General features: G+C 73.5%; 48 protein-coding genes (1 of these 48 running past the window's edge). 12 read left to right on the top strand and 36 right to left on the bottom strand.

All coding sequences use genetic code 11. From position 1 onward, the window contains the following. Positions 1–7: 7 nt before the first annotated feature. The 8 genes from gatB to ACFYSC_RS10950 all read right to left on the bottom strand — a co-directional run bounded on the left by gatB (position 8) and on the right by ACFYSC_RS10950 (position 11,063). Entirely contained in the window at positions 8–1,495 is a 1,488-nt protein-coding gene (gene gatB / locus ACFYSC_RS10985) for an Asp-tRNA(Asn)/Glu-tRNA(Gln) amidotransferase subunit GatB (protein WP_389960311.1), read from the bottom strand. 65 nt (positions 1,496–1,560) lie between these two features. Continuing rightward, on the bottom strand, positions 1,561–2,142 hold the full coding sequence (locus ACFYSC_RS10980; RefSeq protein ID WP_389959746.1) for a hypothetical protein: 582 nt from the start codon (positions 2,140–2,142) through the stop codon (positions 1,561–1,563). Beyond that, positions 2,139–3,227, bottom strand: coding sequence for an AAA family ATPase (locus ACFYSC_RS10975; protein WP_389959743.1), 1,089 nt, complete (start codon positions 3,225–3,227; stop codon positions 2,139–2,141). Before ACFYSC_RS10975 ends, ACFYSC_RS10980 begins: the two co-directional genes overlap by 4 nt. Positions 3,228–3,276: 49 nt before the next feature. Beyond that, positions 3,277–4,767, bottom strand: a complete 1,491-nt coding sequence (gene gatA / locus ACFYSC_RS10970; protein ID WP_362939135.1) for an Asp-tRNA(Asn)/Glu-tRNA(Gln) amidotransferase subunit GatA — start codon at positions 4,765–4,767, stop codon at positions 3,277–3,279. Then, positions 4,764–5,063 (bottom strand): Asp-tRNA(Asn)/Glu-tRNA(Gln) amidotransferase subunit GatC, encoded by a 300-nt coding sequence (gene gatC / locus ACFYSC_RS10965; protein WP_179824916.1) that lies wholly within the window; start codon positions 5,061–5,063, stop codon positions 4,764–4,766. Before gatC ends, gatA begins: the two co-directional genes overlap by 4 nt. A gap of 110 nt (positions 5,064–5,173) precedes the next feature. Then, complete coding sequence (locus ACFYSC_RS10960; RefSeq protein ID WP_389959739.1) at positions 5,174–7,255, bottom strand: putative bifunctional diguanylate cyclase/phosphodiesterase; 2,082 nt, start codon at positions 7,253–7,255, stop codon at positions 5,174–5,176. Positions 7,256–7,708: 453 nt separating this feature from the next. After that, positions 7,709–9,907, bottom strand: a complete 2,199-nt coding sequence (ligA, locus tag ACFYSC_RS10955; protein ID WP_389959736.1) for an NAD-dependent DNA ligase LigA — start codon at positions 9,905–9,907, stop codon at positions 7,709–7,711. 151 nt (positions 9,908–10,058) lie between these two features. Beyond that, on the bottom strand, positions 10,059–11,063 hold the full coding sequence (locus ACFYSC_RS10950; RefSeq protein WP_389959734.1) for a methionine synthase: 1,005 nt from the start codon (positions 11,061–11,063) through the stop codon (positions 10,059–10,061). A 326-nt stretch (positions 11,064–11,389) separates the two neighbouring features. Between ACFYSC_RS10950 and mycP the strand changes: the two genes are divergently transcribed. Continuing rightward, positions 11,390–12,553 (top strand): type VII secretion-associated serine protease mycosin, encoded by a 1,164-nt coding sequence (gene mycP / locus ACFYSC_RS10945; RefSeq protein WP_389959733.1) that lies wholly within the window; start codon positions 11,390–11,392, stop codon positions 12,551–12,553. Positions 12,554–12,654: 101 nt separating this feature from the next. Next, the gene (locus tag ACFYSC_RS10940; RefSeq protein WP_389959730.1) at positions 12,655–14,955 is read left to right on the top strand and encodes a serine/threonine protein kinase; all 2,301 of its coding nucleotides are present in this window, start codon (positions 12,655–12,657) and stop codon (positions 14,953–14,955) included. 251 nt (positions 14,956–15,206) lie between these two features. Here ACFYSC_RS10940 and ACFYSC_RS10935 read toward each other — a convergent pair whose 3' ends face one another. The 3 genes from ACFYSC_RS10935 to ACFYSC_RS10925 form a co-directional block, all read right to left on the bottom strand. Further along, a complete protein-coding gene (locus ACFYSC_RS10935) occupies positions 15,207–15,629 on the bottom strand; it encodes a YbaB/EbfC family nucleoid-associated protein (protein ID WP_362939116.1) in 423 nt (140 codons plus the stop codon). After that, entirely contained in the window at positions 15,626–16,480 is an 855-nt protein-coding gene (locus tag ACFYSC_RS10930; protein WP_389959727.1) for a hypothetical protein, read from the bottom strand. Before ACFYSC_RS10930 ends, ACFYSC_RS10935 begins: the two co-directional genes overlap by 4 nt. A gap of 277 nt (positions 16,481–16,757) precedes the next feature. Then, complete coding sequence (locus ACFYSC_RS10925; protein ID WP_389959725.1) at positions 16,758–17,084, bottom strand: hypothetical protein; 327 nt, start codon at positions 17,082–17,084, stop codon at positions 16,758–16,760. Between the two features lie 206 nt (positions 17,085–17,290). Here ACFYSC_RS10925 and eccB point away from each other — a divergent pair, with 206 nt between their 5' ends. Continuing rightward, on the top strand, positions 17,291–18,739 hold the full coding sequence (gene eccB / locus ACFYSC_RS10920) for a type VII secretion protein EccB (protein WP_389959722.1): 1,449 nt from the start codon (positions 17,291–17,293) through the stop codon (positions 18,737–18,739). 102 nt (positions 18,740–18,841) lie between these two features. Here eccB and ACFYSC_RS10915 read toward each other — a convergent pair whose 3' ends face one another. The 6 genes from ACFYSC_RS10915 to ACFYSC_RS10890 all read right to left on the bottom strand — a co-directional run bounded on the left by ACFYSC_RS10915 (position 18,842) and on the right by ACFYSC_RS10890 (position 23,808). Next, positions 18,842–19,609 (bottom strand): hypothetical protein, encoded by a 768-nt coding sequence (locus ACFYSC_RS10915; RefSeq protein ID WP_389959720.1) that lies wholly within the window; start codon positions 19,607–19,609, stop codon positions 18,842–18,844. A 36-nt stretch (positions 19,610–19,645) separates the two neighbouring features. After that, positions 19,646–20,830, bottom strand: coding sequence for a hypothetical protein (locus ACFYSC_RS10910; protein WP_389959718.1), 1,185 nt, complete (start codon positions 20,828–20,830; stop codon positions 19,646–19,648). 200 nt (positions 20,831–21,030) lie between these two features. Continuing rightward, positions 21,031–22,566, bottom strand: a complete 1,536-nt coding sequence (locus ACFYSC_RS10905; RefSeq protein WP_389959715.1) for a WXG100 family type VII secretion target — start codon at positions 22,564–22,566, stop codon at positions 21,031–21,033. 38 nt (positions 22,567–22,604) lie between these two features. Then, a complete protein-coding gene (locus ACFYSC_RS10900; RefSeq protein ID WP_389959712.1) occupies positions 22,605–23,021 on the bottom strand; it encodes a hypothetical protein in 417 nt (138 codons plus the stop codon). A gap of 112 nt (positions 23,022–23,133) precedes the next feature. Continuing rightward, positions 23,134–23,448: a WXG100 family type VII secretion target gene (locus ACFYSC_RS10895; protein ID WP_362939092.1), complete on the bottom strand. Its 315-nt coding sequence runs from the start codon at positions 23,446–23,448 to the stop codon at positions 23,134–23,136. A gap of 36 nt (positions 23,449–23,484) precedes the next feature. Beyond that, positions 23,485–23,808 (bottom strand): WXG100 family type VII secretion target, encoded by a 324-nt coding sequence (locus ACFYSC_RS10890; protein ID WP_362939089.1) that lies wholly within the window; start codon positions 23,806–23,808, stop codon positions 23,485–23,487. Between the two features lie 355 nt (positions 23,809–24,163). On the opposite strand from ACFYSC_RS10890, the gene ACFYSC_RS10885 reads away from it, so the two are divergent. Beyond that, on the top strand, positions 24,164–25,813 hold the full coding sequence (locus tag ACFYSC_RS10885) for a hypothetical protein (RefSeq protein ID WP_389959708.1): 1,650 nt from the start codon (positions 24,164–24,166) through the stop codon (positions 25,811–25,813). A gap of 6 nt (positions 25,814–25,819) precedes the next feature. Further along, positions 25,820–26,602 carry a hypothetical protein gene (locus ACFYSC_RS10880; protein ID WP_389959706.1) on the top strand — a complete coding sequence of 261 codons (783 nt, stop codon included), beginning with the start codon at positions 25,820–25,822 and terminating at the stop codon, positions 26,600–26,602. Between the two features lie 35 nt (positions 26,603–26,637). On the opposite strand, the gene ACFYSC_RS10875 is transcribed toward ACFYSC_RS10880, so the two are convergent. Together ACFYSC_RS10875 and eccD are read right to left on the bottom strand one after the other, a co-directional pair. Continuing rightward, positions 26,638–27,006: a YbaB/EbfC family nucleoid-associated protein gene (locus ACFYSC_RS10875; protein ID WP_389959703.1), complete on the bottom strand. Its 369-nt coding sequence runs from the start codon at positions 27,004–27,006 to the stop codon at positions 26,638–26,640. 275 nt (positions 27,007–27,281) lie between these two features. Beyond that, positions 27,282–28,727, bottom strand: a complete 1,446-nt coding sequence (gene eccD, locus ACFYSC_RS10870) for a type VII secretion integral membrane protein EccD (RefSeq protein WP_389959700.1) — start codon at positions 28,725–28,727, stop codon at positions 27,282–27,284. 155 nt (positions 28,728–28,882) lie between these two features. On the opposite strand from eccD, the gene eccCa reads away from it, so the two are divergent. After that, positions 28,883–32,887 (top strand): type VII secretion protein EccCa, encoded by a 4,005-nt coding sequence (gene eccCa / locus ACFYSC_RS10865; protein WP_389959697.1) that lies wholly within the window; start codon positions 28,883–28,885, stop codon positions 32,885–32,887. A gap of 83 nt (positions 32,888–32,970) precedes the next feature. Here eccCa and ACFYSC_RS10860 read toward each other — a convergent pair whose 3' ends face one another. From ACFYSC_RS10860 to ACFYSC_RS10845, 4 genes are all read right to left on the bottom strand, one after another. Beyond that, positions 32,971–33,132: a hypothetical protein gene (locus ACFYSC_RS10860; RefSeq protein WP_389959695.1), complete on the bottom strand. Its 162-nt coding sequence runs from the start codon at positions 33,130–33,132 to the stop codon at positions 32,971–32,973. 64 nt (positions 33,133–33,196) lie between these two features. Beyond that, on the bottom strand, positions 33,197–33,520 hold the full coding sequence (locus ACFYSC_RS10855) for a hypothetical protein (protein ID WP_389959691.1): 324 nt from the start codon (positions 33,518–33,520) through the stop codon (positions 33,197–33,199). Continuing rightward, on the bottom strand, positions 33,517–33,921 hold the full coding sequence (locus ACFYSC_RS10850; protein WP_362939059.1) for a YbaB/EbfC family nucleoid-associated protein: 405 nt from the start codon (positions 33,919–33,921) through the stop codon (positions 33,517–33,519). The genes ACFYSC_RS10855 and ACFYSC_RS10850 overlap by 4 nt, the downstream gene beginning before the upstream one ends. Before the next feature lie 168 nt (positions 33,922–34,089). Beyond that, entirely contained in the window at positions 34,090–34,236 is a 147-nt protein-coding gene (locus ACFYSC_RS10845) for a hypothetical protein (RefSeq protein WP_389959688.1), read from the bottom strand. A gap of 177 nt (positions 34,237–34,413) precedes the next feature. Between ACFYSC_RS10845 and ACFYSC_RS10840 the strand changes: the two genes are divergently transcribed. From ACFYSC_RS10840 to ACFYSC_RS10830, 3 genes are all read left to right on the top strand, one after another. Next, complete coding sequence (locus tag ACFYSC_RS10840) at positions 34,414–34,707, top strand: hypothetical protein (RefSeq protein WP_389959685.1); 294 nt, start codon at positions 34,414–34,416, stop codon at positions 34,705–34,707. Next, a complete protein-coding gene (locus tag ACFYSC_RS10835; RefSeq protein WP_389959683.1) occupies positions 34,707–35,819 on the top strand; it encodes a transglycosylase SLT domain-containing protein in 1,113 nt (370 codons plus the stop codon). Before ACFYSC_RS10840 ends, ACFYSC_RS10835 begins: the two co-directional genes overlap by 1 nt. Before the next feature lie 136 nt (positions 35,820–35,955). Then, a complete protein-coding gene (locus ACFYSC_RS10830) occupies positions 35,956–36,597 on the top strand; it encodes an MBL fold metallo-hydrolase (protein WP_389959680.1) in 642 nt (213 codons plus the stop codon). 170 nt (positions 36,598–36,767) lie between these two features. On the opposite strand, the gene mnmA is transcribed toward ACFYSC_RS10830, so the two are convergent. Next, on the bottom strand, positions 36,768–37,838 hold the full coding sequence (gene mnmA / locus ACFYSC_RS10825) for a tRNA 2-thiouridine(34) synthase MnmA (RefSeq protein ID WP_389959678.1): 1,071 nt from the start codon (positions 37,836–37,838) through the stop codon (positions 36,768–36,770). Positions 37,839–37,996: 158 nt separating this feature from the next. After that, complete coding sequence (locus ACFYSC_RS10820) at positions 37,997–39,160, bottom strand: cysteine desulfurase family protein (protein ID WP_389959676.1); 1,164 nt, start codon at positions 39,158–39,160, stop codon at positions 37,997–37,999. 174 nt (positions 39,161–39,334) lie between these two features. Between ACFYSC_RS10820 and ACFYSC_RS10815 the strand changes: the two genes are divergently transcribed. The 3 genes from ACFYSC_RS10815 to ACFYSC_RS10805 all read left to right on the top strand — a co-directional run bounded on the left by ACFYSC_RS10815 (position 39,335) and on the right by ACFYSC_RS10805 (position 42,108). Next, a complete protein-coding gene (locus ACFYSC_RS10815; RefSeq protein WP_362939037.1) occupies positions 39,335–39,841 on the top strand; it encodes a TetR/AcrR family transcriptional regulator in 507 nt (168 codons plus the stop codon). A 142-nt stretch (positions 39,842–39,983) separates the two neighbouring features. Continuing rightward, a complete protein-coding gene (locus ACFYSC_RS10810; protein WP_389959673.1) occupies positions 39,984–41,180 on the top strand; it encodes an MFS transporter in 1,197 nt (398 codons plus the stop codon). Positions 41,181–41,319: 139 nt separating this feature from the next. Continuing rightward, entirely contained in the window at positions 41,320–42,108 is a 789-nt protein-coding gene (locus tag ACFYSC_RS10805) for a rhomboid family intramembrane serine protease (protein ID WP_389959670.1), read from the top strand. A 184-nt stretch (positions 42,109–42,292) separates the two neighbouring features. Here the strand turns inward: ACFYSC_RS10805 and ACFYSC_RS10800 are convergent, their stop codons facing one another. The 11 genes from ACFYSC_RS10800 to ACFYSC_RS10750 form a co-directional block, all read right to left on the bottom strand. Beyond that, entirely contained in the window at positions 42,293–43,246 is a 954-nt protein-coding gene (locus ACFYSC_RS10800) for an electron transfer flavoprotein subunit alpha/FixB family protein (RefSeq protein WP_389959667.1), read from the bottom strand. Positions 43,247–43,265: 19 nt separating this feature from the next. Further along, a complete protein-coding gene (locus ACFYSC_RS10795) occupies positions 43,266–44,045 on the bottom strand; it encodes an electron transfer flavoprotein subunit beta/FixA family protein (RefSeq protein ID WP_362939025.1) in 780 nt (259 codons plus the stop codon). Positions 44,046–44,493: 448 nt separating this feature from the next. Then, positions 44,494–45,951, bottom strand: coding sequence for a serine/threonine-protein kinase (locus ACFYSC_RS10790; protein WP_389959664.1), 1,458 nt, complete (start codon positions 45,949–45,951; stop codon positions 44,494–44,496). A 50-nt stretch (positions 45,952–46,001) separates the two neighbouring features. After that, entirely contained in the window at positions 46,002–47,966 is a 1,965-nt protein-coding gene (locus ACFYSC_RS10785; RefSeq protein WP_389959662.1) for a serine/threonine-protein kinase, read from the bottom strand. Further along, positions 47,963–50,620 (bottom strand): protein kinase, encoded by a 2,658-nt coding sequence (locus ACFYSC_RS10780; protein WP_389959659.1) that lies wholly within the window; start codon positions 50,618–50,620, stop codon positions 47,963–47,965. The genes ACFYSC_RS10785 and ACFYSC_RS10780 overlap by 4 nt, the downstream gene beginning before the upstream one ends. A 415-nt stretch (positions 50,621–51,035) precedes the next feature. Next, positions 51,036–51,557: a YbaK/EbsC family protein gene (locus ACFYSC_RS10775; RefSeq protein WP_389959657.1), complete on the bottom strand. Its 522-nt coding sequence runs from the start codon at positions 51,555–51,557 to the stop codon at positions 51,036–51,038. A 215-nt stretch (positions 51,558–51,772) separates the two neighbouring features. Then, complete coding sequence (locus ACFYSC_RS10770) at positions 51,773–53,317, bottom strand: flavin monoamine oxidase family protein (protein ID WP_389959654.1); 1,545 nt, start codon at positions 53,315–53,317, stop codon at positions 51,773–51,775. Positions 53,318–53,397: 80 nt separating this feature from the next. Continuing rightward, the gene (locus tag ACFYSC_RS10765) at positions 53,398–54,240 is read right to left on the bottom strand and encodes a M55 family metallopeptidase (protein ID WP_362939007.1); all 843 of its coding nucleotides are present in this window, start codon (positions 54,238–54,240) and stop codon (positions 53,398–53,400) included. Continuing rightward, complete coding sequence (locus tag ACFYSC_RS10760; protein ID WP_389959651.1) at positions 54,237–55,508, bottom strand: DUF6395 domain-containing protein; 1,272 nt, start codon at positions 55,506–55,508, stop codon at positions 54,237–54,239. Before ACFYSC_RS10760 ends, ACFYSC_RS10765 begins: the two co-directional genes overlap by 4 nt. Beyond that, positions 55,505–56,011 (bottom strand): hypothetical protein, encoded by a 507-nt coding sequence (locus ACFYSC_RS10755; RefSeq protein ID WP_389959648.1) that lies wholly within the window; start codon positions 56,009–56,011, stop codon positions 55,505–55,507. Before ACFYSC_RS10755 ends, ACFYSC_RS10760 begins: the two co-directional genes overlap by 4 nt. A 180-nt stretch (positions 56,012–56,191) precedes the next feature. After that, positions 56,192–56,698: the 3' portion of a TetR/AcrR family transcriptional regulator gene (locus ACFYSC_RS10750; RefSeq protein WP_389959646.1), read on the bottom strand. It continues 72 nt past the right edge of the window; only the last 507 of its 579 coding nucleotides appear in the window; the start codon falls outside the window, past its right edge; it ends in the stop codon at positions 56,192–56,194.

The following is a 56,698-nucleotide window of genomic DNA, read 5'->3' as shown; positions in this document are numbered from 1 at the left end:
AGGGGCACTACTCGGAGACGCCGAGCTTCTCCAGGATGAGCTCGCGGGCTCGGCCCGCGTCGGCCTTGCCGCGGCTGGCCTTCATGACACCACCGACCAGCGCGCCGACCGCGGCGATCTTGCCGCCCCGGACCTTGTCGGCCGCGTCGGCGTTGCCCGCCAGCACCTGATCGATGATCGCCGACAGCTCGCCCTCGTCGTTGACGATCTGCAGGCCGCGCGCGGCCACCACCTCGTCGGGGGTGCCCTCGCCGTTCAGCACGCCCTCCAGCACCTGGCGAGCCAGCTTGTCGTTCAGCGCGCCGCCGGCGACCATCGCGCACACCCGGGCGATCTCGTCGGGGGTGATGCGCAGCTCCCGCAGCGGCGTCCCGGCCTCGTTGGCGCGACGGGCCAGCTCGCCCATCCACCACTTGCGGGCGTCCGCCGGCGGGGCGCCGGCCGCGACCGTCGCCTCGACCAGGTCGATGGCGTCGGCGTTGTGCATGGACTGCATGTCGAGGTCGGAGACGCCCCATTCCTGCTGCAGCCGCTTGCGCCGCGCGCCGGGCAGCTCGGGCAGCGTGGCCTTGAGCTCGGCGACCCAGGCGGGGTCGGGGGCGATCGGCACGAGGTCGGGCTCGGGGAAGTAGCGGTAGTCCTGCGCCTCCTCCTTGGACCGTCCGGACGTGGTGGAGCCGGTGTCCTCGTGGAAGTGGCGGGTCTCCTGGACGATCCGGCCGCCGCCGGCCAGGACGGCCGCCTGGCGCTCGATCTCGCCTCGGACGGCGCGCTCGACGCTGCGCAGCGAGTTGACGTTCTTGGTCTCGGTACGGGTGCCCCACTCCGAGGATCCGCGCGGCATGAGGGAGACGTTCACATCGAACCGCATGGAGCCCTCCTCCATGCGCACGTCCGAGACGCCGAGGCCGCGGACGAGCTCGCGCAGCTCGGTGCCGTAGGCGCGGGCGACCTCGGGGGCGAGCCGGTCGGTGCCGGGGATCGGCTTGGTGACGATCTCCACCAGCGGGATGCCGGCCCGGTTGTAGTCGACGATCGAGTAGTCGGCGCCGTGGATGCGGCCGGTCGCGCCGCCCACGTGGGTGGATTTGCCGGTGTCCTCTTCCAGGTGGACCCGCTCGATCTCGACCCGTACGACCTCGCCGTTCACCTCGACGTCAAGGTAGCCGTCGAAGCAGAGCGGCTCGTCGTACTGGCTGATCTGGTAGTTCTTCGGCATGTCCGGATAGAAGTAGTTCTTCCGGGCGAAGCGGCACCACTCGGCGATCGAGCAGTTGAGGGCCAGGCCGATGCGGATCGTCGCCTCGATGGCCGCGGCGTTGGCCGTCGGCAGCGCGCCGGGCAGGGCCAGGCAGACCGGGCACACGTGCGTGTTCGGCGGGGCGCCGAACGTGGTCGGGCAACCGCAGAACATCTTCGACGCCGTGCCGAGCTCGACGTGCGTCTCCAGGCCGAGCACCGGCTCGAAGCGCTCCAGCGCCTCGTCGTACGGCATCAGCGTTTCCGTGCTCACTGGTCGTTCACCATTTCTTCCTTAGTCGCTGAGGGCGGCCGTGCCGCTCACAGGTACCCGAGTCCTTTCAATGCGTTCCGCGTCTCGGCCACCCAGTCCGCGTAGGCGGGCACCTGGGCCAGCACGCCGAGATCGATGTTGCGTCCGATGTACTGGAAGTAGTCGCGCAGGGGCTTGCCCCGCCGGGGGACGGTCGCGGCCAGGACCTCGCCGGGGTCGGTGATCCTGGCGACGTCGCGCGGCCGGGTGGGCAGCCGGCTGAGGTCGCTCCCCTCCAGTCTCGCCCACACTCCGGGGTCGGCGAGCAGCCACGCCTCGGTGTCACCCAGGCTGACCACCGGAACCAGGTAGTGGGAGTGGTATCGGACGCCGTCGGCCCGTCCGCCGATCTTGCCGCGCTCCCACTCGACGTTGTGGGTGAACAGCAGGTGGCAGTCGGCCGCGAGCTCCTGCATCGCGGCCACCACGCGGTCACGGCCGCAGTTCACGACCTCCGTGGCCTCGACGTCGACCACGTGGGGCGACATCCAGGTCAGCTCCCGGAGCTGCCGGGAGATCACGATGCCGAGGAAGCTCTCGGCGGCCTCCCCCTCCGCGATCAGACCGGGGACCAGCGAGCGGGGCGTCATGCCGCCGCGCCGAGGTACTCGCGGACCTGCCGGGGCGAGACGAACGTGCCCGGCTCGCCGTACGGCTGGACCGACTTCGCCACGGTCACCCGCGACACCCGGTCGTTGTCGGGGTCGACGCGGACGGCGGTGTCGAGGAAGGTCAGCGCGTCCGGATCGGTGCGGTAGGTCTCGGCCACCACCGCCGGGGAGTGGCTGGTGACGATCACCTGCCGGAACGGCTCCGCGCCTCCGGGCATGGCGACCCGCTGCCGGACGCGCCGGAGCAGCTCGCCGACGCGGGCGGGGTGCACGCCGTTCTCGATCTCCTCCACCAGGAGGGTGCAGGGGTGGCCGGGGTCGTGCAGGGCCGCCAGCAGGGCGAGGACCCGCAGGGTGCCGTCCGACAGCAGCGCGGCCGGCACCGGCCCCTGGCCGTCGAGGACCAGGTCGAAGGAGCACTCTCCCCGCTCGACGCGGGACACCAGGTCGGCCACGCCGGGCAGGATCCCGGCGAGGTCGGCCATCAGGTCGGCCAGCGCCGCCGTCCCGGCCATCCGGGCGAGCACCGCGGCGAGGTTGGCGCCGTCGCCGGTGAGCGGCCCGGTGTCGGCCGGGACGCTCCTGCGACGCATGGTCCGCGGCGAGGGCGCGTGCCTGCGCCAGGCCCGCACCGTACGGCGGGGCGTGTTCTCCGGCTCCGGGTCCTCCACCACCAGCTCCAGCAGCTCCTCCGGGATCTGGCGGACCGCGTGGCTGACGACCGGGCCGCTGGCCCGGGGGATCCGCAGCACCATCTCCGCGCCCGCGTCGATCCGGATCGGCAGCAGCGCGCCGGGTTCCGGGGCGACCAGGGCCTCCACCGAGACGACGAAGCCCGGCACCGGGGTGCCGCGCGCCACCCGGTGGAACTGCTCGGCGGGCAGCCCGCGGGTCGCGCCCATCAGCCCGCCGGCCCCGGTGACCTCGTCGGCGACGAACCCCAGGGCGTCGAGCAGGTTCGACTTGCCGCTGGCGTTGGGACCGACCAGCACCAGGAAGGGCGGCACGTCGAGGTCGAAGTTCAAGAATGACTTGAACCCGTCGATCTCGATCCGAGTGATCATGCCGCCGCTCCCCCCTGTCGCGTCCGTCGCCGTGTCTGCCCGGGTGCCCTTACAGCGCCGGGGCCTTGGACAGCAGGGTCCCGCCCCAGCGGGACTCCAGGGCGTTCTCCACCGCGGCGGCGACCCGGTAGCAGCGGTCGTCGCCGAGCACCGGGGCCATGATCTGCAGGCCGACCGGCAGGCCGTCCTCGTCGGCCAGGCCGCACGGCACCGAGATCGCCGCGTTGCCGGCCATGTTGGCCGGGATGGTGCACAGGTCGGCGAGGTACATCGCCATCGGGTCGTCGGCGCGCTCGCCGATCGGGAACGCCGTGGTCGGCGTGGTGGGCGAGATGAGCACGTCCACCTGGCCGAAGGCGGCCTCGAAGTCGCGGGCGATCAGCGTGCGGACCTTCTGCGCCTGGCCGTAGTAGGCGTCGTAGTAGCCGCTGGACAGCGCGTAGGTGCCGAGGATGATGCGCCGCTTGACCTCGGGGCCGAAGCCGGCGGCCCGGGTCAGCGCCATGACCTCCTCGGCGCTGCGCGTGCCGTCGTCACCGACGCGCAGGCCGTACCGCATGGCGTCGAAGCGGGCGAGGTTGGACGAGCACTCCGACGGCGCGATGAGGTAGTACGCCGGCAGGGCGACGGTGAACGACGGGCAGGAGACCTCGACGACCTTGGCGCCGAGCGACTCCAGCAGCTCCACCGTCTCGCGGAAGCGGGCGAGCACGCCCGGCTGGTAGCCGTCGCCGCCGAACTCCTTGACCACGCCGATGCGCAGCCCCGCCACGTCGCCCTGGCGGGCGGCCTCGACGACGCTCGGCACCGGGGCGTCGATGGACGTCGAGTCGAGCGGGTCGTGGCCGGAGAACGCCTCCTGCAGCAGCGCGGCGTCCATGACGTTGCGTGCGAACGGGCCCGGGGTGTCCAGGGAGCTCGCGAAGGCGATCAGGCCGTAGCGGGAGGAACCGCCGTAGGTCGGCTTCATACCGACGATGCCGGTGACCGCGGCGGGCTGGCGGATCGAGCCGCCGGTGTCGGTGCCGGTGGACAGCGGGGCCTCGTAGGCGGCGACCGCGGCCGAGGAGCCGCCGGAGGAGCCGCCCGGGATCCGCGTCAGGTCCCACGGGTTGTGCGTGGGGCCGTAGGCGGAGTTCTCGGTGGAGGAGCCCATCGCGAACTCGTCGAGGTTGGTCTTGCCGAGGATCACCAGACCGGCTTCGCGCAGCCGCCGCGTCACCGTCGCGTCGTACGGCGGGCGCCAGCCTTCGAGGATCTTCGAGCCGGCGGTGGTCGGCATGTCGGCGGTGGTGAAGACGTCCTTGTGCGCGATCGGCACGCCCGCGAGCGGGCCGAGGCGCTCCCCGGCGGCCCGGCGGGCGTCGACGGCGCGGGCCTGCTCCAGGGTCGTCTCGGCGTCGACGTGGAGGAAGGCGTTGACCTGCGGCTCCACCGCGGCGATCCGGTCGAGGTGGGCCTGGGCGACCTCGACGGCCGAGACCTCGCCCGAGGCGATCAGGGCGCCGAGCTCGGCGGCGGTCTTGTGAGTGAGACTCATGCTTCCTCCCCGAGGATGCGCGGAACGCGGAAGCGGTCGTCCTCGACCGCGGGGGCGCCGGCCAGGGCCTGCTCGGGTGTGAGGCCGGGCCGTACCTCGTCGGGGCGGTAGACGTTGGTGAGCGGGAGCGCGTGCGAGGACGGCGGGATGTCGTCGGCCGCCACCTCGGCGACGCGGGCGACCGCACCGATGATCACATCGAGCTGGGCGGCGAAGTGGTCGAGTTCCTCGTCGGCCAGCGCCAGCCGGGACAGCCGGGCGAGGTGAGCGACCTCGTCGCGGGTTATGGCGGACATGAGTCGTTGAACCCGTCTCGTGGAATGGCAATTGGACACTGTCATCTTAGGGCGCGTGACTCGACGTGCCTGACCGCTCGCCCCCCACGACCCGCCCGCGGGAGCCGGTGTCACGCCGTCCGGACGTCGAGGACCTCTCCGGAACGCAGCAGGGTCAGGCCGGGCAGGGCGCGGCCGCGGTGCTCGTGCAGCCAGGCGGTGGCCTCGGCGGCGGGCATCGGCGCGGCGAACAGCCGGCCCTGGGCGAGGTCGCATCCCATGGCGGTCAGCCGGTCGGCCACCTCGGCGGACTCGACGCCCTCGGCGACCGAGCGCAGGCCCAGGGAGCGGACCAGGTCGACGATGGAGCGGACGATCCGCTCGTCGTCGGAGGACTGGCCGATCCGGTGGACGAACGAGGAGTCGATCTTCACCTCGGCGACCGGCAGCCGCTGCAGGCGCACCAGCGAGGAGTAGCCGGTGCCGAAGTCGTCCAGTGCCAGCGGCACGCCCAGCGAGACCAGGGCGCGTACGGCGTCGGCGGTGTAGGACTGGTCGGTCATCAGGACGCGCTCGGTCACCTCCAGCTGGATCGCCTTGGGCGGCAGCCGGTGGTAGGCCAGGCCGGCCTCCAGGCGGTCGGGCAGCGCCGAGTCGAGCAGGTCGCGGGCGGAGACGTTGACGGAGATCTGCTCGTGCAGGCCGGCGCGCCACCAGTGCGCGGCCTGCTCCAGGGCCGCGTCCACGACGTACTGGGTGAGGTGCCGCATGAGGTAGGACTGCTCGGCCATGGGCACGAACTCCCCGGGCGAGATCATCCCCCGCTCCGGGTGACGCCAGCGCAGCAGCGCCTCCACGCCCCGCACCTCACCGACGGCCAGGTCCAGCTTGGGCTGGTAGTGCAGCCGCAGTTCGGAGCGGTCGATGGCCCGGCGCAGGTCGCCCAGGAGGTTGAGCCGGTCGGGGCTGTTGCGGTCCTTCTCCGCGACGTAGACCTCGACGCCCGTCCGCCCCTCCTTGGCGAGGTACATCGCCACGTCGGAGCGCTGCATCAGCAGCTCGAAGTCGGGGGCGTGGTCGGGGTGGAGCGCGATGCCGACCGAGGCGTCGAGGTCGAAGGTCATCCCCTCCAGCCGGACCGGCTCGGTGAGGGCCACCCGCAGCCGCGCGGCGACCTCGCGGGCGGCGACGGCGTCGCGCACCGAGGGCAGCAGCACGGCGAACTCGTCGCCGCCGAGCCGGGCCACCACGTCGCCCGGCCGCACGCTGTGGGTCAGCCGGTGCGCCACGATCTGCAGCAGCCGGTCGCCCACCGGGTGGCCGAGGGTGTCGTTGACCTCCTTGAACCGGTCGAGGTCGAGCAGGAACAGGCCGACCCGCTCACCCGGCCGGGCCTCTGCAAGCGCTTCCTCGGTGCGCAGCACGAGCAGCTTGCGGTTGGGCAGCCCGGTCAGCCCGTCGTGCATCGCCTGGTGGTCGCGGCGGAGCGACAGGGTGGCGGTGAAGTAGACGGCGGCCATCGGCGCGACGAACAGCGGGACCAGCGCCGGGGAGTGGTTCATCACCACCACGACCGGCGGCGCCAGCCCGATCAGCCCGGCGTAGACCAGGCTCTGGTGGCCGATCGCCGCCCGGACCACCCGGTGGACCGAGCGGCGCTCGTGCAGTGCCACCGCCCCGGAGACCAGCAGCCCCCGCACCGTGAAGTAGGCGAGCCCGGCCAGGGCGATCGCGAGCAGGTCGGAGCCGGCGGGCGTCCGCCCGCCCGCCGTGACGGGCTGGTGGCCGAGCGTCTCCAGCACCGCGCCGGCGGCGGCGCAGGCCAGCGTCGTCTGCGCGATGTTGAACATGACCCGGTGCCACGCCCGGCGGGTGACGGCCGCGTTGACGACGATGCCGACCGCCTGGATCAGCACGGCGACCGGCATGCCGTAGTGCAGGAGCGCGGCGAAGATGAACATCGTCGACGGGTAGGTGCCGCCCACGGACGTCGACGACGACAGCAGGACCGGTCGCAGTTCCCCGAGCACGACCAGAACGGTGAGCATCCAGAACATCGGGCTGCGGGCGAGGACGAGCGTCTCCGCCGGGCCGAGTCGCCACTGCGCCGCCGCGAGGACGGCGGCCCCGAGCGTGATCACGACGGTGAGGTAGGTCCACAGTGGTGAGCCCGCACGTGGGCCGGTGTCGCGAGTGTCATTCGGGTCAGCCATGAATAACAAAACCCCCATTAGTTCCCTATGGGAGAGTACGGCCTTTGGGCCACTTCGCGAAACCGGTTGGGCACGTTCCGTTACGAGTGGGTTTGAGTGGTTACCCCGTTTTCCCCGCCGTCTCTCCCCGTCTTCCCGTCCTCCGGCTCGTCGTCCGTTTTCCCGTCCGCCTCGCCGGCCGCCCTCCCGTTCCCCGTCTTCCCGCCGTCTTCCCGCCGTGCCCGGCCGTCCCCGTCCTCGCCCCCGGCCGCCTCCCGACCGCGTCCGGTCGCCCTCGTTCCCCGGCCGCCTCCCGGCCCGCCGATCATTCTGCCGCCCTCGGCCCACCGCCCGGCCCGTCGCCCGGCCGACCGGCCACCCGTTCCACCGTTCTCCGCCCGCCGTACGGCCCGTGCCCCGGCGGAGACCATGAGACGGCCCCGTCCCGGCATGTCCGGGGCGGGGCCGTCCCGGTCACGCCTCGGGCGTGACCGTCAGCCCGGCCGCGGCCTCGGGCCCGTCCTCCAGGAGGACCTTCAGGCCCTCCTCGTCGAGGATCGGCACGCCCAGCTTGACCGCCTTGTCGAACTTGGACCCGGCGTTCTCGCCCACGATCACGAAGGACGTCTTCTTGGAGACCGAGGACGCCACCTTGCCGCCCCGGCTCGCCAGGGCCGTGCCGGCCTCGTCACGGGTGAGGCCGGCCAGCGTGCCGGTCACCACGAAGGTGAGCCCGGCGAGGGTCTGCGGGGGCAGGTCGGCGGGCGCCTCGTCCTCCATCCGCACCCCGGCGGCCCTCCACCGGTCGACGATCTCCCGGTGCCAGTCGACCTGGAACCAGTCGTGGATCGCGGCGGCCACCCGCGGGCCGACGCCCTCGACCGCGGCGAGCTCCTCCTCGGAGGCGGCGGCGATCGCGTCGATCGAACGGAACTCGGCGGCGACGGCCTGGGCGGTGGGCGGGCCGACATGCCGGATGGAGAGCGCGACCAGGACCCGCGCCACGGTCGTCTCCTCCTTCGTCTTGGCCCGCTCCAGCTCCTGGAGCATCTTCTCGGCGTTCTTGCTCAGCCCGCCGCTCTGGTTGGCGAAGAAGGAGACGATCCTCGGCTCGCCGGTCTCCGGGTCGGTCTTGGGCAGCCCGGTGTCGGGGTCGCGGACCACCGAGCGGATCGGCAGGAGCTGCTCGGCGGTCAGGTCGAACAGGTCGGCCTCGGTGCGGATCAGCGGCTGCTGCGGGGGCAGCGGCTGGGTCAGCGCGGTGGCCGCGACGTAGCCCAGGCCCTCGATGTCGAAGGCCCTGCGACCGGCCGCGAAGAAGATCCGCTCACGGAGCTGGGCGGGGCAGGACCTGGTGTTGGGGCAGCGCAGGTCGGCGTCGCCCTCCTTCTCGTAGGCCAGCTCGGTGCCGCACTCCGGGCAGTGCGCCGGCATCACGAACTCCCGCTCGGTGCCGTCGCGCAGCTCCTCGACCGGCTTGACGATCTCCGGGATCACGTCGCCGGCCTTGCGCAGCACCACCGTGTCGCCGATCCGCACTCCCTTGCGCACGACCTCGGAGGCGTTGTGCAGGGTGGCGCGCTCGACCGTGGAGCCGGACACGACGACCGGCTCCATGACGCCGAACGGGGTTACCCTGCCGGTGCGGCCGACGCCCACCTGGATGTCGAGGAGCCTGGTGTTGACCTCCTCCGGCGGGTACTTGTAGGCGATCGCCCAGCGCGGCGCCCGGCTGGTGGAGCCGAGCTCGCGCTGGAGGTCGACCCCGTCGATCTTCACCACGACGCCGTCGATCTCGTAGGCGGGGTCGTGGCGGTGCTCGCGGTAGTACTCGATGTAGGCGTTGATCTCGTCGAGGCCGCCGACGACCCGGTAGAGGTCGCTCACCGGCAGCCCGAACTCGCGCAACCTCTCGTAGATCTGCGACTGCGAGGCGGGCATCGGGGCGCCGCCCTCCCAGGGGCCGACCCCGTGGACGATCATCCGCAGAGGTCGCCGCGCGGTCTCCCGCGGGTCCTTCATCCGCAGCGAGCCGGCGGCGGAGTTGCGCGGGTTGGCGAACGGCTGCCTGCCCGCCTCGACCAGCTGCTCGTTGAGCCGCCCGAACCCCTCGACGGGCATGTAGACCTCGCCCCGGACCTCCAGCAGGTCGGGGACGCCGTCGCCGGTCAGGCGCTGCGGCACGTCGGCGAGGGTCCGGACGTTCGCCGTCACGTCCTCGCCGACCCGGCCGTCGCCGCGGGTGGCCCCGCGCACCAGGCGGCCCTTCTCGTACACCAGCGCGATCGCCAGGCCGTCGATCTTCAGCTCGCACAGGTAGGGGGCCGGGTCGCGCTCGGCCAGCCGCTCGGCCCGCGCCTGCCAGGCGGCCGTCTCCTCGGCGCTGAACGCGTTGTCCAGGCTCTCCATCCGCCGCAGGTGGGCCACCGAGGCGAAGTCGCTGGTGATCGGCGCGCCGACCCTCTGGGTCGGGGAGTCGGGCGTGCGCAGGGCGGGGTGCTCCTCCTCCAGCCCCTGCAGCTCGCGCATCCACGTGTCGTACTGGGCGTCGCTCACGGTGGGCGCGTCGAGCACGTAGTAACGCCAGTTGGCCTCGTCGACCAGCTCGGCCAGCTCGGCGTGCCGTTTCCTCGCCGACGCCGGCGCGACCCCGGACTCCGTCTCAGCGCCCATCACCCAAGATCTCCCCTCGTCACCGCGAACCGGCCGGCCGGCGACCCCGGCCGGGGGCCGCAGAAGCAGCGAACTCCCAAGTGGAACGCTATCGCCGCGCACCGACAATGCGGGGACCGCCTCGGCCCCCGGAAAGGACGGTCCGGACGGGTCACTCGCCGGGATCCTCCCGCAGCACCAGCGCCGCGCCGCGCACCTTCGCCAGGGCGGCCCTGGCGTAGGCGGGCGAGGCCCCGGCCAGCCCGCAGGAGGGGGTCAGAACGACCTGCGAGGCGAGCGTCGCGGCGGGGAAGCCGAGGCGGCGCCAGAGCTCGACGGCGGGCCGGGCGACCACCCCCACGTCGGGCAGCGGGGCGTCGGTCCCGGGCACCACGCCGAGGAACAGGGCCGTCCCGGCCTCGATCGCCTCACCGATCGCGTCCTCGTCACGCCGCCGCAGCAGGGCGGCGTCCAGCGAGATCCCCCGGGCGCCCGCCGTACGGAGGAGCCTGAGGGGAACGTCCGGGGCGCAGCAGTGCACGACCGGGAACGCCCCGGCGGGCAGCACCGCGCCCAGCCGTTCGGCGGCGACCTGGGCGTCGACGGCCGGCAGCCGCCCGAAGCCCGAGGCGGTCGGCACCGTGCCGGCCAGGACGCCCGGCAGCCCCGGCTCGTCGAGCTGCAGGACGATCTCCGTGGCCCCGGGCACCCTGCGCCGCACGTCGGCGAGGTGGGCGGCGAGCCCCTCGGCGAGGGAGGCGGTCAGGTCGCGCACCGCGCCGGGGTCGGCGAGCGTCTTGTCGCCGTGCCGCAGCTCGATCGCCCCGGCCATCGTCCACGGCCCGGCCGCCTGGATCTTCAGCGGGCCCTCGTACCCCTGCGCCGCCTCCTCCAGCGCGTCGAGGTCGCGCCGCAGGTGGTCACGGGCCCGTCTCAGGTCGCGTCCCGGCCGGTCGGTGAACCGCCACCCGGACGGCTGCACCTCCACCGGCAGCTCCACCAGCAGCGAGGCGGTCCTGCCGACCATGTCGGCACCGACTCCGCGCGCGGGCAGCTCCGGGAGGTAGGGCAGGGCGGGCAGTTCCCCGAAGACGACCCTGATCGCCTCCTCGTGCTCCTCCCCCGGGTGGGATCCGACCCCGGTGGCGGTCGCCTCGCCCCACGGATACTCGCTCATGCCGCTCCTCGCCGCGTTCCTCCGCGAACCGGACGGCCGCCGTCGCGTCCGGCGGCCCGTCCTCGCACGACAGCAGCTTAGGGCGGCCCGGTGGCGTCCCCCGACCGCCCGGCGGTGCCGCCGCGCGAGAACGGGCCGGCCCGCGACGGTCCACCGGCCGCCCGGCCACCTCCCCGGGCCGCCCGGCCGTGTCCCGGGGCGCTCCCCGGGACACGACCGGGGATTCGGGCGTCGGCATGACGTCCCTTGATCGGGTTGAGTAGTGTTTCGCCCGGTATTCACCCAGCCCGGGGGGACACATGGTGATCAGCCGGACACTAGCCGTCGTGTCACTGCTGGCGGCGGCCGCGGCGGCCCTGGGGCCGCCCGCAGCGGCGCGGGCGGTCCCGGCACCCGAGAGGCCGCCCGCCGCGCGGGCGGCCGAGCCCAGGCAGTGCGCGCCGAAGCCCGGCACGAAGAGCATCGCCGAGCCCTGGGGCCAGCGGCGGCTCAGCCTGCGGGACGTGTGGCGGCTGACCAAGGGCGCCGGGATCACCGTCGCGGTCGTCGACAGCGGGCTGGACACCACGCATCCCCAGCTCGCCGGGGCCGCCGTGTACGACGTCACCGGCACCGGGACGCGCGACTGCGACGGCCACGGCACGGCGGTGGCGGGCATCGTCGCCGGGCGGCAGCGGAAGGAGTCCCCGTTCTCCGGGGTCGCGCCGCAGGTCAGGCTGATCTCCGTCAAGCACACGGACGGCGACGAGGGCGAGGTGGGCAACCTGGCCCGGGCCATCGCGCGGGCCGCCGACCTCGGCGCCGACGTGATCAACGTGTCGGTCCGGGCGAGCGACCAGCCCGACCTTCGCACCGCGGTCACCTACGCCCAGGCCAAGGGGGCGGTGATCGTGGCCGCGGCGGGCAACTCCGAGAACAACGACTCCACACCGGCCTACCCGGCCTCCTACCCCGGCGTGCTGTCGGTCGGCGCGGCGGGCCCCGACGGGCGCCGTACCGACTTCTCCAACACCGGTTCCCCGGTCTCCGTCCTGGCCCCCGGCGAGGGGATCACGAGCACCTGGCCGTGGGTCACCTACCGGGAGGACCTGCGGGGCACCAGCTTCGCCGCGCCGTACGTGGCGGGGGTGGCGGCGCTGGTCCGCGCGTACCACCCGGAGCTGAGCGCCGAGGCGACGGTACGGCGCATCGCGATGACCGCCGACGGCGGCACCGGGGCGGGCGTCGGCGCCGGGATGGTCAACCCGCTGCTGGCCGTCACGGCCGTGCTGCCCTCGGAGGCCGTCGCGCTCGCGCCGCCGCCGCCCGTCCCGTTGCCGCCCGGCGCGATACGGCCGGCGCCGGTGAAGGACGTCCGGAGCATGTCGATCGCCGGGTGGGTCGCGCTCGGCTCGTTCGCCGCGGCGGGCGTGGTCGTCGTGGCCGGCGTCGCGATCCCGGCGGGGCGCCGCCGGAGGTGGCGGGCGGGGGCGCTGGAGAACGGGGCGTGAAAGAGATGTGAATTATGTGAATTTCGTGACGCACGTTTGGTTCGATAGTACTAGACCGCCAATCAGCGGTTTTGATGGCAAGTTGAGCCAGAAGGAGTGAAATGGGCGATTTAAACCCATTACTGGCTGAAGATCCAGAGCGTATAGGTCCATACGTTCTCGTCGGCCGTCTCGGCCGCCTTCAGCCCCCCGTTCATCTGGGTCACCTGCCGGACGAGGACACCCTGCGCGCGATCCGGATCCTGCCTCCGCGGCCCGGGATCGACCCCGGCGCGCGAGCGCAGATCACCGACGGCCTGGAGGCCGTCAGGCGGGTCTCCGGCGCGCACACCGCGAAGCTGATCGAGGTCGGCTGGGACGGCGACACCCCCTATGTCGTGCGCGAGCACATCGAAGGACGCTCGCTGCGCGAGGCCGTGACCGCCGACGGTCCCCTGACCGGCGACGCGCTGGAGCGGCTCGCCGTCGCCACCCTCACCGCGCTGACCGCCGTCCACCTCTCCGGCATGACCCACGGGGGCCTCAGCCCCGACACCGTGCTCCTCGGCCCCGACGGGCCGCTCGTCTGCGACATCGGCCTCGGCGTCATCGGCCCCGAGCCCGACTACCGCGCCCCCGAGCACATCCAGGCCGAGCTCACCCCGGGGACCGGCGCCGTCCCCGGCAGGCCGGCCGACGTCTTCTCCTGGGCCGCCACCGTCCTGTACGCGGCCACCGGACGTTCCCCGTTCGGCGGACAGCTGGACAGGCTCATGAACGGCCCGGCCAACCTGGTCGGCCTGCCCGCCGACCTGGCCGGCCTCCTCGCCGTCTGCCTGAGCAAGCGCCCCCAGGAGCGGCCGGACACCAAGGCCGCCATGCTCCGCCTGCTCGGCGAGCAGCAGGTGCCCCAGATCACCGGGGACGACTGGCTGCCCGAGGCGCCGCAGGCCCCCGTACCGGGCCGCCCTGAGGCCACCCTCCCGCAGCCGGCGGTCCCCTCCGGCTGGGGCGCGCCGCCGCTCCCCAGCGACCCGCCTCCGCCGGACCCGCAGGGGCCCGTCGTGATGCAGCTGGCCCCCGAGCCCGAGAAGCGGCCCAGGAACGGCAAGCTCTCCGTGGCGCTGGCCGCCTGCGTGGGCGGGGCCGTCCTGCTGTCCGGCGCCGGGATCTGGGCTGCCGGGCAGTACACCTCGCTCGGCAGCACGGAACAGGTCGCGGCCCAGGGCGGCGACGGCCACTCCGGCCTGTCCAGGGTCGCGCAGGGAAACGGCCAGGGCCAGAGCCAGGACCAGGGTCAGGGTGACGGCGGCGGCGGCGACACCGGCGGGTACGGCGACCAGGGCGGGATCGGCGACCAGCCGACGGCCAAGGTGACCGTGCCGTGGAACGCCACGGTCGATCCCCAGGTGCCGGACGTCTCGCCGATGAAGCTGGCCACGGAGACCCCGCTCCCCCCGCCGATCCCTTCGATCACGGCCTATCCCACCGCGCCGCCCGTGCCGGTGCCCACGGCCCCGGCCCAGCCCACGGCACAGCCGACGGCCCCGGCCCAGCCGACGGCACAGCCCACCGACGGCAATGGGAACGGCAACGGCCACGGCAGAGGGAGGAACCACAACAAGCCGGAGGTCGACCCGACACCGGCCCCCACGCCGCCGCCGAGCGGTCCCGCGACGCCCCAGCCGACCGACGGGGGTTCCCCGGCGCCCACGGCTCCGGAGACGCCCCAGCCGAGCGGACCCGCCACCCCGGTGCCCACGGCCCCGACGACGCCCCAGCCGAGCGTGAGCCCGACGTGGATCCCCACGCCGGTGCCCACGGCGACCGCCACGCGGGCGCCCAGGCCGACGCACACGCCGAGGCCGACCTGGTCGCAGAGGCCGACGCGCACGGCGGAGCCGAAGCCCACCAGGACCTGGTCGCCCAGGCCCACCTCGTCGCCGAAGCCGACCCGTACGGTGGAGCCGACACAGCCGCCCAAACCGACGTGGTCGCCGAAGCCGACCCGTACGGCGGTGCCGACGGTGATCCCGCCGGCCCCGACGAGCCGGCCGTCGACGAGCGCCCCGGAGAGGCCGACGCCGCCGCCGACCCGTACGAACCCGTACTCCCCCGAGAAGGTCTGCGGGGCGGGCTTCTACGTGCAGCGGTCGGTCCCGTTCGCCGGCGGGACCGCCTACCAGCTCTACAACTCCTCCAACGGCCTCAACTGCGCGGTCACGATGAAGACCGCCAACGTGGGCGTCGCCAGCCCGGTCTGGGCGACCCTGGAGGTCCAGAACGGCGAGAGCAAGACCGACCGGGGCAGCTACGAGTTCTACGCCGGGCCGGTGATCCTGTCCGGCAAGGGGAAGTGCGTCCGCGTCAGCGGCGGCTCCTCCACCGGTGACACGAGCTCCGGCTGGGCCAACTGCGGCTGACACCCGCGGACGCCGTGACCGCCGGCTCCCGGCGGTCACGGTGGATCTCCCGGCCCCGGGCATGAAGAGGCCCGCCTCCCCTCCACCACGGTTCGGTGGAGGGGAGGCGGGCCTCGCCGGTTCCGGAGGCGGACGGAGAGGCGACCCGCCGGTTCCGGGGCCGGGGTCACGGCGGGGCCGGGGTCACGGCGGGGCCGGGGTCACGGCGGGGCCGGGGTCACGGCGGGGCCGGGGTCACGGCGGGGCCGGGGTCACCACTTCTCCGTCAGGTCGCGCAGGGTGCGCGCCAGGTCCGCGCCGATCGCCTCGAACTCCCGGCGGGCGCGCTCCATGTCCAGGGCGACCGGCGCGCCGCCCGTCGCCGCCCTGAGCAGCTCGTCGTTGCGGCGCGCCGCCTCCTCCTGCGCCGCCCGTACCGCCTCCGTCGCCGCCTCGGCCAGCTCCGCGGTACCCATCCGCGCCGCACGCGCGTCGAAGGCGATCCGCCGGATCCGGCCGGCGCCGTCCACCTCCGCGCGGACCATGCCGTCGGCGGCGGTCCCCTCGCCCGTCACGGCCGCGAGCTCCCGCTGGGCCTCCGCCAGCCCGGCCATCACCCGCTCGCTGTGCCGTACGACCTCGTCGAGGTCCTCCGGGCTCTCCACGCGCGGGTTCTCGGGGTCGAATCTCGTCATCTGGCCGGCTCCGGAGTCTCTTGCCTGGGGGAAAGCCACTGGAAGCCCGCACTCGGCGGGAGGCCGGGCACGTTCCCGGCCGGTGGCGGGGGCTGGGGCGCGTTCCCGGGCGCGCCTCCGGGCGTCTTCCCGGCCGACGGCGGGGGCTGGGGAGTGTTCCCGGGGGACGGCGGCTTCTGGAAGGACGGCAGGTCGCCGATCCTGATCTCGGCCTGGGTGAAGTCGATCCGCGCCGCGCCGGTGGGTTCGAGGTTGTACATCTGGAAGATGGCCTTGCCGCCGAAGTAGACCGCGAAGCCGCTGGCCACCACCTCGACGAGCTTCCACAGCGCTCCTGTGGAGACGCCGATGATCTGGGTGGCCAGGGTGCCGAGCATCCGGAGGTTGAGGGCCGCCGACCCCGCCCAGGGCGTCAGGAGCATGGCGGCGGCGATCGTCGCGAGGAGCAGGAACGTCGCGGCCAGCCGGGCGATCGCCACCCAGTAGGCGCGGTAGGCGTCGCCGATCTCGTCGACGATGCCCGCGATGGTCTTGATGTAGCCGCGCATGCTCTCCAGGCCCTCCTGGAAGTGCCGCACGGCGTCCTCGTACGCGTCGCGGTCGTCCGCGATCCAGCCCTGGGAGCCCGTGGTGAGCAGGGCCGCCGAGTAACTCTTGACGGCGGTGTCCAGCCGTGAGTGCAGGGACTCCCAGTTGTTGTAGACGTCGGCCATCCCGGGCACGTTGGCCACCGCGGTCGCCGCGATCACCACACCCGCGTACAGGGTGGGCGCCAGCCGCGACCCCTTCTGCAGGCTACTGATGATCTTGGAGGCGTCGGTCATCACGGTCTTGGCGTTCTTCGCGGCCACGCCGGGGGACGGCCGGTAGGGCGACGGGGCCCGGTGCCGCCCGCCCCCGGACGGCCACCGGTGGGCACCCCCGCCGGACGCCTGGGGCGGCCGTGACCGCTGCGGCTGCTGCGGCGTCCAGGTCGCGTGGGAGGGCTGCGGCGGCGGCCAGGCCGGCGGCTGCGGGGGCGGCGTCCAAGTCGTCGGCTGCGGTGTGGCCGGCTGCCAGCCCGGCGGCAGCGGAGGGACGCCCGCGGCGCGCGCCGACGGTGGGATGTCGTTCATCTCGCGGGCCCCGTCACCGGTAGACGACGACGCTGTGCGACTCGGCGGTCCACCAGTTCCGCTCGGCCCGCTCCAGCAGTTCCAGCCACGTGTCCAGCACCTCCAGTGCCTCGTCGAACTTCTGGACGACGTCCCGCCGGATGTCCCGGTAGCGGATCCCGACGACCACCTCGCCGCCCGCGCCCCAGCCGAAGGGACGGAGGGCCTCCGGGCCGGTGTCCCGCAGGTCGGTGCTGTGCACCATGTCCCGCATCTCCCTGATCTCGGGGATCAGGTCGTCGCGGATCTCGGTGCGGACGCTCCGGATCGCCGCCGACGTGACGTGTATCTCCTGCCCCATGACCCCTCCCCGTGATCAACGCCGTTCCGGGACATCTCTACCACCCGCCCCGCGCCCTTCCGGAGGTCACGACGGCCTGTTCAGGAGGCTTTAGGCACTCCGAAACCCCGGGGCCACAGGGCGTTCACCGGCCCCGCCGGTGATGCCGTGCACCTGATCGCGCTTCTATGCTGTCGGCTACCGTCACACCGCGACGCGGAGGTGGAATGCAGACCCGTCGTGATCTCTACCAGGCGTACAAGCTGATGACCCAGCGCCTGAGCATGGCCCTGCTCCAGGGCGAGCCGGACCTGCCGGAGACGCCCACGCGCCGGCACAACGTGGCCATGTTCGGCTCCGCGCTGGTCGCGGTGGTCGTGGCGGCGATCTTCGGCATCCTGGGGCTGCTCCGGCCCGGCAGCGCGACCGCGCTCACCGCCCCCGGGACGGTGCTCGTGGAGGAGGAGTCGGGCGCGGTCTTCGTCTACAGCGCCCCCAAGGAGAAGCTGATCCCGGTCGACAACGTGACCTCCGCCCGGCTGCTGCTCGGCGAGCAGCAGGTGAAGGTCCGCGCGGTCAGCGCGGCCTCGCTCGCGAAGTTCCGGCGCGACGCGATGGTCGGCATCATCGGCGCCCCCAAGTCGCTGCCCGCCCCCGACCGCCTGGTCCGAGGCCCCTGGACGGCGTGCGTGGCCGACGGCGTGGACACCGGCAACGAGCGCAGGCCGTACACCACGCTGCTCGGCGGCATCGACGTCGGCGGCGCCCCGATCGAACAGGGTTCGGCCGTGGTCGTGGAGGAGGGCGGCCAGGCCTGGATGCTCTGGTCGAACCGGCGGATGCGGGTCCCGGCAGAGGCGGTGCGGACGATGACCCCCGGGCGGCCCCGGCAGGTCCCGGCGGCCTGGCTCAACGCGCTGCCCGAGGGGCCCGCCTTCCGCGGCCCGGACATCCCCGGCCTCGGCCGCGCCGTGGCCGGGCCGGACGGGAAGCGCTACCGGGCCGGCACGGTGTTCACGGTGCCGCCGGTGGCCGGCATGACCGTCCGCTGGTACGTCCTGCTCCCCGACGGCCTGGCGTCCCTCACCCCGGCGCAGGCCGCCCTGCTGCTGCAGAGCCCGGTCATCAAGCAGAAGGCGTACCGCGGCGCGTCCGCCCGGCCGATCGAGCTGGACGCCGCGACGGTGAACGCGACGAAGGCGTCCGCCACCGATCTCGGCACCTCCGACCTGCCCTCGGCCATGCCCAAGATCACCACGGTGTCCGGCTCGACCCCGCTCTGCGCCGTCTACTCCGGCACCGAGAAGGGATCGACCCGGGCGGTGCTGACGACGGGCGCCGCCAAGCCCATCCCGCAGCCGCCGAAGGGCTGGTTCAACCAGGAGCTGGCCGACCAGGTGCTGCTCACCCCCGGCTCGGCCGCCCTGGTGGGCGTCCTGCCCGGGGAGGGGAGGCTGGACGCCGTCGGGCCGCTCTACCTCATCGGCGACCAGGGACGCCGGCACGCGATCCCGTCCGCCGACCTGCTGCCCAACCTCGGGTACGGCCAGCAGAACATCGCGCCGCTGCCGGCCCACCTGCTGCACCTCATCCCCGAGGGGCCTGCGCTCGACCCGGAGGCGGCCAGGAACCCGATCCAGGCCGCCCCGCCGGTGACGGCCCCGCCGCAGCAGTGAGCACGGCGTCCGCCCCGGCCTTCCGAACGTGCTTCCGGGCGTCGCGGTCCTCCGGACCGGGACGCCCGGGGCGGGCGGCGGCAAGGGGGACCCGGAGGGCGGTCAGACCTCGGCGCCGGTCGGCAGCGGGGGCGTGCCGCCGGGCGGGCTCCCCTGTCCCGGCTTCGGGGTGAGGCCGAGCCCCTTCTGGTACTGCAGGCCCGCCTGGGTGAAGTCCGGGGCCTGGCCGGGAGCGGTCTTCATGCCGAAGAACAGCGCCCGGTGGCTGCTCTGCAGAGAGTTGACCGCGGCGAAGATGGAGGCGGCGGCGGTCGCGAGCACCATCTTCCGCTTGACCACGGCGTTGACCACGGCGTTGATCTTGCCGACGATCTGGAGGATCGCGAACTGCACGGTCGCCATCAGGACCGGGGGGAGGAGCCTGGCGGCCTGGAAGGCCACCCCGAGCCCGAGCATCACCGCGGCGACGTTGCCGGCGAACACGGCCGCGGCGTGGTAGGCGTTCCCGGTCTGGTCGGCGCACTCGCCCGCGGCGTGGCGGTACCTCTTGTTGTCGTCCAGCGCCGCGAGGAAGGAGTCCGCGGCGGTGTTGAAGGTCTCCGCGGCCTCGCCCTCCCAGTGCTTGTTCTCCTTGACCTGTTTCTTCAGGTTCTTGATGTCGGCCACGATCCGGTCGAGGTTCTCCGGCGAGCCCTCCTTGCCCTGGTCGCGCCAGCCCTCGGCGGCCTTCTTCATGCTGCCGGGGTTGGAGACCAGGAGGCCGAGCGCGACGGGGACGGCCAGCGCCTGCTTGCTCCTGATCAGCCCGGCGGCGACGACCGTCGCCGCCACGGACGCCGTGAACAACCGGACGTCGTTCTCATACGCCACGAGGCGCTCCTTCTTCCGCCCTGCCGACTCTCACCGTCACGCCTCGTGACTGATGACCGAGGGGGCGATGTCCATGTCGTCCTCCCAGTCCTGCTCGCTCCCGCGCAGCAGCCCCGAGGGCTCCCTCTCCTCGTCCTTGCCGCCGGGTGCGCCGCCTCCCATGGGAGGCATCATCGGCATGCCGCCCATGCCCGGTGCGCCGGGCGCTCCGGTCACGCTGGGACGCACCGCCTGCGACAGGGAACTCCCGCCGTAACCGCCGCCCTGGCTGCCGCGGTTCTGGTTGCCCTGGTTCCCCTGGTTGTTCTGGTTCTCCTGGGAGTTGCCGGGGGGCTGGCCCTGCCCTCCCTGGTCGCCCGGCCAGTTCGGCGGCACCGCGTTCTGGAGCTGCTGGGCCTGCCGGGCCTGCTGGGCGAGCAGGTCGTTCGGGTCGTAGCCCGCCAGATGCGTGGTGTTCGGGGTGTAGCGGGAGGGGTCGACCTGGTCGCGGCCGGGGAGCGCGCCGTTGAGGTCCGGCACGTTCGGCGTGGGCACGTTCGGAGTAGACGTGTTCGGGACGGGCACGTTCGGGACGGTCGTGTTCGGGTCGGGGATGTGCGGACGGGGAAGGTCGGCGCCGGGCATGTTCGTCCCGGGGGCGCCGGGGCCGGCCTTCGACGGATCCGTTCCGGGCGGGACGCCGTCCAGACCGGGAACACCGGAGCCGGGGCCCGGCAGCCCGCCGTTCAGGTGCGGCGCGGGCAGCCCGCCGCCCGGCAGTCCGCCGCCCGGCCCCATCGACCCGGGGCCGGTGGGAGAGCCACCGGAGGGCGAGCCGTTCAGCAGGGATTCGATGTCGGGCCGGCCGGAGGGGGATCCCGGGCCGGGGTCCTTGTCCTTGCCGCCCCCGCCGGGGTCCTTGATCTTGCTGTGCTCGTCGGCGTCCTTGTAGAACTTGTCCGATTCGGCCAGGGAGTGCTGCCACGACTCCAGCGTCGCCGCGGCGGCGTCGAGCGCCGTCGCGCCCTCGTTGCACGCCTGCGAGTGGGCGCTGTCGATGCCGATGCCCAGCACGCCGCAGCCGGGCCAGTCGAAGGTGAAGCCCTTGGTCCGGGTGGAGAGGTCCTTGAGAGGCTGGACGTGCTGCCCCATGGAGCCGCCCAGCTCCTTCACCTTGCCCTCGGTGAAGCCGACCTCCCGGGGGGCGCCGCCGCGCGCGGCCTTCTCACCGTTATCGGCCATGACCACCGTCCTCTTCCGTGCGGCTTTCCGGATGGTCTCCCCGGAACCTCCGGGTAAGCGATCACCCTACCCGCGTCGGATCTTCGGTGCCCGCCGTACGGCCCGCTGCCCGCCTGCGCCGCCAGACGGGCTCCGGCGGCGTCCGCGGCCGCCGTCAGGGCGGTGGTCTCCAGGGCCGGATCACGGCGGACGGCGACGCCTCAGCAGAGCAGCGAGGGCCCCCCGCCTTCGGCGGAGCCCCAGACGTCGTCGACCTCCGAGATGGGGATGCCGGAGCTCCGCTCCTCCTGCTCCCCCTCGGCTCCGGCGCCGCCGCCCATGAAGGGCGGGATCATCCCGGGGCCGCCCGTCGTGCCCCGGGACAGCACGGCGGAGGTCACTCCGTTCGGGTTCGAGCCCCAGCCGGAGCCGTTCCCGGGGCCGAACCCGCTCCCCGGGCCGTTTCCGGTGCCGGGGCCGCCGAGGATCGGCGGGACGTTGGTCGTGACGTTGGGGAAGGCGGTCACGTTCGGGTTCGGGGTCACGGTGTTGCCGATCACCGGGTTGGGGTGCCCGAACGAGTTGTACGGCGAGACGGTGTTCGGGGGCGTCTGCGGGTTGAAGTTCGCCATCTCGGTGGTGCGGTCGTACCGGGAGCCGTTCTCCCCGCCGATCACGGACGGCACGGTGCCGTCGCCGTCCCGGCCGGTGCCGTTCGCCCCGGGCCCGTTCGCGCCGGCGCCGTTCCCGCCCGGGTCGTTCGCACCCGGGGCGTTCGTCCCCGTGTCGCCGGGCGCGTGGGAGCCGGAACCGTCCGTGCCGGCGCCACCGGAGCCGTCCGTGCCCGAACCGCCGGAACCGGAGCCGCCGCCGTTCGTCCCGTTGCCGCCGTTCCCTCCGTTGCCGCCCGAACCCGAGGCGTCAGAGCCCGAGCCGCCGGAACCGTGGGAACCGGAACCCGAACCGGAGGAACCCGAACCGCCGGACCCCCCGGGCCACGAGGAACCGCTCGGGTCGTACCCGCCGCCCGAGCCGTTCCCGGAGAAGATCGATCCGTTGTTCGGCGAGCCGTCCGAGTAGCGGGTGGTCCGGTAGTCGCCGGGCCCGCCCGGCAGTTCCACGACCGGCAGCTCGTACGACACGTGCGGGGGGACGTACGAGGTGTAGAGGTCGACGATCTTCTCGTTGAGCTCCTTCAGCACCTCGCGCGCCGCCCGGTCGGCCTCCTCCGGCGTCAGGATCGTCTCCCCGGAGGGAGTCGTGCCGGGAGCGGGCGTGGTCGTCGGGGTGGGGGTGGCGGTCGGCGACGGCGACGAGGTCGCGCGGGGCGTCCCCCCGGGACTCGGGGAGGGACCCGGGGTGGGGGTCGGCAGCTTCGGGTCGGGGATCTTCTCGATCTTCGCGATGGCCTGGGGGAGGTACTCGCCGCCGTAGAGCCGCAGGGTGGTGGACATCTGGTTCATCTTCGAGGACAGCTCGGCGCCGGTGGCGTGCAGCATCTGCAGCGCCTTCTGCACCTCCTTGGCCGCGTCCCCGCCCCACACCCGCGACAGCTCGGCCGCGTTGCGCTGCAGGGCGCCGCAGACGGTGTCGATGGTGCCGGCGGCCTTCCCATAGGCGAACCCCGCGTCGTTGACGGCGGTCGCGGAGGTGTCGTTCAGCAGCCTCTGGATCTCGCTCTTGCCTGCGGAGACCGTCCCCGCGTCCGGAACCGCGCTATAGGACCGGATCAGCAGAACCTTGGTTTCGCTTCCCACAGCACCTTCCCCTGCCCGCTTATGCCCCGTGTCCCGCCTCAGCCGCCGTTGGCGTGGCGGGCCCCGTCGTACTCGTCGGCGTTCGCCCTGATCGCCTTGATGGCCTCGTCCAGCCGCTGGGCCAGGAGGCCGTACACCTTCCACAGGGCCTGTGCGCCCTCGTCGCCACTGGACTTGCCGACCGTGTGGGCGAAGGCCTGCGCCGCGCTCCAGGAGCCGATCTCCTTGGAGGTCAGCTCACCGTTCTCGCTGACGCCCTGCACCGTCCCCGTGGTGTAGCCCTCGGAGTAGGCCGGGCCCTTGAGCATCCGGGCGTACTCCTCCAGATCGCTGGCGATCGCCCGCATCTTGGAAGCGCTGAACTCCGCGCCGGGAGAGCCGTCCAGACCGGGCCAGTTGGGGTCGACCCAGAGCGCGCGGTCGTTGCCGCCGTCCATGGCGTCCTTGCTGGTCATGATCACCCCTTGTGGAGAGGCCGGGTCGCGGGCCGCGTGCCCGCGACCGGAGACGGACTGTCCCGGTCACCGCCGCCGCGGTGACCGGGCGGAGACCGGTGTGCCGGTCGCGTCAGTGGCTGGACCAGATCGCCTTGTTGCGCGCCTCGGCGGCCCGGTAGTTGTCGTTGGCGACGCCGAGGGCCACCGCGGCCTCGTGGAGCTGACGGCCCATCTCCTGCTCCGCCCGGTCCCACTTGGCCCGGTGCTCCTCGAAGAACTGCGAGGCCCCACCGGACCAGGCCTGCTCGCCCAGGGTCTGCCGGAGCTTGGTGACCAGGTCGTCGGTGGCCTTGTCCATGTCGGTGACGACCTTGAGGAGCTGCTCCTGGACCCGCTCCATGTGGCCGAAGTCGACCTTGGTGTAGTCACCCGCGTTGCTGGACATTCGACTCTCCTTATTCTGACCGTGTACGGGGACGCGCTACCGGGGGGGAAGGTTGATGAGCGAGTCGACCCGGTTCATACCGGACTGCACATCCTGGTCGGCCCCGCTGTAGGTGACGGCGTTCTGGCCCATCCGGTCGGCGATGTCCTCCAGGTCACGCCGGATGATGAGAGCCTGCTCGTCCCACTTGGTCATGGCCTGCTGGAACTTGACGGCCGCCGCACCGAGCCAGCCCGAGGCCGTGAGCTCCTGGGTCGTGGTCGCGACGCCCCTGCGCAGACCCTCGACGAACTGCGCGGTGTCGACGACCTGGGTCGCACCCAAGTTGATCTTCTCTGGGCTCGCACCGTAAAAATCCACCGGTCACCTCCGTGACATGGGGCTACCTCTTCGTCACGGCGCCGCGTCCTCGCGCCGGCCCCGTGGCGCATTGGTCACACAGAGCGACAAAAGGAACTACCCCCGCGAACATCATCGAATGGCATGCTAGCGATCTAGAGCCCCACAAATAACTCGCGAATATATTACGGCCTCATAACATTTCTACGTCTTCGAAACAAACGCCCAGGTCAAAGGGCATTTATACCGTTAATGACCGCCCGGCGGCGCCGATCGCCTCCTGGGTGAATAGTTGATGCTTCATCCACTTCTGTACCGTCCAAACGCAGGTGGGCTACTGTTGGCGATCACTGCGTGCCGTGACGGGAGGGTGAAGGTGGCCGAGGGTCCTGACATCGAACGCCTGCTCAACTGGGGCGAGACTTCGGCTCCGCCCACCACCGGCCCGGTGGAGATCATCCGCCCCGCCGACGACGGCGCGGGAGCGGCGCAACCGTCCGCGGAGTCCGGCTTCTCCGGCATCACCGGCTACGAGGGCCCGATCGACCTGGCCACGGCCCCCGCGTCGTCCGCCCTCGGCGCCGACGCTTCCGGAACAGGCGGCGTCGCACCCGGCGGATCCCCCGCCGACGGCGCCAAGCAGGAGATCATCACGGACCCGTACGGCGAGGCCGGCCGCGGCGGCGCGGGAGCCGGTGACGGTACCGGTACAGGGGGGACGGCGAACGACGGCGGGACCGTGGATGACAGCGGAACCGTGAACGACGGCGGTACGGACGCGGACGACCCGCGCGGTTCCGGCGACGACTCCGGTGCCGACGGATCCGACACCCCGGACGGCGGCGCCGAGGTCCCCGAGGGCGAGGCTCACGACCCGGGCGACACCGGGGACGGCGGATCCGGCGACGAGCCCGGATACGTCGAGCCGAGCGGACCGGACGACGACGCCGCCGGATCCGGCGACGGAGGCGGCTCCGACGACCCGGACGGGCCGGACGGGGAGATCTACCCCGACGACCCGAACGGCGACGTGACCGAGGACCCGAATCCGCCGGCGGCCGACGGCCGGTCGGACTCCGGCGAGGGGGGCGGCTCCGGCGACCAGGGGAACCCCGGAGACTCCGGAAACCAGGGCGACCAGGGAAACCCCGGCGGCTCCGACGGTTCCGGGACGGGTGACCAGGGCGGCTCCGGAACGGGCGACACCGGCGGCCCGGGGACCGGTGACCAGGGCGGCTCCGGCACCGGTGACCAGGGCGGTCCGGGGGCCGGTGATCCGACCGTCCCCATCGAGCCCGGCACCCCGCAGACCCCGGGCGACCCCGGCACCGGGAACCCGGCCGACTCCTCCGCCCCTCCCACCCCGGAGAACCCGGCGGATCCCACGCTCCCGGGCCAGCCGGAGACCCCGAGCGCGGAGCTGCCGGGAGCCTCGCTGCCCGGCACGGGCGCCCCCGGCGCCGAGACTCCCGGATCCGGGACGCCGGGGGCGGAGACCCCGGCGGTGCCGGGCGGATCACCCGGCGGCGGGGACCCGGGCGGTGGCGGGATGCCCGGGGGCGGCCTGCCCGGAGGCGGCGCGGGGCCGGGTGGATCACCCGGCGGCGGTGCCGGCGGCCCGAACCTGGCAGAGCAGAAGAAGAAAGCCGCCGAGGAGCAGAAGAAGCAGGCGGCCCAGCAGCGCGAGCAGTACCTCGCCACGAACGGCGTGGGCGACCAATGGCGCAAGGCCGACACCGGCTCGCTGACCAAGCTCAGCGGCAGGCTCAAGGCCATCGGCGACGAGGGCGGAGAGGCCGCCACCGCCCACTCCAACGCCACCGGCATCGACCTGGGCGGCTTCCCCGGACTGGGCGTGCTCGGCCTGATGGGGCTCAACTCCGCGCACAACGGAACCCGCGACAACATGGTCAGATACCTGGAGTCGGCCAGGACGCACCTGAACACCACGATGAGCGGGCAGCTGAAAGAGGGATCGACGGTCATCAAGGCCGCCGAGGACGCCAACACACTCAAGGGAGCCTGAGCGGACATGGACGCCTACAGCGCTGGGACGGGCCTCTACACGACGGCGCTCGCCCTGTGCGTGGCCAGCGCCGCGATCCCCAACAGCCCGATGTTCACCTACGCCAGCCGGACGGCCGCGGCGGCGATCGGCGTCCTGTACTCCAGCCCGAGCGACATCCAGGGGTGCGGGGACGGGTGGAAGGGCCTGAACCCGCACATCGAAAACACGAAGGCCGCCATCGACAAGGCGGCGAAAGCCGTGTCGGACGACGAGTGGAAGAAGATGGGCCGCGAGGAGTTCGACGCGGCCTACAAGAAGTTCTGCGCCGAGCTGGACAAGTGCAAGCAGATGAACGACTCCGTCGGGGGCTGCATGGACGGAGCCGCGAAGATGTCGTACGCCGGGGCGATCGTCTCGACGCTCGGAGCCCAGGTCCTGTTCGGGCTCGCCCTCGCGGCGATGGCCGGGAAGTTCATCCCCGTCGTCGGGCAGGCCGTCTCCCTGGCGACCCAGACCGCCGGGATCACGTACGCCAACGCCTTCCAGATAGGCCTGAAGAACATGGCGAGGAAGAACCTCATGGTCCTGGGAACCGCCGCGACGATCGCCGTGATGGCCGGCCAGTTCTTCTCCCAGTCCACCCAGCAGAAACTGTCCACGGCGACGACCCCGACCAACGGCGACATCCCCGCCTTCGAGCAGGTGACGATCGAGGGCCTTCCCGTGTCCACCAAGGGGATGCCGGGGGCGTCCGGCATGCCCGGGGCATCGGGCATGCCGAAGATTCCGGGAATGCCGGAGGCCTGATCCGCCGCCCGCGCCCCGGAGCGGCACCGGTCCGGTCAGAGGTCCAGACGGCGGCGGATGCGGTCGAGCTCGCCCATGACGTCCTCGAACGTCCGGTTGTAGGCCGCCTCGGCGCTCTTGAGCTGCTGGAGCGCCGCATCCGGGTCCTGGACGAACCGCATCGGGTTGTCGTCCTCGCCGAACGCCTCGGCCATGGCGGCGTTGACCTGGTCCTGGAGGTCCCGCGTGGCGGCGTGCAGGACCTCCTTGATCCGCTCGGCCAGCTCGCCGGAGCTGAGCCGCATCGCCTTGGGGTGGAGCTGGAGCTCCTGCAACCCCTCGGCGGCGTACTCCACGATGACCAGGCCGTCCTCGTCCTGGGCGCGGCCGACCAGCGTCGCCAGGGACTTCTGGAGCTCTTCCATCCGGGCGAACTGGCTGTCGGCCCCATTCAGAAGCTTGTCAACATCAATGTTCGCGAAATCCCCGAACTCCGCCGTCATCGGTCGTCCCCTCTTGCCCCGCACTCACTCATCCGGACTGCTACAAAGGTCCGTTTCCGCGGAAAGCTAACCGCACCTGATCACACCTCCGCAATCCACTCGGCGACATTCCGCCCACGCCGCCGCTTCGCACCCGCCGCGGGAACCGCAGGCGTTCCCGGGAACGGAGGCGCTCCCGGGAACGGAGCCGCCCCGGTTCAGCCGGCCAGGCCGCGCACCCAGGCGTAGACGTCCAGTACGCCGAGGGCCAGTGGGAACAGCGTGATGATCAGCAGGATCTCCAGGATGTCCCCGGCCCGCCCCCAGAACGGGGACGGCTTGCCCTGACGCAGCCACAGCCCCATCCCCGCCGCGACCGCCGCCGCGCACATCAGCCCCATCACCGCGATGATCGCCGCCACCCCGCCCGCGCCGGCGACCCGGGCGAGCGCGAAGAAGACGAGGCCGGCGAGGCCCGCCGTGACCAGCCAGAGCCGCTGGCCGAGCCCACGGAAGACCCGCGAGCGCAGCAGCAGGGTCAGCGCCAGCGTCACCGTCGCCGTCATGGCGACCCAGTCGTTCACCAGCGCCAGGTAGAGCTCCGCCCCCAGGGCGACCATCCCGAGCCCGGCGACCATGCCGGTGGCGTAGGACTGCGCCCGGAGCGTGCGCTCCCGGACCGACGGCCCGTCGACCCGCTGGTTGTCGCCACGCAGTTCCTCGGCGTTGGTGGGCATCGAGGGCATCGGCATGCCGGCGGCCCGGAACGCCACCGTCGGGATCAGGGAGCTGAACGCCAGCAGCACCGTGAGCGTCACCGCGGCGACCCCGGCCGGGGAGGCGTCCGAGACCATCACGACGCCGGAGCTCACCGCCCCGGCCATCGCGGCGATGGCCGTGCCGAGGAACCCCTGCACGCCGTCGGAGATCGCGATCAACGCCACCGTCGCCACGAGGCCGACGGTGGCGAACGCGGCGAGCAGGTGTGCCGCCCCCAGCCCGGTCAGCCCGCCGTTCCCGGCGGGCGCCAGCAGCCCGGCGATGAAGCCGTACGGCAGGGCCGCGTGGCCGACCAGCGCGCCCGCGAAGGAGTCGCCCACCACCCGGGACACCAGGGCCCCGGCCACGACCAGCAGCAGGGCGATCACCCCGGCGACCACGGCGGAGGCCGTCCACGGCGGTCCGGCGAACACCAGCGTCACCGCCCCGGCGGCCAGCAGGGCCAGGGCCGAGCTCACCCCGGCCAGGCGGGTGTGCGAGGAGGTCCAGTTGCCGGCGCTCTCCTTGACGCCGGTGGCGACCACGTCGGCCACGTCGTCGAACATGGCGGGGGGCGCCGCAGCCTCGCGCGGCCGCAGGTAGAGCACCTCGCCGTCGAGCACGCCGAGCGCCCCCAGGCTCTGGGCGACGTCGAGGGGCGGTCCGCCGGGGCGCTGGAGCACCCACCCGGGGGCCGCCGCCGCCTCTCCCCCGATCTCGCCCATCGCGCGCAGCAGGCCGGGCAGCACGTGCGGGAGCGGGATGTCGGCGGGCAGCGCCAGGTCGGCCTTCTTGCGGGGTCCGACGATCGTGACGTGGCACAGGGCGGGGAGCGGCGCGGCGAACTGGGCGAGCGCGCCCTGCGGCGCCGGGACCGGGACGGGCGGCTGGGCCAGCGACCTCACAGTTGTCCTCCTTTTCCCACATCCATCACGGACATCAGGGATATGCCGGATACGGTAGCGCTGAGAAGAGGGATCATGTGCGATGGCCGTACCCGAACGGCGCCGGACGGACGGCGCCGCGGACGGCTGAGAACAACCAGGAAGGCATCCGCAGGGTGAGCATCGTCGTCGTACGGCGCCCCGAGCGCCGGCCCCCGCCCAAGCCACCGCGCGGCGAGATCCTGCTCGAATCGCCGCCCGAGGTCCCCGAGGTGCAGTCGCAGGGCATGATGGCCGTGCTGACCTACCTCCCGATGGTGGCCGGCGCGGCCGCGATGGGCCTGATGTTCACCGCGGGCGGCAACGCCAACCCGATCATGTACGTGGCCAGCGGCCTGTTCGGCGTCTCCATGCTCGGCATGACGATGGGGCAGCTCGGCCGCCAGTCCGGGGAACGCCGGCAGCGGCTGAACGGCCTGCGCCGCGACTACTTCCGCTATCTGTCGCAGATCCGCAAGCGGGCGCGGCGGGCGGCGGTCCAGCAGCGCGAGGCGCTGGAGTGGAGCGGCCCCGACCCCGAGTCGCTGTGGTGGGTCGCGATGAGCCAGCGGCTGTGGGAGCGCCGCCCCCGCGACGACGACTTCGGCACCGTACGGCTCGGCACCGGCGTCCAGAAGCTCGCCATCCAGCTCGTCCCGCCGGACTCCCGGCCGGTCGAGGACCTGGACGCGCTGACCTCCGGCGCGCTGCGCAGGTTCGTCCGGGCGCACTCGACGGTCGCCGGGCTGCCCGTCGCGGTGGCCCTGCACTCCTTCGCCCGGATCAACCTCACCGGCGACCCGGTGGCCGTACGCGAACTGGTGCGGGCGATGATCGCGCAGATCACCGTGTTCCACTCCCCCGACGACATGCGGATCATGGTGTGCGCGAGCAAGGAGTGGATGGCCCAGTGGGACTGGGTCAAGTGGCTGCCGCACGCCCTGCACCCGGAGGAGACCGACGCCGCCGGCCCGGTGCGGCTCATGGCCGAGAACCTCGCCGAGCTGGACCGGCTCGTCGGCGGGGAGCTGAAGGAGCGGGCGCGGTTCCGGCCCGGCGCCTCCGCCGACGCCCTGCCGTACCACGTGCTGATCCTGGACGGCGGGCACGTGCCGCACGACTCCCAGCTCGGCACCGACGCCATCCAGGGCGTCACCGTGATCGACCTGTCGGGGTCGGCGGGGGTGATCGAGGAGAAGAGCACGCTGCGGCTGGACGTCCAGCCGGACGGCTTCCACATGATCAAGGTGGACCACGCGGGCAAACGCAGCTCGACCCGGCTCGGCGACCCCGACCGGCTGGACTTCCTGCGGACCGAGGGCCTGGCCCGGCAGCTCGCACCGCTGCGCGCGTCCACCTCCAAGGGAGGCGGGGAGGCCCAGGACGTCCTGGCGGTCAACACCTCGCTGACCGACCTGCTCGGCGTCGGCGACCCGGCACGACTCGACGCGGGGGTGACCTGGCGTCCCAGGGCCGGGCGCAACCGGCTGCGGGTGCCGATCGGCCTCGGCGTGGACGGCCGGCTGGTCGAGCTGGACATCAAGGAGTCGGCGCAGGGCGGGATGGGGCCGCACGGCCTGGTCATCGGCGCCACCGGCTCAGGCAAGAGCGAGCTGCTGCGCACCCTGGTCCTCGGCCTGGCGATCACCCACTCCTCGGAGATCCTGAACTTCGTCCTGGTCGACTTCAAGGGCGGCGCGACCTTCCTGGGCCTGGACACGCTCTCCCACGTCTCGGCGGTCATCACCAACCTGGAGGACGAGCTCCCCCTGGTCGACCGCATGTACGACGCCCTGCACGGCGAGATGATCCGCCGCCAGGAGCTGCTGCGCGCGGCCGGCAACTACGCCTCCCTGCGCGACTACGAGCGCGCCCGCGAGCAGGGCGCCGACCTGCGCCCGATGCCCACGCTGTTCGTCGTGATCGACGAGTTCAGCGAGCTGCTGACCGCCAAGCCGGAGTTCATCGAGCTGTTCGTGATGATCGGCCGGCTCGGCCGGTCGCTCGGCGTGCACCTGCTGCTGGCCTCCCAGCGCCTGGAGGAGGGCCGGCTGCGCGGCCTGGACACCCACCTGTCCTACCGGGTGGGCCTGCGGACCTTCTCGGCGATGGAGAGCCGGGTCGTGCTGGGCGTCGCCGACGCCTACGAGCTGCCGCCCGCGCCGGGCAACGGCTACCTGAAGTTCGACACCACCGGGATGACCCGGTTCAAGGCCGCCTACGTGTCGGGCGCCTACCAGGCCGACCCCCACCGCGCGGCCTCCGCGGACGGCGGCGCGGCGCCGTGGGAGATCGTGGAGTACGGGCCGGAGTTCGCGCCGGTGCCGGTCCCGGCCGAACCCCCCAAGAAGGAGCTGACCCCCGCGGAGAGCTCCCCCGCCAAGGGCAACTCCAGCAGCCTGCTGGACATCGTCGTCGAGCGGCTGAGGGGCCAGGGGCCGCCCGCCCACCGGATCTGGCTGCCCCCGCTGGCCGACGCGCCGACCCTCGCCCACCTGCTGCCGCCGCTGTCGGTCACTCCCGAGCTGGGCCTGACCACGACCGGGTGGGCGGGACGGGGGCAGCTGCACGCGGTCATCGGCATCATCGACAAGCCGTTCGAGCAGCGCAGCGACCCGTTCTGGCTGGACGTCTCCGGCGCGGCCGGGCACGTCGGCGTCGCCGGCGGCACCCAGAGCGGCAAGAGCACGATCCTGCGCACCTTCGTCACCAGCATGGCGCTCACGCACACCCCCCGCGAGGTGCAGTTCTACTGCCTGGACTTCGGCGGCGGCTCGCTCGGCTCGCTGGAGGGCCTGCCCCACGTGGGCGGCGTCGCCACCCGCCTGGACACCGACCGGGTCCGCCGTACGGTGGCCGAGGTCTCCACCCTGCTGGAGCAGCGGGAACGCGACTTCGCCGAGCAGGGCATCGACTCGATCGCCGTCTACCGGCGGCAGGTGGCCGACGGCACGATCGAGGGCGACCGGTTCGGTGACGTCTTCCTGGTGGTGGACGGCTGGCTGACCGTCCGGCAGGACTTCGAGTCGCTGGAGCCGGTCATCACCGACCTGGCCGCGCGCGGTCTCGGGTACGGCATCCACGTCGTGGCCGCCACCAACAAGTGGTCGGAGTTCCGGCCCGGCATCCGCGACCTGTTCGGCACCCGGGTGGAGCTGAAACTGGGCGACGCCTACGAGTCCGAGGTCAACCGCAAGGCGTCGCTGGCCGTGCCCGAGGGCACCCCGGGCCGCGGCCTCACCCGGGAGGGCCTGCACTTCCTGGGGGCGCTGCCGCGGATCGACGGCGTCCGCAAGGCCGACGACCTGACGGTCGGCGTGCGCGCCCTCGTCGACGCGGTCCGGGAGGCCTGGCAGGGCCTCCCCGCCCCCGGCGTGCGACTCCTGCCGCCGGTGCTGCCGTCCGAGACCCTGCCCGGCATCGAGCAGACCGGCCCCGGCCGGATCCCGATCGGCATCGACGAGGCGACCCTGTCGCCCGTCATGCTCGACTTCGACACCGACCCGCACTTCATCGTGGTCGGCGACACTGAGAGCGGGAAGTCCAACCTGCTGCGTCTGATCACCGAGGGCCTGGTCGCCCGGCGCACGCCGCGCGAGGCCATGATGATCGTGATCGACTACCGGCGGACCCTGCTGGACTCGGCCGCCACCGAGCACCGCATCGGCTACGCCGCCTCCAGCGCGGCGGCGGCCGGCCTGATCGGCGACGCGCGCGCCGCGCTGCTCAAACGGCTCCCCCCGGCCGACCTGACGCCCGAGCAGCTCCGCAGCAGGAGCTGGTGGCAGGGTTCGGACCTGTACATCGTCGTCGACGACTACGATCTCGTCGCGACCTCGTCCAACCCGCTGCAGCCGCTGGCGGAGCTGCTGCCCCAGGCCCGCGACATCGGGTTGCACCTGATCGTGTCCCGCGCGATGGGCGGCATGGGACGGGCGATGTTCGACCCGATCGTCCAGCGGCTCAAGGACATGGCCAGCCCCGCGGTCGTCCTGTCGGGCAACAAGGACGAGGGCTTCCTGTTCGGCAACGTGCGCCCGCATCCGCTGCCGCCGGGCCGCGGCTACTACGTCGACCGCAAGTTCGGCGCGCGGCTGGTCCAGACGGCGTTCATGCCGCCGCAGGAGCCGGTGGAGGACTGACACGCGGGACCTCCGGGGGCCGTCTCCCCGAGCCGCGGGAGACGGCCCCCGGAGGTGACCGGCCGTCGTGGGACGGCGGCGTCTCAGCCGGAGGGGCGGGGGTCGTCCGGCGGCCCCGCACCGAACCACGACCTGATCCGCTCCCATTTCGGGGGCGGGATCACGTCGTCGGGCAGCGGGCCCGGTTCGTTGAGGACGAGCTCGGCGAACCGGTCGGCGTCGAGCACGTGATGACCGATCCCCACCCTCCGCGGGTTCCCGTGGAGAACGAAGGACACTGCGCCGTCGACGTCGGGCATCGAGTGGAGGTCACACGTCGCGCGAGGAGGGGCGGGTGCCCGCTCCTTCGGCTCCCTCGTACGTCGCGGCGCCCGCGCTCAGCCGCTCCCGGACGCCCCCGATCTCGTCGATGTACGCGTCGAACGCCGTGAAGAGCCCGTCCATGATGCCGGGCAGCCGCTTCTCCAGTTCCGCGCCGTACTGGTCGTCGCCCAGCGGGGGGCTCTCCCGCAGGAACGCCTGCCACAGCTCGTCCCGCCGCTCGCGCAGGAAGTCGCGCTCCTCGCCGTACTGCGACGCCCTGCGACGCAGGTCCGCCCACTCGGCGTAGTAGCCGTCACCGGACGCCGTCATCCACGGCCCTCCGGTTCCACGGGCGACAGCGTCACCGGCTGAGGGAGGAACGACTCGAAGCTCGCCCCCTCACCGAAGACCTCCTCGTACGGCAGGCCCTCCGGCAGGAACGGAGCCATGAGCTCCTTCGTCTGGTCGGCCACCGCACCCGTCGCCGCGCCGATCTGTTCCATGATCGCCCGGGCCAGCTCCGTGGGGGACAGCTTGCGGTAGACGCGGGGGTCGAGCGTGAGGTCCCGCACCTGGCCCCGCGGACCGACCGTCACCGACACCATTCCGTCGTCGGACCGCGCGGTCACGTTCAGCTCGTTGAGCTTGCCGTACGTCTCGCGGAGCTGCGTCGCCTGCCGGTTGTACTCCTCGGCGAGCTCTTCCATGGTCCTGCGGAACTCGTCGCTCATCCTCTTCACCTCCCGGGATCAGGGAAACCATACGCCACAGGAATCCCAACAGACCCAGACATACCATTCGCAGTCCGGCTAAATCGAGTAAAACCGTCATGCCTCTGGCCGGACCCGCTGCCGGGACGCCGCGGGACCGCGAGGACCGCGGCGGGACCTCGGGCTGGATCACATGCCGCCGGCGGACCGGAGCGCGGTCAGGAGTCCCCGTCCCCGCTCGGCGGCGGCGGCCCGCCGCATCTCGTCGAGGACGGCGAACTCCTCGGGTGTGAGGTCGGGGGAGACACTCAAGCTCCCCGCGGACGTCTCACTCATACGGGAGCCCTCATCGACGAACCGGGAATGAAGCGGTGACGGACCCATCCCGCCGGAACGCGGACGGCCGCCGTCAGGCCGGGCGGCGCTTCCCATGACACCGCCCCCGGAAGATCCATGTCCCCTATGATCGGCATTCGGTGGCTTTGTTCCTACACGGGAGGGGGGCCGGGCTCGGTGGCCGACGTCGACATCCATTTCCAGGCGCTCGATCAGTGCCGCACGACCGCGAGGACGCTGGCCGGGAAGTTCGAGGAGATCGGCGACAAGTACCCGGCCAAGACGGCCGACTCCTCCGTCTTCGGCAAGCTGACCGACTCCTCCGGTCTCGCCACAGCCCTCGACACGGTCGAGAAGACGCTCGACGACCAGCTCGGCCGCGTCGCCAAGAAGCTCAGGCTCGTGGAGCGGGCCCTCGACCAGGTGCAGGACAACGTGCGCGGCGCGAACCGGGCCGGAGGAGGTCGCTGATGGGCTCGGAACAGGTCCGCCAGCTCCCCGGCGGCGGCACACTGGCCGGCTACCTGGACCAGGTCAGCGGCGACCCCGAGGCGATCCGCGCCGTCGCGAAACGCTGGCGCGGCGCCAGCGGGAAGACGAACGAGCACCTCGGCGCCCTCGGCGCCGCCGTACGGAACGTGGACGACGCCTGGCAGGGCGCCTCCGCCGACGGCTTCGTCACCTACATGAGCAAGTACGGCAGAGCGGGCGAGGAGCTGGACATCGCGGTGTCGAGCTGCGCGAACTCCCTGGACGACGCCGCCGGCGCGCTGGAGGACGCGAAGGCGAAGATCGGCAGGATCGCCGACACGCTCCTGACCGACGTGTCCGCCTACCGCAGCAGCAGCCGCGGCGACACCCCGCGGGAAACCTCGGCGACCATCTCGCAGATGGCCTCCTCCGCCGCCGAGAAGGCCAAGCCCCACGTCGACGAGGCCGACAAAGCCGTCAGCAAGGCCATGAAGGAGATCAACAAGTACCTCGGCGAGCGGAAGATCACCTTCACCTCGATCGACGACCCCGGCGACCAGCCGTTCGTCCCCGGAGCCGGCCACACCGTGAACTGGGAGCGGACCGTCGGCTACCACCCCGCGGGAGGACCGGGCGGGGGCGGCCCCGGAGGCGGTTCCGGCGGCAACGGAGCCGGCGGCAACGGGTCCGGCGGTGGCTTCGGCGGCTACGGGCCCAGCGGCCCGCCCCCGCCCGGCGGCGGTCCCGCCCCCGAGGGCAGGGTCAAGGAGTGGATCGACCAGGCGATCGAGATCCTCAAGGAGCAGGGCGTCCCGGTCGGCAAGATGAACCCCAACGACATCTGGATGATCATTCAGCACGAGTCAGGCGGGAACCCGCACGCGATCAACAACTGGGACTCCAACGCGGCCGCCGGACATCCGTCCAAGGGGCTGATGCAGACCATCGACCCGACCTTCAACTCCTACAAGCTGCCGGGCCACGGCGACATCTACAACCCGGTGGACAACATCATCGCCGGGGTCCGCTACGCCATCAGCCGGTACGGGTCGGTCTCCAACGTGCCCGGCGTGGTCGGCAGCAAGACCGGCAGCGGCTACGTCGGCTACTGACCGCCCCACGGCCCGCGTACCCGGCGGCGCTCTCGCCCGCGTGCCCGGCCGGCGCGCGCCGTCAGCGTGCCCGCCGTACCCGGGGGCAGGTGGACGCGGGCGGGTGGCGTCCCGGGGCCGTGGCTAGGCTGGGACGATGAAGCTGACGAAGTTCGGGCACGCGTGCGTCCGTCTGGAGAAGGACGGCTCGGCCCTGGTCATCGACCCCGGCACCCTCAGTGAGGAGTCCGCGCTGGAGGGCGCGCGCGCCGTGCTCATCACCCACGAGCACTTCGACCACGTCGACGCCGAGCGGCTGCGCCGGGCGGCCGAGGCCGACCCGTCGCTGGAGATCTGGACGAACGAGGCGGTGGCCGCCACACTGACCGGCCTCCCCGCCGAGGTCCGGACCGTACGGCACGGCGACGCGTTCGACACGGCCGGTTTCGGGGTGAGGGCGGTCGGCGAGTGGCACGCCCCCAACCACCCCGACATCCCGGCCGTGCGCAATGTCGGGTTCCTGGTCGACGAGGAGGTCTTCTACCCCGGCGACGCGTTCACCCCGCCCGGCGCGGAGGTCCCCACCCTCCTGGTGCCGACCAACGCGCCCTGGATGAGGATGGCGGAGGCGATCGAGTATCTGCGCCGCGTCCGCCCGGCCCGCGCCTTCTCCACCCACGACGGCCTGCTCAACGACGTCGGGCTCCGCCTGGTCGACGGCTGGCTCGAACGGGAGAGCGAGGAGCAGAAGGCCGAGATACGACGCCTCAAGCCGGGCGAGTCCGTCACCCTGCCCTGAGCTCCTCCCCGGCCCGAAGGCCGGAGCGCCGGCCCGCGCTCCGGTGAACGGGCGCCCCTGGAGGGCGGTCCGTCACGTCATCGGGGAAACGGCCTCCGTGGCCGGACAGGCCCGCCGTGCACCGCGGGCGCGGGCCCGCCCCGGCGGGACGGGCCCGCCGGCGCGGACGGTCACGCGGCGGTGGCGATGGTGGCCGAGCCGATCACGGTGTCGCCCACGTAGAGCACCGCCGCCTGGCCCGCCGCGACCCCGGTGGCCGGGGCGTCGAGCGTGATGTGCACCTCGTCGCCGGAGAGCTGGGCGCGGCAGCCGTACACCTCGCCGTGCGCGCGGAGCTGGACGGTGCAGGCCAGCGGCTCGCGCGGCTCGGCGACCGGGCCGTTCCAGACCGGCCGGACGGCCACGATGGCGGTGACCTCCAGGGCTGAGCGGGGGCCGACCGTGACGGTGTTGGAGACCGGCTCGATGGACAGCACGTAGCGCGGCCGGCCGTCGGGGGCCGGGCGGTCGACGCGCAGGCCCTTGCGCTGGCCGACGGTGAAGCCGTACGCGCCCTCGTGGGTGCCGACGACCTCGCCCGAGACGTCGACGATCGGGCCGGGGGCCGCGCCGAGGCGGTCGGCGAGGAAGCCCCGGGTGTCGCCGTCGGCGATGAAGCAGATGTCGTGGCTGTCGGGCTTGTCGGCCACGGTGAGCCCGCGCCGGGCGGCCTCCTCGCGGACCTGCGCCTTGGTGGAGTCGCCCAGCGGGAAGATCGCGTGCCTGAGCTGGTCCCTGGTGAGGACGCCGAGGACGTAGGACTGGTCCTTGGCCGCGTCGGGGCTGCGGCTCAGCACGCCGTCGGCGAGCCGGGCGTGGTGGCCGGTGGCCACCGCGTCGAAGCCGAGGGCGAGGGCCCGGGTGAGGACCGCCTCGAACTTGATCTTCTCGTTGCACCGCAGGCACGGGTTGGGCGTACGGCCGGCGGCGTACTCGCTGACGAAGTCCTCCACCACGTCGCGGTGGAAGCGCTCGGCCATGTCCCAGATGTAGAAGGGGATGCCGATGACGTCGGCGGCCCGGCGGGCGTCACGGGAGTCCTCGACCGTGCAGCAACCGCGGGCGCCGGTCCGGTAGGACTGCGGGTTGGCCGAGAGTGCCAGGTGCACCCCGGTGACGTCGTGGCCGGCCTCGGCGATGCGGGCGGCGGCCACGGCGGAGTCGACGCCGCCGGACATGGCGGCAAGCACGCGAAGTGTCATAGCCCCTTGAGCGTACCGTCGCGACGGGGTACGCCGTCAGCTCGGGCCGCGCCGTGCCCCGGCGCGCGGGCGGCCACCGTACGGCCGCGCGGACGCCCCGGCTCCGGTACGGCCGGGCGGTCCCGGGTCCCGGTCACCGTACGGCCGCGCGGCGCGGGTCAGCTCAGGCCGGCCCGGCGGGCGCGTTCGACGACCGTGCCGATGACGGCGGCCACCCGGTCCACGTCGTCCCGGGTCGAGGTGTGGCCCAGGGAGAAGCGGAGCGAGCCGCGCGCCCGTACCGCGTCGGCGCCCATGGCCAGCAGGACGTGGGAGGGCTGCGCCACCCCGGCGGAGCACGCCGAGCCGGTCGAGCACTCCACGCCCTTGGCGTCCAGGAGCATCAGCAGCGCGTCGCCCTCGCATCCGGGGAAGGAGAAGTGCGCGTTGCCGGGCAGCCGGTTCACCGGGTCGCCGTTGAGGATCACGTCGGGGACGGCCTCGCGGACCCGGCGGATCAGCTCGTCGCGGAGCGCGGTCAGCCTGGCCGCGGTCTCGGCCCGGCGGCCCACGGCGACCCGTACGGCCGCCGCGAACCCGGCGATCGCCGGGGTGTCGAGCGTGCCGGAGCGCACGTCGCGCTCCTGTCCGCCGCCGTGCAGCACCGGCACCGGGTCGACGCCCCGGACCAGCAGCAGCGCGCCGGCGCCGATCGGGCCGCCGACCTTGTGGCCGGAGACGGTCATGGCGTCCACGCCGGAGGCGGCGAACTCGACCGGGAGCTGGCCGACGGCCTGCACCGCGTCGGTGTGGAAGGGGATGCCGTGGTCGTGGGCGACGGCGGCGAGCACGCGGACCGGTTGGACGGTGCCGACCTCGTTGTTGGCCCACATCACGCTCACCAGGGCGACGCTCTCCGGGTCGCGCTCGACGGCGTCGCGGAGGGTCTGCGGGTGCACCCGGCCGAGCTCGTCCACCTCCAGCAGCTCCACCTTCGCGTCCTGGTGGTCGCCCAGCCAGTGCGCGGGGTCGAGGGCCGCGTGGTGCTCGGCCGCACTCATCAGGATCCGGGTCGCGCCCCTGGCGCGGCGGGCCCAGTACAGGCCCTTGACGGCCAGGTTGTCGGCCTCGGTGCCGCCGGAGGTGAAGACCACCTCGCTCGGCCGGGCGTCCAGCGCTTCCGCGATGCTCTCCCGCGACTCCTCCACGACCCGGCGGGCCCGGCGGCCCGCGGCGTGCAGCGACGAGGCGTTGCCGACCACGCCGAGCTGGGCGGTCATCGCCTCGATCGCCTCGGGCAGCATCGGCGTGGTCGCCGCGTGATCGAGATAGGCAGACTCCACGACCGCACTTCCTTCCCCGGCCGCTTTCCTCCGGCCCTTCCAAGCGTATCCGCGCCCGGACGGACGCCGTCGCCGTGGTCCCGGGGGCACCGGGGCACCGGGGCGGCACGGGTGTCACGCGCGTCACAGCCGCCGCGCTTGCCGCTGTACCGTCCGGACGGTACAGTAAATGTCATGCGACGAGAAGAGCTACTGGACGCGGCGGAGGACCTCCTCTGCGACCAGGGTTCCGCGGCCCTCACCCTGGCCGCCGTCGCGGAGCGGGCCGGATGCAGCAAGGGCGGTCTGCTCTACCACTTCAACTCCAAAGAAGCCCTGATCAAAGGCATGGTCGAGCGCCTCATCGAGGACTTCGACCAGCTCGTCGCCACCCAGGGCCACGACACCTACACCAAGAACTACCTGGCCGCCACGTTCGAGGCCGTGCGGACCGGCAGGCTGCGGCGCTGGGCCGTGGTCACCGGCGCGTCCGGCAACCTCTTCCTCCTCGCCCCGTTGCGCGAGGCGATGGCCAGGTGGCACCGCGAAGGGCTGGACGACGAGCCCGACCCGGCCGCCGCGCAGATCGTACGGCTCGCCTGCGAGGGGCTGTGGGACGTGGCCAGCCACGACCCCGCCCTGTACGACGACGAGCGCTACGACGAGCTGAAACGGCGCCTGCTGGCGCTGCTGCCCGCCTGAGCGAACCGCTCCCGCGGCCCCTGCGCAACCCCTCCGACCGATCGCACCCGCGGTCGTCTCCGCCCACGCGGAGGCGGCCCGCTCGTGCGTGCCCGATCGACGTTCAACGATTTTCGTTTGAGTTCATCTGAAGGAGCCAGTGATGACCCGCGCCCTGAGGATGGCCCGTACCGGTGCCGTTCTCACCTTCGTGCTCGCCGGACTGATGTGCGGATCGATGACCGTGCGCATCCCCGCGCTGTCCGACAAACTCGGCCTGTCCGAGGCGTCGGTCGGCGTGACGCTGCTGGTGTGGGGCCTCGGCGCCCTCGTCACCATGCAGTCCATGCGCCGGGTGATGACCCGCTTCGGCAGCCGGAGCGTACTGCGGGTCGGCGCCCCCCTCTGCGCGGCGACGCTCGCCCTGCTGGCGTTCGCGCCGACGTATCCTCTGCTGCTGGTGACCGCAGGGCTCTTCGGCATGGCGTTCGGCGCCGTGGACGTCGCGATGAACGCCCAGGGTTCGGCCGTCGAACGCACCTACGGACGTCCGCTGATGAACGGCATGCACGCCGGCTGGTGCGTCGGAGCGATCTCCGCCGGCCTGCTCGGCACCGCGGCCATCGCCGCGGGGCTGTCGTCCACGGCGCACCTGGCCATCGTGGCCCTGGTCTCGCTGCCCCTGCTGGTCGCCATCAGCCGCACCTACCTGCCCGATCCGGTCGTCACCGAGGACGGCCGGGCCGGGTCGCGCCGCCGGATGCCGCCGGTGGTCTACCTGCTCGGTGTGATCGCGTTCTGCGCCTTCATGGTGGAGGGCACGGTCGCCGACTGGAACGGTCTGTACCTGCGTGACGTGCTCGGCGCCCCCGAGGCGCTGGCCGCGCTGGGCTACCCGGTCCTGGAGGCCGGCATGCTGTTCGGCCGTCTGGGCGGCGACCGGATCCGGGCCCGCTTCGGCGCCCGCGGCATGCTCATGGTCTCCGGGCTGGTGACCGCCGCGATGTTCGCCGTCGTCCTCACCGCCTCGACGGCCATGGTCGCCATCGCCGTCATGTTCCTCGTGGGCATCGGGGTGGCGACGATCTCCCCGATGGCCCTGTCCCTGGCGGGCGGCGCCGTCGCCAACCCCGGTCCGGCCATCGCCCAGACCGGTGCGATGGGGTACGCGGGGCTGCTGCTCGGCCCGGTCGTCATCGGCTTCATCTCCGATGTCGCCACCCTGCGGGCCGCGCTCGGCATCGCCGTGGTGCTGGGCCTGCTGATCGCCGTGGCCGCGCGGTTCCTGCCGCGCACCGGCACACAGGCCCCCGCCGCCCCGGCCGAGACCCCCGGCCGCGAACTCTCCATGGCCGCCTGACCGGCCACCACACCCGCCCGGCTCGGTGCCACGCTCCGTCAAGGTGGCCTGAGCCGGTCGAGGGGGATGACATCCGTACCGGTGAGCACGGGGAGGCCCGGACTACCGGCGCGCTCGGGTCTCCCTGCATCATCGGGTCATGCCCAGGACGCCGACCCCCCTCGTCACCGCCGCGGCCGTCGCGGTCACGGCGGTGCCCAGCCTCCTCCAGTTCGTCCTTCCGGCGTTGGAACCGGCGCTGCGACGTGATCCGGCGGCCGTCGCCGGCGGCCAGTGGTGGCGGCTGCTCACCTCGCTGGTGACCCAGGACGGCGGGATCGCGGGCACGGCCTTCAACCTGGTCACGCTCGCCGTGGTCGGCTGCCTCGCCGAACGGGCCCTGGGACCGTGGCGATGGCTCGCCCTGTACGGCGCGGGCGCGGTGTGCGGCCAGGTGGCCGGGATGCTGTGGGGCACCGTCGGCGCCGGGAACTCGATCGCCGTCTGCGGCCTGGCGGGCGGCCTCGCGATCGCCGCGCTGCGGGAACGGGCAGGGGCCACGCGCACCGAGAACACGCGGCCCGAAAGCACGCGGGCCGGGAGCCCGGAAGCCGGAACACCGCCGGCCGGAACCTCACGGACCGGAGCCTCTCGCGCCGGGGCCCTGGCGGGCTCGGTGGCCGCCTTCTACGCGTTGATCCTCACGGCCGCCGGGCTCCTGGGCGGCTCGACGGCCGGGACCGTCGCCCTCGTCGTGCTCTGCGCGGCGGGCGCCCAGCTCGTCGTCCACCGCGAACGGATGCCCCGGTGGGTCTTCCCCGCGGTCGTCACGGCCGGCGGGGCGCTCCTCGCGGCGTTCTCCGATCTGCACGGCCCGGCCCTGCTGGGCGGCCTCGTCTGCGGCCTGGCCGTCGCGGGGCGGCCCGCCGCACCGGCGCGGGAGGTCTGATCGCGCGAAGGCGCGAGCCGTCCGAGCGCGGAAGGTCTGAGCGCGGGAGGACGCGGGCCGTCCGAGCGCGAGGGGGCACGGGCCGCCCGAACGCGCGGAGGACGCGGGCCGTCCGAAAGCACGAGGGCGCCGCACGCGTGTGCGGCGCCCTCCGGCGTTCCGTGCCCGCCTCGCGGGCCGCGCGTCACTTGCGCTTGGCGATCTCCTCGGTCAACTGCGGGACGATCTGGTGCAGGTCGCCCACGACACCGAAGTCCGCCAGCTCGAAGATCGGCGCCTCGGGGTCCTTGTTGATCGCGACGATCGTCTTGGCGGTCTGCATGCCGGCCCGGTGCTGGATGGCTCCGGAGATGCCCGCGGCGATGTAGAGCTGCGGCGAGACGGTCTTGCCGGTCTGGCCGACCTGGAACTGGTGGGGGTACCAGCCGGCGTCGGTGGCGGCGCGGGAGGCGCCGACCGCCGCGCCGAGGGAGTCGGCGAGCTTCTCGATGATCGAGAAGTTCTCGGCCGAGCCCACGCCTCGCCCGCCGGAGACCACGATCGCGGCCTCGGTGAGCTCGGGACGGGCCCCCTTCTCCTCCTTGACGCGCTCGACGACCCGGACGGCCTTGGCCGCGTCGGAGACGGCCACCGAGATCCGCTCCTCGGCGCCCGCGCCCGCGGCGGCCTCGACCGGCGTGGAGTTGGGGCGGACGGCGATGATCGGGAGGCCCTTGGTCACCCGGGCCCGGACGTTGACGCCGCCGCCGAAGATCGAGTGCTCGGCGACCATTCCGTCCTGGATCCCGACGACGTCGGTGAGGATGCCGGCGTCGAGCTTGATCGCCAGGCGGGCCGCGATCTCCTTGGCCTCGGCCGTGGCGGCGACGAGCACCGCGGCGGCGGACTTCTCCGTGGCGAGCTGGGCCAGCAGCTCGGCCTTGGGCGCGACGACGTGGTCGGCGATGTCGGCCGAGTCGGCGACGTAGACCTTCTCGGCGCCGTACTCGGCCAGCCGGGCCTGGGCCTCGGCGGTGTATCCGGGGCCGGCCCAGACGGCCGACGGCGCGCCCAGCCTGCGGGCGAGCGTCAGCAGTTCGAGCGTGACCTTCTTGACCTGGCCCTCGACGTGCTCGACGAGAACGAGAATCTCAGACATTTCGGTTGACCCCCCGTCCTCAGACGAACTTCTTCGACGCGAGGAAGTCGGCGGTCTTCGCGCCGCCGTCGCCCTCGTCCTTGACGATGGTGCCGGCCGCGCGGGGCGGGGCGGCGGCGAAGTCGACGACCTCGCTCCAGGAGTTGGCCAGGCCCACCTGGGAGGCGTCGATCTCCGCGTCGGCGATGCCGAACGTGGTGACCGGCTTCTTCTTGGCGGCCATGATCCCCTTGAAGGAGGGGTAGCGCGGCTCGTTGATCTTCTCGACCACGGAGACCACGGCGGGCAGCGACGCCTCGACCCGGTCGTAGCCGTAGTCGGTGACGCGCTGGGCGGTGATGGTCTCGCCGTTCACCTCGACCTTGTTGGAGAAGGTGAGCTGCGGAACGCCGAGGCGCTCGGCCAGCATGGCGGCGAGGACGCCGGTGCGGGCGTCGGTCGACTCCGAGCCCAGCACGACCAGGTCGAAGCCGATCTTCCTGAGGGTCTGCGCCAGGGCGTAGGAGGTGCCCAGGGCGTCGGAGCCGTGCAGCGCGTCGTCCACCAGGTGGACCGCCTTGTCGGCGCCCATGGCCAGGGCCTTGCGGATGGTGTCGGTGGCCTTGCCGGGACCCATGGTGAGGACGGTCACCTCACCGCCGTGGGCCTCCTTCAGGCGCAGCGCCTCCTCGACCGCGTATTCACACAGCTCGTTGATGACGCCGTCGGCGGCGTCGCGGTCGAGCGTCTTGTCATCGGACCTCAGCTTGCGCTCGGTCGCCGTGTCGGGGACCTGCTTCACGCAGACGACGATGTTCATGGCCGGTGGCCGACCTCCCGTGTTCGCGTACGCCACCGCGTCGTTGCGGTTGGCGCCGGATGTGCGGTACGCGCACGCGGGGCACGTGCACGTGATGCCAAGACTGCCAGGTGCCCGAAGGGGGCGTGACAGTGGGATGTCCGGTCCGGCGCGCGCCCGCCGGCTCCCGACATCATGTTACCCATCGGTAGCTTAGGTGCAAACCGCCAGGCAGTATGGCATTCACCCGGCGATCCACCCCCGTTCCGACCGGTTCCCCCACCCTAACCGAACTATGTTCCACCCACGCGGGAGCCTCACCCGGGATTCGCCCGCGGCGAAAAGACGCCCCGCGGGCCCGGCGGGTGACGGCCCGTGAGGCGAACCGCCGGAGGTCTCCCGCTCCCCGGAACCGGCGGGCTCAGGGCTCCGCGGGTCCAGAGCCCTACGGGTTCGAAGTCCCCCGGGTTCAGGAGCCCAGGAGGATCGCCGCCACGACGAAGACGACGGTTCCCAGGGCCAGCGCGAGGGTCAGGGTGCTGAAGAACGCGCCGAGCACGGCCCACAGCGCGAGCGTCCCGGCGACGCAGCCCAGGTCGAGGATCGCCCGCCCGCGGTTCTTCCGGGCGAACATCGCGACCCCCGCGTCGACGGTCACCGTCAGCGTGTACGCCGACAGCAGCAGCAGCGACACCTCGGGCAACGGGTTCCGCGCCGTCGCCGCGGCCAGCCCGGTCAGCAGCCCGGTGCCGATCACCCAGCGGCGGTGCAGCACGGCGCGACGGCGCTCGCGCAGTTCCTCCGGCGAGGGCCTGCCGGGTGGCCGTTTCCGCCCGGGACGCCACTCGCGGGTGACCAGGCCGTGCAGCCCGCTCCCACCCACGCCACCGGTCCCGGTCCCGGCCGCGCCGTCCCCCGGCTCTCGGAAGGCGATGCCGGTCTCCGCGGCCCGCGCCTCCGCCGCCCGCGCCTCCGCGGCCCGCGCCTCCGCGATCCCGGCGGCGGGCCCGGCTACGGCGCTCCCCGCCCCACCGGATCCCCCGGCGTCGTCGGCCGGCTCGGCCGTGGCGACGGCGGCGAGGAGCGGGCGGACCGGCCGGGCGGCGCCGGCCTTCCTGGCGGGCAGTGCGGCCACCCGCGGCTCGGCCGCAAGGGCCGCCAGCAGCTCGGACGCCGAGGGACGGGCGGACGGATCGCGCCGCAGGCACGCGGCGAGCAGGGGCGCGAGCCAGCCGGGCACGCCCTCCAGGTCGGGATCGTGGTGGACGACGCGGTAGCCGACCGCCGACGCCGGGCCGACGCCGTACGGCGGGCGGCCGGTCGCGGCGTGGGCCAGCGTCGCGCCGAGCGAGAACAGGTCGGCCGCGGGACCGGCGTCCGCGCCCTCCAGCACCTCGGGCGCGAGGTAGCCGGGTGTGCCCAGGACCGCGCCGGACACCGTGACCGAGACGGAGTCGAGCGCGCAGGCGATGCCGAAGTCGATCACCACCGGCTCGCCGTCGCTCAGGATCACGTTGGCCGGCTTGAGGTCACGGTGGACGACACCGGCGGCGTGGATCGCCACCAGCGCCCCGGCCAGGCCGCGCGCCAGGCGCGCCAGGCCGTCCCCCTCGACGGCCCCGGCCGCGATGACCGCGCTGAGCGGGCGGCCCTGCGCGTAACGGGTGACGAGGTAGGGACGGGGAGCCGCCATGGAGGCGTCGAGCACCTCGGCGACGTACGGCCCCTGGACGCGCCGCATGGTCTCGACCTCGCGGGCCAGCCGGGCCAGGGCCGTCGCGTCGGCCGCGACGTGCGGGTGCAGGATCTTGACCGCGACCGTGCGACCCTCGGGGTCCAGCGCCAGGTGGACCTCGCCGAAGCCGCCCGCGCCGAGCGTGGACAGCAGGCGGTAGGGGCCCAGGCCCTCGCCGTCCGGTGTTCCCATGCGAACTCCCTCCGGCGTCGGCGTCCCCCCATCGTGCCCCAGGGGGACGATCACTTCCAGAAGGTGACGAAACCCAGACCCAGGCTGTTCAACAGGTCGTCGACGAGACCGCCGACGAGGTCGAGAACATCCATCTTCCCGCGGTTCACCTGGTTCTGCCATTCCAGCGTGAGCTGGTCGATGACCTGGGTCGGCGGCTTCCAGGGCGCGAAGGACGGGTGCATGGTGAACACGGCCATCACCGCGAAGAACGCCAGCGTGCCCAGGACGATCGTGGTCACCATCGCCGCGCCGGGGCTGCGGATGGAGGCGGTGAGCGTGCGGGCGACGGCCTTGCGCGGCTTGCCCCCGCCGGGCAGCACGAACAGCCCGGCCACGAACCCCCCGGCGGCGTAGGCGGCGGCCGTGTTGGGCCCAAGGTTCGCGCCGAACCGCAGCGCGCCCCACACGCACATTCCGAACATCGCGGCCAGCGGGGTGGTGAGAACGGTGGCGAACACCGCCTTGACCAGCGCCCACGGCGTGCCCAGCACCGCCAGCAGCGGATCGGCGGCGCTACCGCCGCGTACCGAGCGGCGCTCGGCGAGGTCCCCGAAGAGGTACTCGCCCACCCGCAGGCACAGCACCGCGACCAGCGCGACGGCGCTCACCATGACCGGGCGCACGCAGGCCAGCCCGACGAGGATCGTCAGCAGCAGCGCCGCGGCCAGCGGGTGGCCGGTGCGGTAGGGGGCGCGCTCCTGCGGCCGGGGCCGGGCCTCCGGCGGGGTGTGCGGCCGGGCCTGGGCCGGCGGGGCGTACGGCTGGGGCTGCCCGGTCGGCGGGGGCGGCGGGTAGCCGGCGACCCGCTGGTCGGGGTAGGGAGGCGGAGGGGACGCGCCCCGCCGCGTCGGGGCCGCGGCGTAGGGGGGCGGCGTGGCCGGCACGTACGGGGCGATCCCCTCGGGGGTCAGGCTCGGCTCGGGGCGGGCCGGCCGGGTCCGCCGTTCGGGCCTGGCGTACTCCACCGGCGGCAGCAGGTCCGCGTAGTCGTCGCCGCGCGGAAGCGTGCGGGTGCCGCCCGGCGGGGACCCCGGCCCGCCGGGCAGGGTCGAGGTGCCGTCGGCGTCGAGGACCCGGGTCCCGCCATCGTCGAGGACGCGGGTGCCGTCGGCGTCGATGACGCGGGTGCCGCCGTCGGCGGGCGGCGGCGTCTCGTGCAGGACCGTGGCCGTGGGGTCGAGCTCGCGGGCCATCCGGAGGAGTTCCTGGGCGCTCGGCCGGGCGTCCGCGTCGACCGCCAGCGCCCGGCGGAGCCAGCCGCGCAGCCAGGCGGGGGCCTGGTCGATGTTGGCCCGGCCCTCCATGATGTTGAAGCAGACGACCTCGAAGCTGCCGGTGCCGAACGGCGGTTTGCCGGTCGCGGCGAAGAACACCGTCGAGGCCAGCGCGTGCACGTCGGCCGCCTGGGTGATCTCGGAGTCACGGATGATCTCCGGGGCGAGGTAGCCGGGCGTGCCGACGAACATGCCGGTCTGGGTCAGCCGGGTGGCGTTGACCAGGTGCGCGATGCCGAAGTCGATGACCAGCGGCTCACCGTCGACGATCATCACGTTGGCCGGCTTGAGGTCGCGGTGGACGACGTCGGCGGCGTGGATCGCCACCAGCGCCGCGCACAGGCCCCGGGCGAGCCTGATCACCCCGTCCGCGTCGAGCGGCCCGTCGGTGAGGACGATGTCCTCCAGCGTGCGGCCCGGCGCGAAGCGGGTGACGATGTAGGGCTGCCTGCCGGTCAGCTCGGCGTCGACGACCTCGGCGACCTGTGGGCTGCGCACCCGCCGCATGGTCTCGACCTCGCGGGTGAGGCGGTCGCGGGCCTTGAGGTCGGCGGCCACGTGGGGGTGGAGCACCTTGACCGCCACCTCGCGGCCGTCCTCGTCGAGCCCCAGGTGGACGACCCCCATCCCGCCCTCACCGATCTGCCTGAGCAGCCGGTAAGGGCCCAGCCTCTCGGGCGCCTGCGTCTCCCCCGTCATCGCCCCGCCCTCTCCCGTAGCTCGTCCAGTCTGCTCACCACCGTCTTGACACCGACCGGCGTCCACCTCGCCTCCCGTGCCCCGTCGCGCACGGTTCCGGCCGCCATGACGACCGCCAGCACCGCCGCCGCCCCCAGCGCCACAGCCGTGATCACGGCCGCGCCGCGCGAAGGCAGCAATGATGCCAGCGTACGTCGCATCTGGCGGCTGGGGCCCTCAACCCCCGGTCCCGCGCAGATCGCCCACAGCGCCACCGCCGCCCCCCAGCTCAGCGCGTTCGTCACCGGCATGCCGGTGACCAGCACGGTCAGCAGGAGCGTCACCGGCAGGCCGAGGATCAGCGCGTACGGCAGGAGCGCGATCGTGACGCCCACCGCCTTCAGCAGCGCGGCGGGGTCGCCGAGCACCCGCAGGACGTCGGCCGCCGCCGCGCCGGCCGGACGGCGGGCGCCGAGGCCGGGCTGGGCGATGTCGGCCGCGCGCAGCAGGATCACGGCGGGCACGACCACGACGGCGGCGAGGACCGGCGCCAGGACGGCCACCGCCGCGACGGCGACCAGCGCCATCGTCGCGGCGACGCCGTGCGCCCGGGAACGCTGCAACAGGTGACCCGCCTGAGCCCCGGGCGGCCGGGGGTGAGGGTAGGGGTAGGGCGGCGGCGCGGAGTGCCGGTCGGGCCGCAGGTTCGGTGTGTGCTCGAACGGGTCCGCCGGCGCGGGCCACCGGTCACGCGGCCCCCCGGAGGGCACCGGCGGCGGGTACGGCGCCGCCGGGCGGGCGGTCCCGGGCCCCGAGCCGGGCCGGGCCTGGTGGTCGCGGGCGTACTCCTGCAACTCCTGGGGACGGACCCGCTGCGTCGGGATGTCGCCGTCCGGCACCCGCGGTGCGGGCCGTGACCGATCGGAGACACCGGGCCGGGCACCGTCGCCGGACATACCCGATATGCCGGACCGCTCGGATCCGGTCCACGCGCCCGGACCGGACCCGCCCGGCCCGAACGCGCCCGGCCGCGACGTGCCGGGGGCGGACACGCCCGGCCCCGACGCGCCCGGTGCGGGCATGCCCGGCCCTGATGCGCCCGATCCCGGTGCGCCCGGCCCGGACATGCCCGGCCTCGATGCGCCCGGCCCCGATGCGCCGGGGATGCCGGACGGACCGGTGGGCACGCGGCCGGTCGGGAGGTCCTCCGGCCCGAGCGCGCCGGTGGGCAGGTCGTGGGCGTCCTCCACGGCGGCGCGGCGCAGCTCATCGGGCGTCACCCTGCGGGTGGGCCAGGGATCGGACCGGTCGGCCGAACGCTCGGCCGGCCGACCGGCGGACCACTGCTCGCCGGAGCGCTGCCCGCCGGGCCCCTGCCCGTCAGCGCGCCGCTCACCGGCTCGCTCGCCGGACCGCTCATCGGGCCGCCGCTCCCCTGGCCCCTCGTCGGACCGCCGTCCCTCGGGCCGCCACCCATCGGGCCGCTGTTCGCCGAGCAGCGAGACGTACTCGTGCGCCGGGGACGCCGGAGAAGACGGAACGACCGGGGACGGCTGGGTCGGCTGGGGCGGCGGCCACGGCCCGGCACCCGGGCGGGGCGTCGCCGGGATCGGCACCTCACCGGGGTCGCCCGGCCGGCCCGCGCCTCCGGAATCGCCCGGCCGGCCGGGGAAGCCGTCCCCGCCGGGGATCCCCCGGCCTCCGGAGCCGTCCGGCCCGCCGGGAAAGCCGCCGCCCGCCGGGCCCGTGACACCGGAGCCGGCCACGCCGAGGCCGCCGGGACCGCTGTGACCTCCGGGGCCACCAGCGCCGGGGCCTCCGGGGCCCGTGTCGCCGAAGCGCGGGACCGTCGCGATCTCGTCGGGCGCCCAGGGCCGGCCGCCCCTGGCCATCAGACGCCCCACCTGCTCGGCCAGCTCGGCCGCCGTGGGACGCCTGGCCGGGTCGCGCTGGAGCGCGGCCCGCAGCAGCGGCCGCAGCGGCTCGGGGGCCGAGTCCACGTCGGCCTTGCCCGCCGTGATGTTGTAGAAGATCATCTCCAGCGTGCCCTTGCCGAAGGGCGGACGACCGGTGGCCGCGAAGACCAGCGTGCCGCCCCAGGCGTGCACGTCCACCTCGGGTCCGGCCTCGTGTCCCTCGATGATCTCGGGGGCGAGGTAGCCGGGCGTGCCGATGAACATGCCGGTCTGGGTGAGCCGGGTGGCGTCCACGGCCTGCGCGATGCCGAAGTCGATGAGGACGGGACGGCCTTCCAGGATGAGCACGTTGCCCGGCTTGAGGTCACGATGGATCACCCCGACGGAGTGCACGGCGGCCAGCGCCACCGCCACCCCGTGGGCGAGCTGGAGCAGGCCGGACAGCTCCAGCGGGCCGTCCTGCTTGACCAGTTCCTCCAGCGAGCGGCCGGGGACGTATCGCGTCACGATGTAGGGGCGGTGGCCGGTCACGTCGGCGTCGACGACCTCGGCGATGTACTCGCTGCGCACTCGGCGCATGGTCTCGACCTCGCGGGAGAGCCTGCGACGCGCCACGTCGTCTCCGGCGACCTCGCCGCGCAGGACCTTCACCGCCACCTGGCGGCCGCGGGGGTCGGTGGCGAGATGGACCACGCCCATGCCGCCCTCGCCGAGCCACCTGAGCAGCCGGTAAGGACCCAATCGGTCGTCCTGATTCATGGCATGTAGCACCATATCCGGTTAAACACCGCCCGTGAGCTGAACCATCAGGCCATACTCCCCGAACAAACAACGTCCGCCAGGCTTCAACGGTTTCCCAAAGGCAGGCAACACTCAATCTCTTTTCGGCGACGGTTCGCCCATTTTCCCCGGCTCCTCACCGGGCGTTCAGCTCACCGGCCGGACCACCCCGACGTTCACCGGCCCGGCCCCGGTTCCGCGGCCCGGCCTCGCCGCGCCTCCGGCCCGGCCCGGCTCCACACCCCGGCCCCCGCGCCTCCGATCCCGGTTCCCCGGTCCCGATCCCGCAGCCCGGCCCCGGTCCGATGGCCCCGCCGCCCCCGCCCCTCCGGTCGGGCCCCGGTTCCACGGCCCGGTGTCGGCCCGGCCTCCCCGCGCGGCTCCGGCGCCGGCCTCAGCCCGCCAGCCGGAGCACCTCGGCGTTCTCCAGCCCGGCCAGCAGCGAACCGGCCACCGCCAGCTTGGAGCGGCGGACGCCGCTGCCGATCACGACCTCCGGGTGCGCCGCCACGGCCTCGTCCACCAGCACCGGCCACTCGGCGGGCAGCCCCAGCGGGGTGATCCCGCCGTACTCCATCCCGGTCAGCCCGACCGCGTCGTCCTGCGGGGCGAAGGAGATCTTCCGGGCGTCCAGGTGCCGCCGGACCACGCCGTTGACGTCCGCCCGCGTCGTGGCGAGCACCAGGCAGGCGGCGTAACGGACCTCCCCGGCGCGTTTGGCCGCCACGATCACGCAGTTGGCCGACTCCGACAGGGCGACGCCGTACCGCTCGCAGAACGCCGCCGTGTCGGCCAGCTCCGGGTCGATCGGGGCCACGAGGACCCCGTCGAGACCCGCCGCGGCCCGCGCCACGGGCTCCGCGAGCAGGTCGGGGCGCTCGCCGGCCTTGACCCATTCCAGCGTTCCGATCGCCATCGCCGTTCTTCCCCTCCGTCATGTGTCCCGCCGTCGCCGGGACCCCTCTTCTCGTCTTCTCGCCGTTCCCGGGACCGTCCCGTCGTTCCCCGGGAACCGCCCCGCCGTTATCTGAGACCGCCCCGCCGTTCCCTGAGACTGTACGGCCGCGCGGCACGGCCCCCGGACACCGCGCGCCCGGCCGCGCTCAGGACGGCGTGCTCAGGACGGCCTGCTCAGGACGGCGTGCTCAGGACCCGCTCGTGGATCGCGGTGACCGCCTTCCTGGCCGACTCCATCGCCCCGGCCTGCCAGGCGATCAGGTGGGTGAGCCAGTCGCCGGCGAAGTAGACCCGCCCGGCCGGGCGTTGCAGGAGGGTGAAGGCCCCCTGGTACGTGGGCCAGCGGACCCATCCCCCCTCGATGTGCGGCTGGCGGTGCCAGGCGATCGAGACGCTGGAGCGCAGCTCGGCGCGGTACTTCTCACCGTGGATCTTCTTGCCCTGGGTGAGCGCCCGGTTGCGGCGCTCCGCCGGGGAGAGCCGGCCGTACAGCTCGGCCTCCTTCTCGGTGTTGTAGTAGCCGACGAGCAGGCCGGTCGGCGCGTGGTAGCCGTAGGAGGGGTACCAGATGTGGGTGATGTCCAGGTCGGTCTCGGTGATGCCGCCGTAGATGCGGTCCTCGATCTCCCACCAGCGCCTGCCGTACTCCAGGCCGATCTTGCCGGCGGCGACCGGCACGGGGGTGCGGAGCGCGGCGGTGACCTGGGCGCCGAGGTTGTGCGGCAGCCGGGCGAGCAGGTTCGGCGGCAGCGCGGCCACGCAGTAGTCGGCGCGGACCGAGCCGCCCGGATGGGTCACCTCGACGCCGTCGGGCAGGTTCCTGATCCCGGTGACGGGCGTGCCCGTCCTGATCCGGTCGCGGCCGACCGCCTCGGCCAGCGCGGTCACGATCGCGTCCATCCCGCCCACCGGCTGGAACATCGGCGCCGCCTGCTCGAAGCCGAAGTCCATGGTGACCGCCCGGCCGGTGCCCGCGGAGAGCACCTCCGCCAGTGAGGCGGGCGGGTCGAGCGGCACGCCGCCGCCGGTCGCCGGGTAGGTCGCGAACCCGCGGCGGTCGGAGCCGCGGTAGGACAGGTCGGGCCCGAGGTCGCCGAACCGGCGCAGGAACTCCGAGAGCCGCTCCCGGTCCTCGGCGGTGAGGCGGCGGTTCAGCGCGCCCGCGTGGGAGACCTTGGCCAGCAGCTCGGCGACGTAACCGTACAGGTCGGCGCGGGCCGTACGGGCCCGGACCGGGGCCTTCATGCCGCGCGTGTGGACGTACGCCGAGGCGTTGTTGTTGACGAACACCTCAAGGGGCACGCCCAGCTCGCGGCAGTAGTCCATGGTGACCATCCACTGCGCGATCCGCCCCGGGCCGGCGTTGAAGTAGACGCCCTCGCCGAAGCCGGCCGTCTGGGCGGGCCCGTCCTTCTCGGACAGCCGGTCGCCTCCGCGCAGCGTGAGGTTGCGCCCGCCGACCCGGTCGGACGCCTCCAGGACGGTGCAGTCGTAGCCCGCCTTGCCCAGCTCGTATGCGCAGGTCAGACCGGCGACGCCGGCCCCCAGGACCACGACCTTCGCCGCGCCCCTCCCCTTGAGGGAGAAGTCGGACGGCTGCGGCGGGACGTAGTCGGACGGCTGGGAGTCGGGGGCCAGGCCCAGCGCCCCCATGGCGGCGAACATGGCCCCGGCGCCGCCGGCCGCGCCCACGCCCACCAGCAGTGCCCTGCGCGTCATCGTCGTACGTTCGGTCACTGTCTTCTCGGGGGTCTTCTCGGGGGTCTCTCGGTCTCGGTCTCGGGGGGCGGACGGCGGCCTCAGCCGTACGCGCCGCTGTCGCAGGCGACCTGGCCGCCGATGCCGGCCAGCAGACCCATCACCGCCATGATCTGGGCGAAGTCGTCGGTGGTGAACTCGGTGTGCCGGGGCCCGACGGAGCGCACCCCGGGGATGAGGGCGCACCCGGCGGCGATGGCGGTGGAGTTCCACTCGACGCCGAGGGTGAACGGCGGCTCCGGCGCGTAGGGGCGGAAGTCCGCGAGGCGGCCGAGCGCGCGGACGGCGGCCTCGCGGATGCGGGCCTGGGCCACCGAGGGTGGCAGCAGCTCGGCGGAGAACTTGTTGATGCCCTTCTTGACCGCGACGGTCTCGACGTCGCCGAGCAGTTCCCTGGCCTCCTCGCAGACCGCCTCGTCCCCGGTCACCAGGGCCACCGGGACGCCGAGCGACCCGGCGAACGACGCCACCAGGCGGGTCTCGCCGCAGATCTCGCCGTTGAGGTAGAGGTTCTGGATCTCCCTGCCCATCCACGTGTGGTTGAGCACCCCGTGCTCGACCCCGGCCCGCGCGTGGTAGCCGACGAAGCAGGCGGCCCGGTGACCGGCGTCGAGGCCCTGGCCCATCCGCAGCGGCTTGCCCGGCCCCCTGATCAGGGTGGCGCGCGGGTCGAGCAGGTCGATCCTGAGGTTCTTCGTCGAGCCGTGGGCGTCGTTGACGCACACCGCCTCGGCCCCCGCGTCGAAGGCTCCCTGGACGGCGGCGTTGGCGTCGGCGGTCATCAGCTCGCAGCCGCGCTCGTAGCCCCGGCCCCCGGCGCCCATCTCCTCGGGGTCGGTCAGGCCGGTGACGCCCTCCATGTCCACCGACACGTACACCCTCACGACAACCCCCAGGTCTCGACGCGACGCGCCTCGTCATCGTTCATGAACCCGACCTCCGCGGCGACGAAGTCGCGGACCGTCGCCCGCCACGGCTCGGGGATCTCCTCGATCGCGGGAGGGTAGCAGCGGTCCAGCCAGGCGGTCGAGGCCTCGGTCGCGCCGAGGAACTCCGCGGCCTTGGCGAAGACCGTGTCCTCGATGCCCGGGATCCGGGCGCAGCCGTACTCGATCATCTCCTGCCCGCCGTACGGCGGGGGCTCGCTCCACTTACGGGCGACCGGCCGGTCCGGGCCGACGGCGGTGCGCAGCGGGCGGCGTTCGACGGCGGCCTGGATGAGCTCCTTGTACAGGCACTTGCCGCAGGTGCCACAGGGGCCGTCCACGCCGCGCAGGCACCAGCGGACGCACTCCTTCAGGGGGGAGTCCAGGGCGAGCCGCATGGTGACGGCCTCGCTCACCCCGCCGACGGGCAGCACGATGTGCACGCCCGCCGCGGCGAAGGCGCGGCCCCAGGCGCCGTGCGGGGCCCACATCGGGTTGTCCGGGGTGTACCGCAGCAGGTAGCGGTCGCCGCCCAGCCAGCGCGAGCCCAGCTCGTAGCCGAACGCCAGGCCGCCGAGATCCAGCTCGTCGGCCATCAGCAGCGCCCCGGCTGCCACCGCGTGGTGCTCGGGGTAGCCGGGCCGGGGCTCGGCGAGCGTGAACTCCAGGTCGGAGCGGACGACGGTCAGCTCGCGGCCGGTGCGCGCGGCCAGCTTCGCCAGCACGTCGGAGCGGTAGTGGGTCCAGCGGTTGGGCACGCGCGGGTGGGACACCCGCTGGAAGTGGACGAACGGCGCGTCGGGCAGCATGGCCGCCGCGGCCACCGAGTCGGCGCCGCCGCTGTAGGAGATCGCCAGCCGGCGACCGGACCGCGGCGGCGCGCCCACCGGGCCCGCCTCGATCCCCCAGCCGTCGTGGATCGCCCCGGCCAGCTCCGCGGAGATCGGCCGGTCGAAGACGACCGCGCGCCGGGTCCAGGGGGCGACGACGGTCCAGGCCGCCAGTGCCTCGAGGTCGGGGTGGACCTCGCGGGGCTCACGGGGCAGCTCGACCCGGCAGGAGTTGGTGGCCATCTTCAGGGGCTGGCCGTCGGCGCAGTGCCCGGTGATGCCGTCCTCGGGGTCGAGCCGGAAGGTCAGGTGCCGGACGGCCCCGCCGGAGAACCGGTCGGAGGACCGCTCGGGGGTCCGCTCGGAGGTCCGCTCGGAGGTCCAGGAGACCCTCACCCGGCGCTCCCGGCGGAGCGGTCCAGGGCCGCCCCGGCGGCGCGGCCGGTCCCGGCGCTCCCGGGCGTACGGCCGGCGTTCCCGGTGGCGCGTCCGGAACCGGCGGAACGGCTCTCAGGGGTCTCCGGGGCCCCGGGGGCACGGCCGGTGGCGCGGTCCACGGCCTGCCAGAGCAGCACCTCGTTCTGCAGCACCCGCTCCATCGCGGCGGCCGTCTCCGTGGCCAGCCGGTGGGCGTCGTCCCAGCGCCGCGCCCGAGCCTCGTCCACGGTCCGGCCGGCGGGAGCGGCCGGACCGGCGGGGGCCTTGGCGGTGCGGGCCTGGAGCCTCTCGACCTCGGCGCGCAGCGTGGTGACCTCCCGGCGCAGCACCTGGACCTCCCACAGCGCGTCCTTGATGTCCTGGCGGTGCTCGGCCAGGGAGATGTACCGGGAGTCGAACCAGCCGCGCACCGCACTCCGCAGCCGGGCGGGCACCAGAGCCCGCTTCGCCAATCGCGCCATAGCCCGGCACGATACCGGCAAATACCGTGATATCCGGACGGTCCCAGGAATCGGCGCAGCTCGGTGCGGCCCTCACATTCCAGCGCGGCCGGTCCCCGGCCCGGCTCGTCTGTGGCCCGGCCCTTCCGGGCCCCTCCCGGCCTCGGGTCCCGGTGCCCGGCCGGCCGTCCCGGTGCCCGGTCAGCCCCGCTCCGCCGTTCCGCCCGGCCCGAGGATCGTCTCGGCCATCGCCCGTGCCGCCAGCGCCGGATGCGCGCCGGGGCGGGTGACGGCGTGGGCGAGCACCCCGTCGACGAGCACCAGGATCTGGTCGGCGCCGAACTCCGGGTCCGGGTGGCCGTGGCGGGTCAGCTCGGCGGTGAAGATCCGGTGCAGCTCCTCCTTGTGGGCGCGGACCTCCGCGTGGGCCGGGTGGTCCGGGTCGGCGAGGGCGAGCTCGGCGGCGGTGTAGCGGCAGCCGCGGAACCCGGGCCGCGTGGTGACCCGCTCCAGCTCGTCGAAGACGGCCAGGACGCGCTCGCGGGGGTCGTCGCCGGCCGCGTCCATGGTCTCCCGGTAGCGGTCGGTGGTGGCGTGGGTGCGCAGCATCTCGGCGATGAGCCCGTCCTTGCCGCCGAAGTGCTGGTAGAGCGAGCGGCGGGCGACGTCGGCCCGGCCGAGGATGGCGTCCACGCCGACGTGGACGCC

This window comes from Streptosporangium sp. NPDC004379, from assembly GCF_042873875.1.
Taxonomy (GTDB): domain Bacteria; phylum Actinomycetota; class Actinomycetes; order Streptosporangiales; family Streptosporangiaceae; genus Streptosporangium.
Note: the sequence above shows the minus strand (reverse complement) of the source record. Positions and strands in the feature narration are given on the sequence as shown.

What these genes read in the sequence shown, in the direction of transcription:
- gatB (WP_389960311.1), bottom strand. Translation starts at nt 1,495, where the DNA reads ATGCCGTACGACGAGGCGCTGGAGCGCTTCGAGCCGGTGCTCGGCCTG.
- ACFYSC_RS10980 (WP_389959746.1), bottom strand. Translation starts at nt 2,142, where the DNA reads ATGACGCCCCGCTCGCTGGTCCCCGGTCTGATCGCGGAGGGGGAGGCC.
- ACFYSC_RS10975 (WP_389959743.1), bottom strand. Translation starts at nt 3,227, where the DNA reads ATGATCACTCGGATCGAGATCGACGGGTTCAAGTCATTCTTGAACTTC.
- gatA (WP_362939135.1), bottom strand. Translation starts at nt 4,767, where the DNA reads ATGAGTCTCACTCACAAGACCGCCGCCGAGCTCGGCGCCCTGATCGCC.
- gatC (WP_179824916.1), bottom strand. Translation starts at nt 5,063, where the DNA reads ATGTCCGCCATAACCCGCGACGAGGTCGCTCACCTCGCCCGGCTGTCC.
- ACFYSC_RS10960 (WP_389959739.1), bottom strand. Translation starts at nt 7,255, where the DNA reads ATGGCTGACCCGAATGACACTCGCGACACCGGCCCACGTGCGGGCTCA.
- ligA (WP_389959736.1), bottom strand. Translation starts at nt 9,907, where the DNA reads ATGGGCGCTGAGACGGAGTCCGGGGTCGCGCCGGCGTCGGCGAGGAAA.
- ACFYSC_RS10950 (WP_389959734.1), bottom strand. Translation starts at nt 11,063, where the DNA reads ATGAGCGAGTATCCGTGGGGCGAGGCGACCGCCACCGGGGTCGGATCC.
- ACFYSC_RS10940 (WP_389959730.1), top strand. Translation starts at nt 12,655, where the DNA reads ATGGGCGATTTAAACCCATTACTGGCTGAAGATCCAGAGCGTATAGGT.
- ACFYSC_RS10935 (WP_362939116.1), bottom strand. Translation starts at nt 15,629, where the DNA reads ATGACGAGATTCGACCCCGAGAACCCGCGCGTGGAGAGCCCGGAGGAC.
- ACFYSC_RS10925 (WP_389959725.1), bottom strand. Translation starts at nt 17,084, where the DNA reads ATGGGGCAGGAGATACACGTCACGTCGGCGGCGATCCGGAGCGTCCGC.
- eccB (WP_389959722.1), top strand. Translation starts at nt 17,291, where the DNA reads ATGCAGACCCGTCGTGATCTCTACCAGGCGTACAAGCTGATGACCCAG.
- ACFYSC_RS10910 (WP_389959718.1), bottom strand. Translation starts at nt 20,830, where the DNA reads ATGGCCGATAACGGTGAGAAGGCCGCGCGCGGCGGCGCCCCCCGGGAG.
- ACFYSC_RS10900 (WP_389959712.1), bottom strand. Translation starts at nt 23,021, where the DNA reads ATGACCAGCAAGGACGCCATGGACGGCGGCAACGACCGCGCGCTCTGG.
- ACFYSC_RS10895 (WP_362939092.1), bottom strand. Translation starts at nt 23,448, where the DNA reads ATGTCCAGCAACGCGGGTGACTACACCAAGGTCGACTTCGGCCACATG.
- ACFYSC_RS10880 (WP_389959706.1), top strand. Translation starts at nt 25,820, where the DNA reads ATGGACGCCTACAGCGCTGGGACGGGCCTCTACACGACGGCGCTCGCC.
- ACFYSC_RS10875 (WP_389959703.1), bottom strand. Translation starts at nt 27,006, where the DNA reads ATGGAAGAGCTCCAGAAGTCCCTGGCGACGCTGGTCGGCCGCGCCCAG.
- ACFYSC_RS10855 (WP_389959691.1), bottom strand. Translation starts at nt 33,520, where the DNA reads ATGACGGCGTCCGGTGACGGCTACTACGCCGAGTGGGCGGACCTGCGT.
- ACFYSC_RS10850 (WP_362939059.1), bottom strand. Translation starts at nt 33,921, where the DNA reads ATGAGCGACGAGTTCCGCAGGACCATGGAAGAGCTCGCCGAGGAGTAC.
- ACFYSC_RS10845 (WP_389959688.1), bottom strand. Translation starts at nt 34,236, where the DNA reads ATGAGTGAGACGTCCGCGGGGAGCTTGAGTGTCTCCCCCGACCTCACA.
- ACFYSC_RS10835 (WP_389959683.1), top strand. Translation starts at nt 34,707, where the DNA reads ATGGGCTCGGAACAGGTCCGCCAGCTCCCCGGCGGCGGCACACTGGCC.
- ACFYSC_RS10830 (WP_389959680.1), top strand. Translation starts at nt 35,956, where the DNA reads ATGAAGCTGACGAAGTTCGGGCACGCGTGCGTCCGTCTGGAGAAGGAC.
- mnmA (WP_389959678.1), bottom strand. Translation starts at nt 37,838, where the DNA reads ATGACACTTCGCGTGCTTGCCGCCATGTCCGGCGGCGTCGACTCCGCC.
- ACFYSC_RS10815 (WP_362939037.1), top strand. Translation starts at nt 39,335, where the DNA reads ATGCGACGAGAAGAGCTACTGGACGCGGCGGAGGACCTCCTCTGCGAC.
- ACFYSC_RS10810 (WP_389959673.1), top strand. Translation starts at nt 39,984, where the DNA reads ATGACCCGCGCCCTGAGGATGGCCCGTACCGGTGCCGTTCTCACCTTC.
- ACFYSC_RS10805 (WP_389959670.1), top strand. Translation starts at nt 41,320, where the DNA reads ATGCCCAGGACGCCGACCCCCCTCGTCACCGCCGCGGCCGTCGCGGTC.
- ACFYSC_RS10800 (WP_389959667.1), bottom strand. Translation starts at nt 43,246, where the DNA reads ATGTCTGAGATTCTCGTTCTCGTCGAGCACGTCGAGGGCCAGGTCAAG.
- ACFYSC_RS10795 (WP_362939025.1), bottom strand. Translation starts at nt 44,045, where the DNA reads ATGAACATCGTCGTCTGCGTGAAGCAGGTCCCCGACACGGCGACCGAG.
- ACFYSC_RS10790 (WP_389959664.1), bottom strand. Translation starts at nt 45,951, where the DNA reads ATGGGAACACCGGACGGCGAGGGCCTGGGCCCCTACCGCCTGCTGTCC.
- ACFYSC_RS10785 (WP_389959662.1), bottom strand. Translation starts at nt 47,966, where the DNA reads ATGACGGGGGAGACGCAGGCGCCCGAGAGGCTGGGCCCTTACCGGCTG.
- ACFYSC_RS10780 (WP_389959659.1), bottom strand. Translation starts at nt 50,620, where the DNA reads ATGAATCAGGACGACCGATTGGGTCCTTACCGGCTGCTCAGGTGGCTC.
- ACFYSC_RS10775 (WP_389959657.1), bottom strand. Translation starts at nt 51,557, where the DNA reads ATGGCGATCGGAACGCTGGAATGGGTCAAGGCCGGCGAGCGCCCCGAC.
- ACFYSC_RS10770 (WP_389959654.1), bottom strand. Translation starts at nt 53,317, where the DNA reads ATGACGCGCAGGGCACTGCTGGTGGGCGTGGGCGCGGCCGGCGGCGCC.
- ACFYSC_RS10755 (WP_389959648.1), bottom strand. Translation starts at nt 56,011, where the DNA reads ATGGCGCGATTGGCGAAGCGGGCTCTGGTGCCCGCCCGGCTGCGGAGT.